Here is a 56,470-nt window from a genome sequence, read left to right as displayed (position 1 = left end):
GCAGTAGCGGACCCCGACCCGCAGGCGGAACGCAAGATCACCGCGGTGCTGGACAACGCCCGGCGGGCGCTTCCCGCGCTTTATGACCGCGCCTTGCCCCCCGAAGGACGTCTGACATTCCATGCCGATCTGGTTACGGCGGTCGCCGGCGCGGACTGGGTGCAGGAAAGCGTTCCCGAGGTCTTGGAGGTCAAGCACCGCATCCTGCCGATGATCGCGGAGGCGGCTGGCCCGAATGCGATCATCGGGTCCTCCACCTCGGGCTTCAAGCCGTCCGAACTGAACGCGGTGGGCACCGGGGCCATCGTCGCCCATCCGTTCAACCCGGTCTATTTGCTGCCGCTGGTCGAATTGGTCGGTGATGCAGACACCTGCGCTCGGGCAGCGGACATCCTGCGCGGTATCGGCATGTATCCCCTGACCGTCCGCCAAGAGATCGACGCCCATATCGCCGACCGCCTGCTGGAGGCCGTCTGGCGCGAGGCACTGTGGCTGGTCAAGGACGGCATCGCCACCACCGCTGAGATCGACGAGGCGATCCGTATGGGCTTTGGCATCCGCTGGGCGCAGATGGGCCTGTTCGAGACTTATCGCATTGCGGGTGGGGAGGCAGGGATGGCGCATTTCATGGCCCAGTTCGGCCCTGCCCTGTCCTGGCCCTGGACCAAGCTGATGGACGTGCCGGAATTCAACGATGATCTGGTCGATCTGATCGCCACGCAGTCCGACGCGCAATCGGGCCACCTGTCGATCCGTGAACTGGAACGCCTGCGCGACGACAACGTAGTCTCCATGATCCGCGCCCTGCGCCGCACCGGCAGCGGCGCGGGGGGCGTCGTCACGGCGCACGAAGCCGCCTTGCCCGATGCAGGGGAGCGGGACGGCCTGCCCGTCACCGTCACGCGGCAGGTTCCCTCCAGCTGGACCGATTACAACGGCCACATGAACGAGACCCATTACCTGGAGACGTCATCTCTGGCGACCGACCGCTTCATGCAGATGATCGGGGCCGATGCGGATTACATCGCGTCCGGCCGCAGCTATTTCACGGTCGAAAGCCATGTCTGCCACCTGAACGAGGTGCACGCGGGCGATCGCCTGACGGTCACCACGCAGGTTTTGGCGGGCGCTGGCAAGCGGTTGCACCTGTTCAACCGGATTTGGCGTGACGACGTCCTGGCCGCCACGGTTGAGACGATGCTGCTGCACACCGATCTGTCCACGCGGCGCACCTCGGACCCGGATTCGGCGGTGACGGCACGCCTGTCGGACTGGGTCTCCCGCCATGCCGCGATGCCTGCCCCCAGAGGAGCAGGCAGGTACGTCGGTCAGCGGCCTTGATACCGACACAGGACAGGATGGTCCGGAAGTAGGCCTTGGATGGTGTTCCAGCGAAGCGACCATCCCTTGACGGCGATGATCCTGATCCTGCCAGACGCCTCGCTGATGAGCCTGGCGGCGACGCTTGACCCGATGCGCGCGGCCAACCGCGTCTCGGGGCAGCAGCCCTATCGCTGGCGGATCGTGTCAGTCGACGGCGCACCCGTCCGCACAAGCTGTGGGCTGACCCTGCAGGTCGATGGTCCTCTAGCCACGCAGGGCGATTGCGACCTGATGATCGTGGTCGCCGCCTTCAACGTGGCACATCACGCGACGCCCGCCCTGTTGGCGACCCTGCGTCAGGCCGCGCGGCGCGCCCGAATGGTCGGCGGCATAGAGGCCGGCAGCTGGGTCCTAGCAATGGCCGGACTGCTGGATCAGCGCAATGCCACGACGCATTGGGAGGATCTGGAGGATTTCGCTGCCCGATTTCCGCAGATCCGGGTGATCCCGGACCGATGGGTGGTGGACGGGCCGGTCTTTACCACAGGAGGCGCCGCCCCGGCGCTGGATTTCATGCTGGCCCTGATCCGGGCGCGGCAAGGGACCAGTTCGGCGCTGAACGTGGCCAGCGTCTATGTCTATGACGAGGTGCACCTGCCGACCGACGCCCAGCCGCTTGTCTCGCTTGGCCGCAACAGCCACCTTGACCGGCGGCTGGCCCGCGTCGTCGCCATCATGGAACAGCATCTGGACAACCCGCTGTCGATCCGTGAGATCGCCGGCCGCACTCGATGTTCGACCCGCACGCTGGAAGGGCTGTTCCGCAATCTCGTTCAGACCTCGCCTGCCGCCTATTATCTGGCGCTGCGCCTGCAATCGGCGCGCAGGCTGGTCGCGGACACCGACCTGCCCATGGCCGACATCGCCGTGCGTACGGGGTTTTCGTCTATTGCATCGCTGTCACGTGCCTTCAGACGGCGGTTCGGGCAGCCGCCGACGGCTGCCCGGCGCGGATCAAAGATCCAGAGCAGTCGTCACGGCGGCTAGTCAAGGCTGACCGTCGACGGTCGTGACACCTTCCAGCCAGCCATCCAGCACCGCGCCGTTTTCCGTCAGCCAGCGCGTGGCCGCGTCGCGCGGCTCCAGTCCCTCGTCGAGGATATAGGACATCATGATATCCTCGGCCTCGACAGTGAAGGCCAGGTTGGCCAACAGCGCGCCCAGGTTGGGACATTCGGCAGACAGACCCTTTCGAGTGTTGGTCGACACCGTCGCCTCGCCATCGTTGGGTCCGAACATGTCGTCGCCGTTGGTCAGGTATTCCAGGTCATAACGTACGTTCATCGGGTGGGGCCGCCAGCCAAAGAACAGGATCGCATCCTCGGATCCGATGGCGCGCTGCACCTGCGCCAACATGCCCTGCTCGCTGGATTCGACAAGCTCGAATTCGCCCAGGCCAAAGCTGTCATCCTCGATCATCTTCAGGATCGTGGTATTGGCGCTGCTGCCCGCCTCGATGCCATAGATCTGACCGCCAAGCTGGTCCTGGAACGCCGCGATGTCGGCATAAGTCTTCAGCCCCGCATCATAGGTGGCCTTGGGAACGGCAAACCCGATCAGAGCGCCTTCAAGATTGGGTCGGATCACCTCGATGTCGCCGGCATCGACCAAGGGTTTTTGTTGCGGCTCCTGCAAAGGCATCCAGTTCCCCAGGAAGATATCCGTGTCGCCCTGTTTCAGCGATTCAAACGTCACCGCGACCGACAGGATCTGAATTTCCGGTGTGTATCCCAACGCTTCCAGGACGATTGCTGCAGCGCTGGTCGTCGCAGTGATGTCCGTCCAGCCGACATCGGAAAAGCTGGGTGCCAAGCATGCTTCAGGCTCGGCCGCATGGGCCGTCGACAGCGTCGCGACCGAGACGAGCGTTGCAAGAATGACCGTGTTTTTCATGATGTGGTTCCTCCTGTGGTGGCTGACTTCGTGAGAAGTGCCTGTTGGCTATCGTGAGACAGTAGCGCATTCGGCTTGAACGACTTATCACTGAGCGAACCATATTTGCCCAAACGCGAAGAACTAGCTCTGTCGACACTTAATTGGTGAGGGACGAGTGACGATGTTTCGGGGGGTTAGGTTTTGTAGCCGTCAAAGCCGCCCGAGATTTGCACAAACTGCAAAGAAAATGGCCATCGGTGTGACGTCGACGGGTTGAGGGATGCGCTGGTTCTGGCTTGTCCGACCGGACAGGGCTAGGCCCATCGAGATATCTGGACCAGGAGATGCGCCATGACGCCGACCACCCTCACCTGCAGCGCTGCTATCGTGGCGGCGCTGTCTGCTGTCCCCACACTTGCCGCTGCAGAGACATTCGCCCCGAAAGTCCTGGTCATGGCCATGTTCGAGGCGGAAGCAGCCCCGTGGTTGAAGAACCTGGACCTACCCAACACGATCACCGTTCCCGGCCTGCCCAAGGATCATGACGCGCTGTCCTGCAACGCGGATCTGTGCGTCATGACCACAACGATGGGCTATGCCAACGCAGCCAGCTCAGCCATGGCGGTCGGGTTCTCGGATCTGCTCGATTTGTCGCAGACCTATGTGTTGATCGCGGGCATTGCCGGCGTGGACCCGGAGAACGGCACGCTTGGCTCAGCGGCGTGGGCGGATCACGTTGTGGATGCGGGGTTGGTCCATCGCATCGACAGCCGCGATGCACCTTCCGACTGGACCAGCCAGATCGTCGAGTTGGGCGCCAAGGTGCCTGGCGACAAGCCGGGCTGGACAGCGGGGAGCGAGGTTTTCACGCTGAATCCGGCTCTGGTTTCTGCTGCAATGGATGCAACGCGCGACGTCGAACTGGCAGACAGTGACGATGCGGCGGCCTATCGGGCGAATTACACTCAGAATGCCGCAAAGGGGGCGCCGCAGGTGATGGTTTGCGCCTCTGTCTCGGCCGACACCTACTGGCATGGCGATACCATTGCGCAAGAGGTCGCCGACCACACCGCCCTGCTGACAGACGGGGCTGCCGATTACTGCATGAGCCAGATGGAGGACAACGCCACTCTGACCGCACTCAAGCGTGCAGCTGAAGCGGGCCGGCTGGACATGGACCGCGTGGCGATCCTGCGGACAGCCTCGAACTTTGACCGCGCGTATGACGGGCAGGACACTGCCGCATCGTTGTCGGCAACCTCAGGGGGCTTCGGACCCGCTACCGAGAACGCGTTTCGGGTCGGAAACGCGTTCGCAGCGCTTGTCATTAAAGACTGGGACCGCTTCGAAGAAGGCGTGACCGTGGAATGAGAAGGGATGGCGACGGTTAAATGGAAATGAACCCGTCGCCACTCGCTGTACCGTGCAGCAATAGCATCCATCTGTGAGGCGCCGTGCGGCAGCGACCCGTTCGGTCAGGCACTTCGATCCTATCCGGCAGTGGGAAATTTATAACTACATGTATGCCTCGGACAGAACCATGGTTTGCGGCTTTTTTGGCCTAGTCTTGAGATCCTCGACAGCCTGGCGCTTGCGCTACTTCGCCACTGTCTTCGGATTGAAGCCGAGTTTTCGGCTTAGCCCTAAGAGCGACGCTTGCGATCGTTGTATGGCAGTTCTCACGGCGTGCGTGACCGTGGCGCCTCCATGGCGCACCTGACCCATAATTCCTCCTTCCACTCCTGAGAAAGGATCGCACCAACAAACCGTGGGATCAAAACCCCACAGGACTTTGTAGCAAGAAGCACCACAGCCACAAAATATCAAGGTATGTCATCTAAAAAAGGTTGCTCATCAGTCAGTCTGACTGCAAAGGTTGAATGACGATGCAAGCCCATATTTAATAGCTTCTGAACCTTAATGCCCTAGCGTGAAAGGTTTCCGCATGTATTCGGGTAAGTACTGGAGGGATCTTAAATGATGAAGAAAAACGATACGCTTTTAATATATGCCCCGGTTCCACTTTATCGTGATAACAACGGCGAGCTTTTGATCGAGCAGCAAGCAGTAAACGGTCTCCGCCTATGGGCTAAGAACTTTACCAGTGTAATCGTCATGATGCCATTAAGTTGCGATCCCCCCCCGAAAGGCTGGATCCAAATGTCAGCTGTAGAAGGCGAGCTAGACCGAGTTCGCATTGAGCCACTTCCAATGTCCTACAGACCTGATCAGTTCATCAAAACATTTTCTAGTACTAAACGCCGTATTGCAGAACTCATTATAGAAGCACAATTCCTCAGCTTTGCTATTGGAGGCCTATTTGGTGACTGGGGCGCAGTCGCATGTCATGTGGCGCATCGTATGAAGCGACCTTATGCAGTATGGACAGACCGGGTAGAGTCTGAGGTTACACGCCAAGCTGCCACCGTCGGGCCTTTCAAAAAACGTTTGAAAGCACGTTTAACGTATAAGCCAATGGCCCTATTGGAACGCCTAGTCATCCGGCGTTCTTCATTAGGCCTATTCCATGGACGTGAAACTTACGAGACTTATGCTCCATATATGCGCGGACCAAAAGAAGTAGTTCATGATATACATCTGGCGGCTACCGATCATATTGACATGACGAGTTTAATAAATAAAGCAAAGCAAGTAGCGGATGGCCAGTTGCGTCTGCTATATGTAGGCAGAGCCGATCCCATGAAGGGGCCATTTGACTGGATCGACGTTCTTCAAAGCCTTTCCAAACAAGGTATAAGATTTCACGCTCGATGGCTCGGTGATGGATCTGAACGAGATGAAATGTTAGTTCGAATCACACAAGCTGGTTTGCAGTCTTGCGTCGAGGTGCCAGGGTTTATTAATGATCGCCAGTTAATATTGGAAGAGATGCGCGCTGCCCACATTTTTATGTTTTGTCATTTGTCCCCTGAATCTCCGAGGTGTCTCATTGAGGCGTTAGCTTCGGGCTGTCCAATAGTTGGATATGATAGCGCCTATCCGCGTGATCTTATATCAAAAAATTCCGGCGGAATTCTTGTATGTCGTGGAGATACCGCCGGCCTCGCAAAGGCGATAAAGAAACTAAATGATAACCGAGAGAAATTATCTAACCTGTTTATAGCAGCCGCATTAGATGGCAAGCCATTTACTGATGAGGCAGTTTTTAAACATAGAAGTGAAGTCATTAAATTTAATCTACTATAAGTAATCATGTTTGTATTTAAAAAGAAATTTTAAAGAGTATAATTATAAATAGAAAAATCCATTTTCTTCGCTTGGGATGCATACTAAAGTGGGTCGAGGCTGACCCTGTCAGGGAGTTCAAGTGTTTTTTAGATGTGAAACCGATTAATGGCTATCTGATAACAAAAATTCCTTAAAAACCGACGAAGATCTTTCCATCAGTACAAGCATGTTTTTATTCTATCAATTATCAGTATAATTAATATTTATTTTAATAGTTTATTATTTAAAATAAATATATATTTAATGATATTCAGGTCGTGTCGACAAAGGGGATTAACGGCAAAAAATGGATGCAATTTAAGCTGATATCTTCGATGGTGACCTGCTTGGCACGAGACCTCATGTCAGACGGGGAATGGGCATTTTTTGAGCGTTTTATGCAAACAGCTTGCGCCAAACGGACGCAAACCTACAACCAGCGCCTTGTGCTTGATGGGTTTTCTAGATCGCTCGCACAGGCTCTCCCTGGCGCGATCTGCCGGACGAGTTCGCCAAGTGGTCCAGTGGCTACCCTCAGTTCAGGCGTTACATTCTGGTGGGTCTCGGGGAGTAGATTATGAACGTCCTGAACGAAAGCGGCGCAGTCCCACACGCCCTGCTCATGATCGACAGCACTGCTGTTCGCGCCCATCATCAGGCAGCGGGCGCCAGAGGGGGACTTAACGACAGGGTTTTGGCCATTCGCGCGGTGGCTTCATGACGAGGATCCACCTGCTCGTTAATGCAAGGGCTGCCTATGAAGTGTGTCGCGCGGCGAGTAATCGGCCATTGCGTCCCACGCCGCGAGCATGGCGCTTAGGTGCCCGGCAGCTAGAGAGTACCGGTCGCCCTTCCACTCCTCGCACCAGATGATGTAGAGGGCCCGGTTCTCCGGGAATATTGGCTCGTGGATACGGTGGCGGGACATGGCTGACTCCTTTCGGTCGATTGGAACGAAAGAAGAACTCAGTGCAAGACTTTCTGGTTCAGCGCGACGACCGTGCAGATACCCCCGGCACCTTGTTCAACGCATTGGTTAGGGCATAGGCCTCTACAACTGCCTCGACGGCCTGCTTCTTGTTCTAGACCGCTCTGGTGTTTCCGAGCATGCGCTCGATGATAGCTCACAGCAGACCTGCCACGGTAATGGCCGCAAAGACCGCCTCTGCCGTGACATCGATCGGCACAGGGAACGGCAGTCCGAACACCAGCGCCGCAGCCGCAACGAAGCATACACACATGAGACGATAAAGAAGCGGTTGGTGAAAGCTAGCGACCAGCGCTTGCACGGACCGGCCATGTGGTTCGCCTGCTCGATCAGCGCTGACAGGTCGCGGAGGGTCCTGAAGAGTATCAGCAGGTTCATAGTCATTTCAGTCCAAAATATGCCAGCGCAGCAGTAGCCAATGCAGCCAGGATGTAGAGCGCGCCCTTGGCAGCGCCGGAGGTGGCGGGGGACAATGGAGACGGCACAGACTTAACCGGAACGCTATTCACGACGAGCGGGCCTTTACCGGTTCGGACGCAGGGCCTGATTCAGTCTTTGGGAAGGGATTGCCCCACATCTGCGTCCCGTGTCGATGTGAATAATGCCCTGCTCTGGATAGGTCTCTATGCCGGTGAAGCCTGCCTTGCGCGCAGTCGCGATGAAGGCGTGACGATCGTGATTGCCAAGAACCACGTCGAAGGCCTTGCCTTGCAAGTAAAGGCTGCCCGTGGCGCCGCCCACCGCGTGGTTATGCGCGTGCGATCTGTAGGCGCTGGTAATGACCATCGGCCGGGCCAGGTCATTCCTGAGAGTTTGCAGCATATCCATCGACAAAGGATCGATCAGCAGCTCGCTTTCACGCTTCGACGCCATCTCACGCGAAGAGAAGTGAGGCTGGAGTGCAAGACTGTCATTGCAGGTTCCAGCCATGAAAAAGCCCCGCACGGTGGCGGGGCAGGGTTGAATTCGCGCAGCAGCGGACTAAGGTCGCCTCATCCGCTTTGGATTTTGTCGTTCCAGAGCGGCTAGGCGGCGCCGGTTGTATTAGGCTTTTTCGTGCTGCCGCACCTATTTACCAAAGTTGCGGCCGCTTTTTTCTGACGACCTGTTCAGCTTTCGCGATCCTCACGCTGACTGGTGATCTGTCGCAGTAGATCATTCGTCTCGCGCTGCGCGGCCTTTAACTCATCCATCGACCGCGCCAGGGGCTCTTGACGCTCGCTTTTACGGACGTCCGAGATCTCCAGCTGCTGAATCGATCGACGATGCGTGACTAGGTCGGCCCGGATGTCGGTCAGCTGCTCTTCGTGTTGCAGCCGCAGTTCCTGTGTGCCTTGGTCACCCTGCAGCTCAATGCGCTTCAGCTGGCGCTGACCCTCCCGCAGCCCCGCCTGCAGGGTCGCATAAGAGACGGCCATGGCGATAAGCGTCACGCCAATCGACCAGACGTTCTCCCAGGTGATGCCACCTTCAATCCTCGCCATTTGCCATCCTTTTAGTATCGGCTAAGCCGGATTAGAGAAGGCCCGAATGCCGGACGTAAAAAGCCCTGGCTCGGCGGGTTAGGAATTATAAACAAATCAGCGCCGACAGCCGGGTAAATCGTGCTAGCGTCATGACGGTGCGATGTGCAAATTCTAACGCCAGGTATGTCCGATAGCCGGGGTTATCCCTCACTCAGCCTAAGTTAGGCGGGTGTATCGGCGCCTTGCGGAGGCCCCCCGGCAACCCCTTTAGGGGGCAGTTTTTCCGCCGATAACATATGCCAATTTCGACAGGCGCGCGGACCCGAAAATGGCGCTACATTGGCCTTCGGTCGGGCAGTGGTTCTAAAAGGGGTGGCTGCCTGACCGACCAGACATTTGAGCAAAATGTACGGAACGGTTTTGCAATGTCGTAAGTCGTGCAGAAATATTCGTAACTAGTGCCAGGATAGCCAAGCAGCGTCTCGCCAGAAGGCGAGCCCCTTGTTCCTCGTATCGGGGGCAGCATGATGAGCTAATCATTCCCGTACTATCATGTAGCCGTACCCGTGCCTCGAGATAATTGAGGACGTTCCTTCCAGTTTTCTACGCACCTTAGGGATACATGCCCTTACAACAGCCAGAGTGTTGCGATCCTCGTTCCGCGTCTGTGAGAAGCCCAGGAATGCAACGAGGCAAGATGGGCACACTGTCTGCCCTATGCTGCGATAGAGCATTCCGGAAATCAACGCTTTGGTTGGCGTCAGGCACAGCTAATCCGCAAGCTCCAGCGTCTCACCCTACTGGCAAGTCACTTGGTTGGCCCACAGAGCAAGGCACTGACGTGTTTCCTGGCGGCGAAGGCTGTGCGGGAGGTCCGATAGGGGATCGGTGCACTGGATCACGACATCCACGGACTGCGCTATGCCACGACCGCAGAGCTTGCGGCGGTAGCGTGCAGCGACGATGTGATTGCTGCGATCACGGGCCACCAGACCACTGCCATGATAGCCAGATACGCAGGACCAAGCCGTAAAAAATCACGCGCCAAAGTGGCGCAAATCCTGCGTGGAACGCCACATGCACAGAATAAGAATGCCAAGAACAATGTTAAGAAATAGCACAACGCTCTTTCTGCCATCGAGTAAGTTGCTGATTAATGGTGCCCGGAGACGGATTTGAACCGCCGACACGCGGATTTTCAATCCGCTGCTCTACCAACTGAGCTATCCGGGCCCCGGTGGACCCTGGCGGGTCTTGGGTAGGCGGTGTTTACGAAGCGACGGCAGAACTGTCCAGACCGAATCTGCGGTTTTTCGACGACCTGCGGCGCTTTTCGGCGCGCTGCTTAGTCGTCACCGGCATCATCGTGCGGCAGGTCCTCCAGCGGCGGGCCGGGGATGACATAGGCTCCCCGCAGCCACTTGGCCAAGTCGACATCCGCACACCGCTTGGAACAGAAGGGACGATACTGCGGCTGGCTGTCCTTCTTGCAGATCGGGCAGGCCATCACGCATCCCCGCTTGCGGAGGCCAGCCGTGCCAGCGGCACGCGGTCACGCTTGCGCGTCAATTCGTAGAGACCCATGGCGGTCCAGCCGACCAAGGTCGTTTCCGACCCAGCCCCCCGAAACGCCCCCTGCAGGACCTGATCCAGCGTCGCGCGGTCTCGCTTTGGCATAGGCGCAAAATCGACCACGATCTGTCCGCCCAGACCGCGCAGCGCAAGCTGCCGGGGCAGTTCGCGGGCCAGCGCGATGTTCGCCTTCAGTCCCGCGGCCAGCGACGTGTCGTTGCCGGTGTTCACGTCGACCGCGACCAGCGCACGGGTCGCCTCGACATGCGCATCGCCGCCGCCCGGCAGGGGCACGCGGGAAGACAACAGCGCATCGACGGCGTCCAGCACGCCGCAGCGATCAAAGCTGTCTTCGCCTTCCTCGACGGCGTCGGGGGCGGGTTCGGCCCAGTCCATCCATGCCTGCTCCCACGGCGTGGGCGCGTCCAGCAGCAGTTCCGGCGCGCCCGCGGTTTCGGCGCAGACGCGATCCGCCAATTCGATCAGATCGTCCAACTCGGCGCGGATGTCGTCGTCCTCTGCATCCAGGCAGACGCTGCGGAGGATCAGGCCATGATCGCGATCGCCCAGGGACGCCCGGCCGATCGCCTCCAGCTCATCCCGGCGATCCTCGGCGCGGATGCTGCGCGACACGTTGACCCCCGGCGCGCCCGGCGTGACCAGCGCGTGACGGCCACGAAATAGCAGGCGCGTGGACAGGGGCACGGCCTTGCCGTCCTCGGCCACGCCCGCGACCTGTACCAGCAGCGGCTTGCCCTCTGACATGCCCTTGCGATCGCGCAGATAGCCCGTCTGGCCATCCGGCAGGCGCAGGAACACGCCGCCCTGCCCCTTCATGAAGCGGTCGGTCGAGGCACGACAGATCGCGCCCGGCGCCAGCGCGGTCAACGGATCGCTGGCAACCAGCAGGTCGATCAGGTGACCGTCCTGCATCAGGGCTGCGGCTTCGAGGCCGAACAGATGCCCCAGAACGACTTGGCGACCCTTCATCGGGCGTCTTCCTTGATCTTGGGATGGATGCCGATCGCGGCCAGCATGGCGGCGGTTTCTGACAGAGGCAGGCCGACAACGGCCGAGAACGACCCCTCCAGCCACGGGATGAAGGCGGCCGCCGCCCCCTGGATGGCATAGCCGCCCGCCTTGCCCTGCCAGTCGCCCGCATCCAAGTACCGCTCCAGCGCGACCGGATCGATCGATCGCATGCGGACCTTGGTCTCGACCAGGCGCAGGGCGGTGCGGGATCCGTGGCGCAGCGCGATGGCGGTCAGCACGACGTGGCGGCGCCCCGACATCAGCCGCATGAAGGCCGCAGCCTCGTCCCGATCGGCGGGCTTGCCCAAGATGCGGCGGCCCACGGCCACGGTGGTGTCGGCGGTCAGCAGCGCCTCGCCCTCGGCCAGATCCAGCGCGGCGGCCTTTTCGGCGGCCATGCGGCGGACATAGTCGCGGGGCGGTTCGGCCTTGCGGGGGGTCTCGTCGATATCGGCGGGGCGCAGCGCGTCGGGAACGATCCCGATCTGGGCCAGCAGTTCCAGCCGCCGCGGGCTGGCTGATCCCAGGATCAGCCTGGGGGGCGTATCGGCCATCATGCGGCCTCCGGTGGTGTCGGCCGTCCCGGGGGACGGCTTACTTGAAGCGGTAATTGATCCGCCCCTTGGTCAGGTCATAGGTGTTCATTTCCACCTGAACCTTGTCGCCTGCCAGAACACGGATGCGGTTCTTGCGCATCTTGCCTGCCATATGCGCGATGATCTCATGGCCGTTTTCAAGCTCGACCCGGAATGTCGCATTGGGCAGGAGTTCCTTCACGACGCCGGGGAATTCGAGCATTTCTTCCTTGGCCATGGTCACTCCGTTCTTGTCATCCCGTCAGATTCGGGACCGACGTTACATGCGACCAGAATGCGGGGAATTCAAGGAAAAAGCGCCCGGTCAGCCGCGCAGCGCCGTCAGGTCGGTGCCCGTGGCAAGCCCCAGGTCGTCAATCGACAGGCCCTGGGCGCGAAACGGGTCGGGCTGGGACAGGTCGCCGGGGGCATGCGCCGCCATCATCGCGGCTGCCTGGCCCATCACCGGGACCATGCCGTCATCGGTCGCGGCCAACGCGGGGTCGCGCAGACGGATGGCGTGGCATCCCTCGGCCTCGCCGAATTTTCCGGTGGCCAGGACCTGGCCGTCCTGCGTCTCCAGCGTTGCCTGTGTCAGGCAGGTGCGCGGCAGGCTCAGCAGCCGCCCGTCCAGAAAACCCCGCAGCTCGGCCAGCGACACGCGCTTGCGGCACAGCACGCCGGTCACCGAGACGGGGGCGTCCTGCATCGCCGCGGCCAGGCTGACCCGAACGGGGGCGGCGACCGGCGGCGCCGGGGCCGCGACAGGGGCGGCATCGGGGCGCGGACGCGCCTGGTTCGCGGGCTGGGGCAAGGCCAGCAGCACGCGTCCCTCGCGCATGTCGGGCGCCCCCATCGCAAGGTGGAACGACAGGCTGCGCAGCGGCCGATCCTCCAGCATCAGGGACAGGGGCCGGGGATCGTCCAGATGGGTCAGGAACTGATAGCCGCCGACGGCCTCGAACCCCTCGACCCCCTCCATCTCGGCAGTCAGCTCTGTCAGCAGGGCGTTGATGAAGTCGGAACACAGCAGCGCATCGCTGCGGGTGGGTCGGCGCCGCTCCAGCCCGCGCGACGTCACGCGTCCAAGGGCCTGCCATTCGACCAGCGCCGCCACCGCCTGGGGGCATAGCGCGATCGCCCCCAGCAGATCGCCCGGCCCCTGCAGCACGACGACCAGCGGCAGTTCCGGCAGCAGCTCCGGCAGCTCTGCCAGCGTCAGCGCGCCGGGCTGGACGGACAGTGCCCGGACGGGCAGCTGGTACAGCCGGTCGGCGGCGCGTCCGATTGCGGTGGCGGCGGCGCGGGCCGGGGTCGGCGCAGGAGATGCGGGCAGCTGCGGGGCCCCGCCTTGGCCCAGCCTGACCTGCGCACGCGCCTGCAGCATGCGGCGCAAGACGCCAGGGGCTTGGGTGGCGGGGTCTGCATGGGTCATGTCACGTCCGAATCAGGCTGTCGCTGCCTGTTCAAAATGGACCGTCAGGATTGAGAAAGGGTTAACCGGACGGCACCGGCGGCCGAGCCGGCAGCTGGATGCGGAACGCCGCACCCCCCTGCCCCGGCAGATAGCTGATGTCGCCGCCCAGGGTCAGCATGATCTCGCGGCATATGGCCAACCCCAGGCCTGCGCCACCCGCGCGGGCGGGGTCGTTCAGACGCGCGAACTTCTCGAAGATCAGCGTCTGGCGGCCGCTGTCGATGCCGCTGCCGTTGTCGACGATGTCGATGACCGCGCCGCCGCCTTCTGGATGACGGACGCGGATGATCAGCACCGGATGCGCCGCATCGCAATACTTGCGCGCATTGCTGATGACGTTGATCAGCACCTGCAGCAGCCGGTCCGCATCGGTGATCAGGCCCAGATGTTCCGATGGCAGGTCGCGGTCGATCAGAAAGCCGCGTTCGGGCCGCGTGGCCGACGCCGCTGCCAGCGCGCGCGTGATCAGGTCGTGCAGGTTCGCGACCGAAATCGTCAGCTGCGCCCGCCCGCTTTCCAGCACGGACAGATCCAGAAGGTCGTCCAAGAGCCGCGTCAGGCGGCCGGCCTCGTCATGGATGATGCCTGCGAACTTGCCGCGCTCCTCGGCGGTCAGGTCGGGCTCCTTGAGGATCTCCGAGAACGCCCGGACCGAGGTCATGGGCGTGCGCAGTTCGTGGCTGATCTGGCCCAGGAAGGCGTCCTTCTGGACCGACAGGGCGGTCAGCTTGTCATTGGCCTCGCGCAGCTGTCGGGCGGTGCGGGTCAGTTCGGCCTGCGCGGCCTCAAGGCGCTGCGTCTCCTCCTTGGCGCGCTGCGCCTCGTCCGCGACCTGCAGAAGGTCGGGCAGATAGCCGGTCTTGCCCTGCGCCCGCGCCTCGGCCTGGAAATAGCGCAGCGCGGCGTCCGGTCCCCAGMCCCGCCGCGCCATGGCCAACAGCGGCTCGGCCCGGTCGTCGGCGCGCAGCATGCGGCTGTGGCGGATCGGCTCGACCGCGGACACGAAGGACAGGCCCTGCAGGCGTTCCACCGGGTCCGGGAACCCGAAGATCGACACTCCGATGAAGGCCAGCGTGTTCAGCGTCAGGGACAGCGCCACGGCGGCCGTCCAGGGATCGACCCCCGGCGGCACCGGCAGATCGCCCCCCACGCCCACCGATGGCAGGAAGATCAGCGCCATCCACAGGACCGACCCCGTGCCGATGCCGGCATAGGCGCCCTTGCGGTTCGCGCCGCGCCACAACAGCCCACCCAGCATCGCGGGCAGCACCTGCGCCATGCCGGTGAAGGCCACAAGCCCCATCGCGGCCAGTGCCGCCGTGCCCCCCGACGCTTGGTGATAGACCCAGCCCGCTGCGACCACCGCCAGGATCGCGACCCGCCGCGCGTTCAGCACGAAGCCGCGCAGATCGTCGGTCTCGTCCGGGGCGGGGATGCGGCGCAGCGCCAGCCAGGCGGGGACCAACCAGTGGTTCGACACCATCGTGGCGACTGCGATCGCACACATGACGACCATCGACGTCGCCGCAGAAAACCCGCCCAGGAACACCAGCAGCGCCAGCATGTCCTGGCCCGCCGCCGCGGGCAGGGTCAGCACATAGAGGTCCGGGTCCGACCCCGCGGGCAGCAGTTCACGCCCCATCACCGCAATGGGCAGCACGAACAGCGACATCACGAACAGATAGGCAGGAAAGGCCCAGCCCGCGACATGCAGGCGCTCCTCGTCCGCGGCTTCGACCACCATGACCTGGAACATGCGCGGCAGGGTCAGGATGGCGGCGGCGGACACCAGGATCAGCGCGGTCCAGCGGTCGGGCTTGAGCAGCCAGCCCTGCGCCACGTCGGGATCGGCCGCGGCACGGGCGATGCGCGCCAGCATGTCCGCAGGCCCGTCGGCCAGCCCCCAGACCACGAACAGGCCAAGCGCCACGAAGGCCGCCAGCTTCACGACCGCCTCCAGCGCGATCGCGGTGACGACGCCGTGGTGGCGTTCATCCGCCGCCAGGTTGCGGGTGCCGAACAGGATGGTGAACAGCGCAAGCCCCGCCGCGACCCACAGGGCCGTTCCCCCCATCGCGCCCGCATCGGCGCCGTTGGGGACGTCGGTGGCGAAGATGTCGAAGGACAGCCGCACCGATTGCAGCTGCAGCGCGATATAGGGTGTCGATGCGATGACCGCGATCAGCGTCACGATGGCCGCCAGCCGGTTCGATTTTCCGAACCGGGCCGAGATCAGGTCCGCGACCGAGGTGACGTGATGCATCCGCGCCACGCGCACCAGTCGCCTGAGCCCCCACCACGCCCCGGTGAAGACCAGCGTCGGTCCCAGATAGATCGTCGCGAACTCCAGCCCGGACCGGGACGCATAGCCCACCGCGCCATAGAACGTCCATGCCGAACAATAGACCGACAGCGACAGCGTATAGACCAGCGGATGGTCCAGCCACCGCACATGCCCGCGCGCCGCCGCCCGGTCGGCGGCATAGGCGACCCCGAACATCAGCGCGACATAGGCAAGGCAGGCGCCGACCAGCGCCTCAAAGGGCATCGGGGTCCCCCGTCGGTGCCTCGGCGCGCATGGTCGCGGCCTCGGCCCGCAGTAGGGCGCGGTGCAGCGCGCGGATGACCACGATCAGCACCGCCCACAGGCCGAACAGCCAGACCGCGCCCCCGGCATAGGACAGGCTGCCCGGCATCCACCAGACCGGCACCAGCAGCAGCATCATCGTCACCACCGGCAGCACCCGCGCCGCATCGCCAAGGCGGCGGCGGTGGAACGAGGCGCGTTCCAGAAACAGCGGCCGGTCGGGCATCAGGCCAGCATCCGGCGCACCGTCGCACGCAGTTCCTGGTTGTCGAAGGGCTTCGCCAGCACCGCATCCGCGCGCGCGCCGTCATCGCCGGTCTGCCCCCGCGCAGTCAGCATCAGCACCGGCGTCGCGGCCAAGTCGGCGTCATCGGCGGCGCGCAGATCCTGCAGGATCTCGGTCCCCGACCGGTTGGGCAGCATCAGGTCCAGGATCACCAGGCGCGGGCGTGCGGCCAGGATCGCCTCGATGCCGCCGGCGCCGTCGGGATGCAGGTCGACCGACCACCCCTCGCGCGACAGGATGAAGCGCACCGCCTCGGCGATGTTGGGCTCGTCCTCGATCATCAGGATGTCCGGCTGCATCCGCCCTCCCCGCGTGCGGCCCGGCGGGCCGGGACGGATCATGGGCCGGATCACGGCCCCGTGTCAAAGGGACCTTTGCGCCTGCCCGCCCTGCGGCACCAGGATCGAGGGTTCGCGGCGCGCCGGACAGTCGGCACGCGGGCAGATCCGGCAGGCGGGCCCGATGGGCAGTGCATCGTCGGGGGGTGGTCCGTCGAACGGCAGGATCAGCATCAGCGCCTCGGTCAGCAGCGGGCCATCCAGGCCCAGGGGCTGACTGCGCTGCGCAAAGGACAGGGTGCGGAACGCGCGCCCATCCGGCGTGACGACGATCCGTGCCAGTGCCAACTGCGGCACCGCCAGGGCATGATACAGCGGCCACAGCGCACAGCTGTCCCCAGGCCGTGGCAGCGCAAAACCCTGCGCGGCGCGACGCAGGGTCAGCACCCCCGATCCGTCGCAGACCAGCAGGCCCGCGCCCTGGAACCCCTCGGGGCGCAGATCGGCCAGCCGCCGGATCACCAGGTCCAGGGGCTGGCCAAGCCGCGCGGCCAGCCGCACAGGGTCGGGCGGCGTTCCCGCCGCGGGGATCGCCTCGGTCAGCGCGCGGTCCGACAGCGCGTCCCGGTCGTCCAGCAGCCCGGCCAACAGATCCGCGGCCATCGCCCGCGCCGCATCCGAGGTCAGATCGCCCGGATCGGGGTCCGCGTCGCCGGGTTCGGCCAGCCAGGCCTCGACCTCCTCCTGGGGGGTGGTGGCCTGACCTTCGGCCTCGAAGCTGTCCAGATAGGCGACCAGGGCCTGTGCGGTCAGCGACAGGCGCTGGCTGTCCTGGTGCAGGTTCGCATGGAACCGCTGGCGCCATTCGGCGGAAATCTCGCCCTCCTCGACCAGGATCGCCGCGGTGGAGCGGACCGAGGTCACCGCCGACAGCACCTCGTGCAGGGTGGTCAGCAGATAGGGATCGCGGGTCATGCGGTCGGACAGGTCGACCAGTTGCCGTTCCAATCCGGCGCCCCGCCGCGCATGGGCGATCAAAAGGCCCGACCAGCCCGGAAAGCGGGCCAGGAATTCGGTGATCTGGTCCAGTTCCGGCACGGTGCCCACGGCGACGGGATGGGCCGCGGCCTCGCGCAGGGCCGCGATGCGGACCTCCTCGCGGCCTTCGGCCAGTTCATCGGGGGGAACCTCCAGAACCTCGGCCAAGCGGGCGATCAGGTCGGCGCCGACGGGGCGGCGGTTGTGTTCGATCAGGTTCAGATAGGCGGGCGAGATGCCCACGGCGCGCGCGATGTCGGCCTGGCGCCGGGCCATTGCCAGGCGGCGTTCCCGGATCCGCGTCCCCGTCAGGACGGTGGCTGCGCGCGCGGGCACGGCCTAGACCGCCAGACCGTGGCGCCCGGCAAGATCGGTGAAGAACTGCCACGCCACGCGCCCCGACCGGGCGCCCCGCGTGGCCTGCCATTCGATCGCCTGCGCACGCAGATCACCGGGGTCGACCGACAGCCCATAGGCCGCGCAATAGCCGTCGATCATCGCCAGGAATTGGTCCTGGTCGCAGGGATGAAAGCCAAGCCACAGGCCAAAGCGGTCGGACAGGGACACCTTTTCCTCGACCGCCTCTCCGGGGTGGATGGCACTGGCGCGTTCGTTGTCGATCATCTCGCGCGGCATCAGGTGGCGGCGGTTCGAGGTCGCATAGAGGATCACGTTCGCGGGCCGCCCGCTGATCCCGCCATCCAGCACCGCCTTTAGCGACTTGTACTGGGTGTCGTCGTGGCTGAAGGACAGATCGTCCGCAAACAGCACGAAGCGCCGCTCGGGTGCGGCGCCCAGGATCGCCAGCAGCCGTCCGACCGAATGCAGGTCGTCGCGGGCGATCTCGACCAGGACCAGCGGCAGGCCTTGGGCCACGGCCTCGGCATGGACCGCCTTGACCAGCGACGACTTGCCCATGCCGCGCGCGCCCCACAGCAGGGCATTGTTCGCCCCAAGGCCGCGCGCGAACTGCAGCGTGTTGTCCAGAAGCGTGCGCCGCGACCGGTCGATGCCGATCAGCTGGTCTAGCGGCACACCGGCGACATGCGCCACGGGCACCAGCCGGTCGGGGTCGGCCTGCCACACGAATGCCGTGGCCTCGTCGAACCGGGGCACCGGAACGGCCGGCGGGGCCAGCCGTTCAAGCGCATCGGCGATGCGCGTCAGCGCAGCCGTCATTCGTCATCCTCGATCCACAGGCCCTGGGCCCGCAGGTCACGTTCGCGCACCACCTCGATGCGGCGGACGATCTGGATCGAGATCTCGTAAAGGCCATAGACGACCGAGAACAGCACCAGCTGGCTGCCGACATCGGGCGGCGTCAGGCAGGCGGCCAGCGTCAGGATGATCACCACGGCATAGCGGCGCGTGTTGGCCAGCGACTGCGACGACACCAGCCCCGCCCGCCCCAGCAGCGCCAAGGCGACGGGCAGCTGGAACGACAGGCCAAAGGCCAGGATGAACCGCGTGGTCAGGGTCAGATACTCGCTGACAGAACCCTGGAACACGATGCCGGCCAGCCGGCTTCCCTCGCCCGCCACGGCCGCCGGATCGTCCGGCAGGGCCAGCGGACCCTGCTGAAAGCCCAGGAAGAACGCGAAGACCATCGGCAGGATGATGTAATAGGCGAAGGCGGCGCCCAGCACGAACATGATGGGCGATGCCAGAAGGAAGGGCAGAAAGGCGCGGCGTTCACTTTTGTACAGGCCCGGCGCAACAAAGCGCCACAGCTGGTACCCGATCACCGGAAACGACAGGATGAACCCGCCGAAGAAGGCGATGCGGATCGCGACCGAGAAGCCCTCCTGCAGCTTCAGCAGGATCAGGCCGCATTCCTGGCCACGCTCCTCCAGCGCGGCGCAGATGGGCCGGGTCAGGAAGTTGTAGATCGGGTTCCAGACCAGATAGGCCAGGATCATCGCCACGACCAAGGCCAGCACGGACCAGATGATCCGCGTGCGCAGTTCCTTGAGATGTTCGATCAGGGGGGCCGAGCTGCCGTCGAGATCGTCGTCGATCGGGGTATGCGCTGACACTTACAGGTCCTTCGTGTCCGTCCGCCGCACGCCGGAGATGCGGCGGCGCGAATCGGGATTGGGCGCCACGTCGGCGGCAGGCTGGGTGGCCGTGTTCGCAGGCTGGACCGTCGGCACGGCGGGCGCCGCGGGGATGGCCGCATCTGCGCCCTTGTCCGCGACCGGGGCCGCAGGGTCTGGCTGGATGCGCTGGCCCATGTTGGTCTTGGGGTCCCACTTCTCGAACTTGGTGACCGCGCGGTCCAGCGCGTCCAGGCCGCGACTGTTCTTCGAGGTCATCGAGGACAGGTTCTTCATCCCCTTGGCCGCGTCGTCCAGGCCGCTGGCCTTGGCCGCATCCTCCATTGCGCTGGTGAATTCGCGGGCCATCGACCGGGCGCGCGAGGTCAGCCGCCCAAGCGTATGGAACAGCTTGGGCAGGTCCTCGGGGCCGATGACGACAAGCGCGACCACCCCGATCAGCAGCAACTCGCTCCAGCCGATATCAAGCATTCGGGAACTCGACCTTGGGGCGCACGGTTCAGGTGCGGGTGTCGGTATGCGGCGTCACGTCGCGTGCATCGGTGCCCGGGACGGTGTGGACCGGTGCGACGGGCTGGGTCGGGGTGTCCAGGCTTGCCGCAGGCTTGTCGGCGGTCTGTTCGGCGGAAGGATCGTTCAGGCCCTTCTTGAAGGCGGTGATTCCCTTGCCGAATTCGCCCATCAGGGACGAAACCTTGCCGCGTCCGAACAGGACGAGGACGACGATGGCGATGACCAGAAGGGCCATGGGGGACGGTGCGTGCATTTCAGTTCTCCGTACCGGTGTCAGGCCGTTGACCTGATTTCAAGGACTGCAACCAACTATAGGCCCAGTCCGCAGCCGTTGAAAGCCCACCCGGCGCGATAAAGCCCCGCCCCCCTCCGGCGCAGCCTGCGATGACGCGATTTTGACGGCGCGTCCCGGCTTGGCAGGGGCGGCGCGGCACGCGATAAGGGCCGCATGGACCTGCAGCTGTACCTGACCGCCTTCGTCACCCTGTTCGTGGTCATCGACCCGATCGGCCTGGCCCCGATCTTCATCGCGCTGACCCCCGGCCAGTCGGGGGCGGAACGCCGCCGCATCGGCGCGCGGTCGCTGGTCATCGCCGCCGTCCTGCTGACGCTGTTCGGCCTGACGGGCGATGCGATCCTGTCGGCGATCGGCATCTCGATCTCGGCCTTCCGCATCGCGGGGGGGCTGCTGCTGTTCCTGACCGCGCTGGACATGCTGTTCGAACGCCGCACCGAACGCCGCGAGGGCCAGGCCGATGGAGACCAGCCCAGCCACGACCCCTCGGTCTTTCCGCTGGCCATGCCGCTGCTGGCCGGGCCCGGCGCGCTGGCCACCATGATCCTGCTGGTCGGAGAGAACCAGGGCGTGGGTCATGTCGTCATGGTCCACCTGATGATGCTGATCGTGCTGGGCATCTGCATGGTGCTGTTCGCGCTGGCGACGCCCCTGGCGCGCGCGCTTGGGCGCACGGGGGTGATGGTCGTCACCCGGCTGCTGGGCATGCTGCTGGCGGCGCTGTCGGTGCAGTTCGTGATCGACGGGCTGCGCGGATCGGGCCTGTTCGGGTGAGCGGCGACGACATCGCCCGCCTGGCCTTCTATGCGATGCTGCTGGTCGTGATCGGCGGCGCGATGGTGTTCGAATTCGCGGGCCGGGGCGGCCGCGCCCTGCGCGCGCTGCTGATGTGGGCGGTGATCATCGCCGGTCTGGCCGCCGGATACGACTGGTGGCAGCAGACCTATGGCCCCCGCCAGCAGGTGCTGGAGAACGGCGCCCGGATCGAGGTTCCCGCAGGCCCCGGCGGCCATTTCCACCTGGAAGCCGTGCTGAACGGCACGCCCATCGACTTCATCGTGGACACCGGCGCCACCAGCGTCGCACTCAGCCGCGACGATGCGCGTGCGATCGGGCTGGACCCCGACACGCTGCGCTTTGGCGGCCAGGCGGTGACGGCCAACGGCCGCGTGGCGACGGCCCCCGTGACGATCGCGGAATTCGCCATCGGCGATGCGGTGGACCGCGACGTGCGCGCCGTGGTGATCGACAGCGCGCTGCAGGACAGCCTGCTGGGCATGTCCTATCTGCGCCGCTTTGCCCGTGTCAGCTTCGAGGGCGACCTGCTGATCCTGGAACGCTAGCGCGGCATCGCGCCGGCCATCTGGCGGATGGTCGCAAAGATCACGTCGATGCCGCGCGCAAGCTGGGCATAGTCGGTCCATTCCTCGGGAGCATGCGATATGCCGCCCCGGCTTGGCACGAAGATCAGCCCCGTGGGCGCGAAACCCGCCATGATCATGGCGTCATGGCCCGCGCCGCTGACCATGACCCGATGCGACACGCCAAGCGCCTCGGCCTGGGCGGACAGGGCCGCGTGGATCTGACCCGACAGCGGCGTGGGCGCGGCATAAAGCTGTCGTTCCACCTGGGCGGTCAGGCCGTTGCCCTGCGCGTGCGCCACGGCGCCCTGCACCATCTCGATCAGGCGCAGCACGTCCTCCTCGGCGGGGGCGCGCAGATCGACGGTGAAGGTCACCAGATCGGGGATCACGTTCGCACCACCGGGCAGCACCTCCATCTTGCCCACGGTCAGCACCGATTGCCGCCCCACCTGCCGCGCCAGATCGGGCAGCAGCGACAGGATGCCGACCGCGCCCGTCAGCGCGTCGCGGCGCTGATCCATCGGCGTGGTGCCGGCATGGCCCGCCTGACCGCGCACGGTCACGCGCAGCTGCGCCAGCCCCACGATGCGGTCGACGATGGCGATGTCCTGACCCTCGGTTTCCAGCACCGGGCCCTGTTCGATATGCAGTTCCAGAAACGCATGCACCGATCCGGGCGCCAGGGCCGCCTGCCCCGCCCGTGCCGGGTCCAGTCCGTAATCGGTCATCGCCTGCGCAGCCGACACGCCCGCATCGTCGCGCAGGTCGTCCAGACCGGCCGGGTCCACCTGCCCGGTCAGCAGCCGCGATCCGAACAGGCCGCCGCCGAAGCGGGTGCCCTCCTCCTCGATCAGGGCCACCACCTCGACGGGGCGATCCGGCTGCAGACCGAGGTCGCGGAACAGGAACGCGGTCTCGATCCCCGCCACGACGCCCGCGGGGCCGTCGAACCGCCCGCCGTTGGGCACCGAATCCAGATGCGATCCGACCAGGATCGGCGCCAGATCCGGGCGCCTGCCCTCCAGCCGGCCAAAGACATTGCCGACGGCGTCCTCTCGGACCTCCAGCCCGGCCTCGACCATCTGGCCCGCCACGAAATCGCGCGCGGCGCGGTATTCGGGGCTGTAGGTCAGCCGGGTCGTACCCCTGCCGGGGGTCGCGTTGAAACGGTCGATGCCCTCGATCAGCGCCTCGATCCGGCGTGCATCCGCAAATCCTGTCATCCGATCAGCCCCACGAACAAACCTGCCAGCACGACCGACACCATCGTCACCGTGACAAAGCCCGCGACCAGCATCGGCGGCAGCAGATGCGCGGTCAATGCCTCGCGTTCTGCGGCATCGTCGGTCAGCGTGTCGATGACGTCCTTGGTGATGATGTAATCGGCGGGAAACCCGTAAAGCGCGGTCAGCGAGCAGGCAAAGGCCATCGCGGGCGTGATGCCCAGCAGGCGCCCCACGATCCAGGACGCGATGTACATCCCCACCAGCCCGATCGCGATGATGGTGACCAGCGGCACGGCCAGCTGGCCCAGCATCTCGGGCGTTGCGCGCTTCAGCCCGTCGAAGATGAAGACCATCAGGATCAGCACGGTAAAGCCGAAGGCATTGGCCTTGCGCAGCGGCTCACGCTCCAGGAAACCGACCGACGTCGCGATGACGCCGAAGACCAGGCACAGCACGAAGGGGCTGATGGTGACGACCGGCGCGGCCAGTTCGGACAGGCCCCAGGCCGCAAAGGCCACGACTCCAAGCCGCAGCATCTTGAAGTAGACGGTGTCATAGGCAGCGGGCAAACGCGCGAACAGGCGCGGCGGCATCGGCGCATCGGCGCTGTCGGCCACCGGTGCCGTCCCCTGCCAGCGGCCCGCGCGGTGCAGGTCCAGAACGCGCCGCCCCTCGCGCTTCAGCATGATGGCGGTCAGCGGATAGCCCGCAAAGCCCTGCATCACGTAGATCAGGATCGCCAGAACCGACAGCGCCTGCAGGCCCGCGTCCGCCGCCGCCTGCGACATGATCAGCGACGCCACCACCCCGCCGACCAGCGGCGGCGTCGCCACGACCACCGTCTGCCAGTCCAGCAGCATCACGCCCAGGGTGAACAGCAGCGCCACGATGCCGCCGATTCCGGCCAACGCCACGACGACGGTGCGCCACTGCCGTGCCAGTTCGGCAAAGGACAGAAGCGTCCCCATGTTGGTGATCAGCAGGTACATGGCCAGAAAGACGATCGGCGTCTGGAACCCCGCGACCTGGACGATGTCCTCGGGGAAGAAGGTCCAGTAGCCCACCAGGAACAGGATCGCGCAGACGAAGACCGACGGCAGCCAGGACCGCGTCCGGGTCGAGACGACATCGCCGACCCACAGGATCAGCGCCAAGATGGAGAAGGCCAGCAATTGCGGCATGGGTCCAAGCCTTTCGGATCAGGATCTGTCAAAGAGCGGCCGCATGACGCAACAAACCCCGCGCGCCGGCCGTGATGCGCGTTACAATTGATCCATCTGGATGTATTGTGCAACGGTCAATCGTCGCTTCCGCGCGACGGCCACGACAGGAGGAGCCGATGCAGACCGACGACCCCGATGCGATGCTGGCGCAGCTGCTGGACAGCGACCTGTCAGAGCTGCTGTCGATCAGCTATGTCGTGCTGGCCAACAACCAGGTGACGAACCGCCATATCGAGCGTGCCCACGACATGCCCGTGCAATGCTGGTCCGCGCTGCTGGCGACGGTCAGCTTTCCGGGACTCCGGGCACGCGATCTGCTGCACCTGTTCCCGCGCCCGCAGAACACCGTCAGCCGCGCCCTGGCCCTGCTGGAGGCGCGCGGCCTGATCGAACAGCGTCCCTGCCCTCAGGATGCGCGGGCCAAGCGGCTGTATCCAACCCCGGACGGGTCCGACCTGCTGGCCACGATCCGCCAGACCGCAAGGCTGCGTCAGGACGAAATGTTCGGCGTGCTGGATGCCGGGGAACGGGCGACCTTTCTGGCATTGTGCCGAAAGATCGCCGCGGGACCACTGCTGGTGACATCGCAGGTGATGCCCGATCAGGCCAGGCGGACCGGGATGCCCTTGGACGCCGGGGTGGCCGATGCCAGATCCCCGCGCGACAGCGGCGACAGCGGGTTCAGCTCCGGAAAGTAGCCGGCCAGACAGCCGTGCGGGATGTCATAGGGGATGACGCGCAGCCCTTGGACCCGCCGCGCGATCCCGTCCTCGGCGGCCGAAGTGAGGGTGATGCGCTGCTCCGCGGCCAGCCCCGCCGCCGCCATGTCGTCGGGCGACATCATGACCAGCATGCGGTCGCCCTCGATCCCGCGCAGGCGGTCGGACATGCCATAGACGGTGGTGTTGAACTGATCATTCGACCGCAGCGTCATCAGGCGGTACACGCCTTCCTGCGCGCCAAGTCCTGTCGCGTCCAGATCGGCAGGTCGCGTGAACTGTGCGCGGCCGCTCTCGGTCTTCCAGACGCGGTTGCGGGCGGCGTTGTCGCGATAAAATCCGCCCGGCTGGTTCATGCGGGTCTCGAAATCGCGGAAATCATCGGGATAGACCGCCTCGATCAACGCGCGGATGCGGGCATGATCGCCTGCCCAATGCCTCCACGGCATCTTGGGGTTGGGGTCCAGGGTCGCGGCGGCCATCCGGGCGACGATCTCGGTCTCGGACAGCAGGTGCGGGCTGGCGGGCGTGCGATTGCCGATCGATCCGTGGATATGGCTGAAGCTGTCCTCGACCGAGACCTGCTGGTTGACGCCACCCTGCATGTCCTGTTCGGCCCGGACCAGGCAGGGCAGGATCCAGGACGCCTGTCCCGGCATCAGGTGGGTGCGGTTCAGGCGCGTCGCCACGTGGACGGTCAACGGCATCGACCGCCAGGCGTCGGCCACGCGATCGGTGTCGGGCACCGCGCGCGCAAGGTTGCCGCCCAAGCCCACGAACCCCGTGGCCCGCCCTTCCAGCAGCGCCTCGACGAAGGCGGTGGTGTTCCACCCCTCCTCCATCGGCGGCTGCATGTCGAACAGCGCGCGCAGGCGGTCGTTCGGGACAAGGTCGGGCTTTTCGGTGATGCCGACGGTGCGCTGCCCCTGGACGTTGGAATGGCCACGGACCGGGCTGCAACCCGCACCCTTGCGCCCGATATTTCCGCGCAACAGCAGCAGGTTGACCAGTGCGCCGATGGCGTCCGACCCATGGACATGTTGCGTCAGGCCCATGCCATAGACGCCGATCACGGCACGCGACCGGGCATAGATCGCACCGATCCCCTCCATCGCGGCGCGGTTCAGGCCGCTGACCTGCTCCAGTTCGGTCCAGTCGGTCGCATCGACCCAATCCATCCAGTCCTGCAACCCATGTGCATGCCTGTTCAGGAAGTCATGATCCAGCACGCCGCCCTGGCTGCGTTCCAACGCCAGCACATGCTTGGCGATACCGGTCAATGCAGCGATGTCGCCGCCCGCGCGCACCTGCAGATAGCGGTCGGCGATCTCGGTGGGTGCGCCCACGGTCATCTGCCACGGGCTTTGCGGGTTCGCGAATTCCAGCAGACCCTTCTCGCGCAGCGGGTTGATGGCCACGATGCAGCAGCCGCGCTTGGCCGCCTGCTGCAGCGGGTGCAGCATGCGGGGGCTGTTCGTGCCGGGGTTCTGGCCGATCTGCAGGATCATGTCGCAATGATCGAAATCCTCCAGCACGCAGGTGCCGACCGGCGATCCGACAACGGTCTTGAGCCCCACAGATGTCGTCTCATGGCACATGTTGGAGCTGTCGGGCAGGTTCACATGCCCATAAGCACGCGCATACAGCCCATAGAGGAACGACGCCTCCAGCCCCGCCTTGCCGGAGGCATAGAATGTCACGGTCTTGGGGTCCAGCGCACGCAGGCCCTGGCCGATCTCGGCAAAGGCCTCCTCCCACGTGGTTTCCAGATAACGGTCGCTGGACGCGTCATAGCGCAGGGGGTGGGTCAGCCGTCCCGCCATCTCCAGATCGTATTCGGACCAAGTGGCCAGTTCGGCCACAGTGTGGTCCAGAAAGAAGTCGGGCCCGCAGCGCTCCGAGGTCAGGTCCCACAACGTCGCCTTGGCGCCGTTCTCGCAGAATTCGACGACATGCGGGTTGGGCGGCTTGCCCCAGGCGCAGGACGCGCACATCATGCCGCCTGCCTTGTTCTGACCGCGCAAGGTTTCCAACGCGCCCGGCCCCGGCTTTGCAGCACGGGCCACCTGGGCCATCCCCTTCGCCGATCCCCACCCCCCGACGGGGCCGTCATAGGAAAAAACGCGGTCGTCGGTCTTGGGCTGGTCGTCGGACATGTCGGGCTCCTGTCAGGGGTTCGGGGGCGGCGCACCGCCCCCGCATGCGATCACGCCGCCGGGGCGAAGGGATCGGGCAGATGAGCCAGCAGCTTGTCTGGCGTCATCGGGAAATCGTGCAGACGCACGCCGCAGGCATTGTAGATGGCATTCGCCACCGCCCCCGCCGCCCCGCAGATGCCCAGTTCGCCGACACCCTTGGCCTGGATGGGCGATGCGTGCGGATCGCGCTCCTCCAGCAGGATCACCTCCATGTCGGGAATGTCCGCATGGACCGGCACATGGTATTCGGCCAGATCGTGGTTCACCAGATGACCGTCGCGGCTGTCAAAGGACAGCTCCTCGGTCAATGCACTGCCGATGCCCCAGACCATGCCGCCCAGACATTGCGACCGCGCCGTCTTGGCGTTCAGCACCCGGCCAAAGCCGAATGCCCCGGTCATGCGGCGCAGACGCGTCTCTCCGGTGAAGGCATTGACCGCGACCTCGCAGAAGAAGGCGCCGTAGGTCGACTGGTTGACCTTCTCCATCAGCTTGCCCGGTTCGATCTTGCCGGTCCGCGTCAGATCCTCGGACAGAAGCTCGGTCACGGGACGCGGCTCGACGCCCTCGGCCCAGGCCTTGCCGTCCTGCAGCAGCAGGTCGTCGGACGCACAGCCAAGCGCCTGTGCCAAGGTTGCGCGGATCGCCTCGCAGGCCAGGAACACCGCCGAACCCGTCGATGACGCGCCCCAGCTGCCCCCCGAACCGGCGCCGGACGGCAGGCGGCTGTCGCCCAGACGGACGGTGGTGCGCTCGATCGGCTGGCCCAGCATCTCTGCGGCAACCTGACCCAGGATGGCATAGCTGCCGGTGCCGATATCAGTGTGATCGGTCTCGACCACCACATGGCCATCGGCGGTCAGGGTCACGCGGGCCTCGGCCTTGGCCAGGATGTTCACGCGTGCGGCGGATGCCACACCCATGCCGATCCACCATTCGCCCTCGCGCCGCGCGCAGGGGGTGGCACTGCGCTTGTCCCAGCCAAAGGCCGCAGCGCCGGCGTCCAGCGCCTCGATCAGCCTGCGCGAGGAATAGGGCGTACCCTCGCCCGGCACCTCGTCGGGCAGGTTGCGCTTGCGCAATTCGACCGGGTCGATGCCGGTGGCTTCGGCCAGTTCGTCCATCGCGACCTCAAGGGCCTGCATGCCGACGGCCTCGCCCGGCGCCCGGACAGAACCAGCGGTCAGACGGGTGATGTCGGACTTACGTACCGCCAGCAGGCGGTTCTCGCCGGCGTAGAGAAATTCGGACGCCTGCGTCACCGGTTCAGAGAAGCTTTCTCCGGGCAGGTTCGACACCAGCGCCTCATGGGCGAAGGCGGTCAGGCGGCCGTCGGGGCCGCACCCCAGACGGATGCGCTGTTCGGTTTCCGACCGGCGCATGATCGACTGGAACACCTGCTGGCGGCTCATGACCACACGGACCGGGCGGCCCAGTTCCTTGGCGGCAATCGCCGCGGCGACCGCCTCGTGCGAGATGCCCAACTTGGACCCGAACCCGCCGCCGACATAGGGCGACAGCAGATGCACGTGCTTGGGGTCGATCCCCAGGCTGTCGGCCAGCTCCGCAACGTTATAGGTCAGCATCTGCAGGCTGCCCCACAGGGTCAGATCCTTGCCGTTCCATTCCGCGACCGCCGCATGCGGTTCCATCGCGGCACTGGCATGGCCGGGGGTCGTGAAGGTCAGATCGACGGAATGCGCGGCGTCGCGCATGGCCTTGTCCAGATCGCCCGCCTTGATCGGATCTGCGGCCGGTTCCGCATCTGCGGCGTCGGGCAGGAACTGCGCGTCGCCGGACTGGTCCTCGTATTCGATGTCCAGCGCCTTTGCGGCATTGGTCGCCTGTTCGAACGTCTCGGCGACGACCAAGGCCACCGGCTGCATCGGAAAGTCGACCTTCGAGACGTCCTGCTCGGGCGCCTCGCCCGCGGTGCCCTGCGCCGCGCGGCGCAGCATCCGTTCCGAGGAATAGACGCCCAGAACGCCGGGCATCGCCATCACGACGTCTCGGTTGATCTTCCTGACCCGACCGGTGCTGATCGTCGCGCCGACCAGCACGCCCTCGGCGCAGTTCTCGCGTGCATATTCGGCGGCATAGGTCGCGGTGCCCGCCACCTTCAGCGGGCCTTCCGGCCGGTCCAGCGGCTTGCCGATCACCCCCTGGCGGGTGCGGTCCAGCATGTCGCGGGTGTCGGGGGTGTCATAGGTATCGCTCATCGTCATTCCCCCGTGGCTTCCGCCAGTACGGCCGCAAGGGCGCGGCGGACCAGCGTGATCTTGAAATCGTTATGTCCCTGGCCGCGCGCATCCTCCAGCAGAAGGTCGGCGGCCTTGTCGAACAGCGCGGGCGTCGGGCGTTCCCCGACCAGCAGCGCCTCGACGCGGTCGTCGGTCCACGGCTTGTGGGCAATGCTTCCGAACGCCAGTTGCGCGGCGTCGATGCGGCCGTTGTCCATACGAACCGCCGCCGCCACCGACACCAGCGCAAAGGCATAGGATGCCCGGTCGCGCACCTTGCGATACAGCTGACGTCCCCCGAACGGTGCCGGCAGCCGGATGGCGGTGATGACCTCACCCGCCTTCAGCACGTTGTCGCGCGACGGATCGTCCCCGGGCAGGCGGTGGAAATTGCGCATCGGAATTTCACGCGTGCCGTCAGGGCCTTCGGTCTCGACCGTGGCGCGCAGGGCCGACAGGGCCACGGCCATGTCGCCCGGATAGGTCGCGATGCAGGCATCGGACGCGCCCAGGATCGCATGATTGCGGTTCACGCCACCCTGCGCCGCGCAGCCTGTGCCCGGCTCGCGCTTGTTGCAAGGCGACCGCCCGTCCATGAAATAACCACAGCGCGTGCGCTGGCACAGGTTGCCGCCCATCGTCGCCTTGTTGCGCAACTGCGGGCTGGCACCGGCCAGAATGGCGCGCGACAGCAGCGGCCAGTCGGCACGGATGCGCGGATGCGCCGCGCAGTCCGAGTTGCTGACCAGCGCGCCGATGCGAAGACCGGCACCCTCGGGGGTGATCTCCTTGAGGCCGACGCGGGTGATGTCCAGCAGGGCATCGGGGGTCGCGACCTCCAGCTTCATCAGGTCCAGCAGGTTGGTGCCGCCGGCGATCAGCGTCGCGGGGCTGCCGACGGCTTGGGCCAGATCGCCCGCGCGGTCGTATTCGAATGCCTTCATTGTGCGGCCTCCGTCTGGGCCATGGCGTCACGGATGGCGGCCAGGATGTTGTCATAGGCGCCGCAGCGGCACAGGTTGCCGCTCATCCGTTCGCGGATCTCGGCATCGGCGACGGCGGGCTTGTCGGCCGGATCGGCAGTGACGGCACTGGGCCAGCCTTGCCTGATCTCCTCGATCATAGCGGTCGCCGAACAGATCTGGCCGGGCGTGCAATAGCCGCACTGGAACCCGTCATGGGCCACGAAGGCTGCCTGCAGGGTCGACAGCGCATCGGGCGTGCCGATGCCCTCGATCGTGGTGATCTCATCCTCGTCATGCATGACGGCCAGCGACAGGCAGGAGTTGATGCGGCGGCCGTTGACGATGACGGTACAGGCGCCGCATTGACCGTGGTCGCAGCCCTTCTTGGTGCCGGTCAGGCCAAGGTCCAGACGCAGGACGTCAAGCAGGCTGCGGCGGGGGTCGCCGTGATATTCATGGGATTGGCCGTTGACGGACAACCTGGCGGCGGGGCGTTGTGCCATTGGGGGCTCCTTGGACCGCGGTGCTGGGTCCAAGGCAACGTGGGCCGGGCAACCCGGTTCCCATGTCTTTTCGTCCTTACGCCACCAAGGCCGTGGCGTTCCGCCGCGCCCGGTTCTGCGCGATCATCGCGCAGATCAGCAGCTGTGCCATGTGATAGACCAGGACGGGCAGGACGGTGGCCCCGACCGTCTCGGCCGGGAACAGCGCGGTGGCGATGGGCAGGCCCGTCGCAAGGCTCTTGGTGGACCCGCAGAAGAACAGCACGATCCGGTCCTCCAGCGGCAGGCCGAAGGCGCGGCCCGCCCCGGCCATCATTCCGAAAACGCAGGCCAGCAGCACCAGCATGACCGCGATCAGCGCGATCAGGGCGGTCGGCGGGATCGACGCCCACAGGCCCGACACCGTGCCCGCACTGAAGGCCGAATAGACGATCAGCAGGATCGCGCCCCGGTCCACGACCAGGGTCAGCGTCTTGCGGTTGCGCACGAACGCCCCCACCCACGGGCGCAGGACCTGGCCCAGGACGAAGGGCAGCAGGATCTGCGTGCCGATGCGCAGCACGGCGTCCAGGCTGACGCCGCCCTCTCCGGTCTTCAACAGCACCGCGACCAGCGCCGGGGTCAGCGCCACGCCGACCAGGTTCGACAGCGACGCCGCACAGATCGCCGCGGGGACGTTGCCACCTGCCATCGACACGAAGGCGATCGAGCTTTGGATCGTCGAGGGCAGCACCGCCAGGAACACCAGCCCCAGCGTGACCTGCGGTCCCAGCAGATCGCCGAAGATCAGCGCGAATGCCATGCCCAGCACCGGGATCATCAGATAGGTCGCGGCGAATGTCAGTCCCTGCAGGCGCCAGTTCAGCATCCCCGCCTTGACCGAAGCCGGATCCAGCTTGGCCCCGTACAGAAAGAACAGCAGCGCCACCGCCCAATAGGTTACCTGACCCAGGGCGTCGGCCGCCACGCCCCGCGCCGGCAGCACCAGGCCCACCATGACGGTGCCCAGCAGCATCAGCATGTAGCTGTCGATTCCGATGCGTTTCAGAAAGCCCATGTCCGTCTCCTTACAGGCCGATGGCCATGCCGTCCTTGCGGCTGTCCGACCCGCCTTCCAGCAGGCCGTCGCCGATGCGGATCGCCTGCGCCCCGCCCATCGGGCCGGTCAGGCGCTTGATGACATGGCCGCGCGCAGCCAGGTCGTCGCAGATGTCCTGCGGCAGGGTCGGTTCCACCTGCAGCACGCCGTCGGTGGCAAAGGTCCGCGGCTCGTCTATGGCCGCTTGCAGCGACAGGCCGCGGTCGATCACCGCCGACAGGAAGGCCGCGTGGCCCGCCGCCTGGTACTGTCCGCCCATCACGCCGAAGGGCATGACCGTGCGGCCGCCCTGGGTCACCATGCCGGGAATGATCGTGTGCATCGGGCGCTTGCGCGGGCCGATCGCGTTCGGATGGCCGGGGATCAGACGGAACGACGCACCGCGGCTTTGGAACAGTACGCCGGTCGCGGGGTCCAGCCGCCCCGACCCGAAGCCGTGGAAGATCGAATTGATGAAGGACACCGCATTCCCCGCGGCGTCCACGACGCACAGATAGATGGTGTCCTTGTGCTCGGGCTCGTCCCACAGGGCCGGGGCTTGGGCGCGGGCCATGTCGATGCGGGCGCGCAGGGCCGCGATGGCGGCCTCCGACATCAGTGCCTCGGTCAGCCCGGCGCAATGATCGGGATCGCCCAGCAGTTCGTCGCGGTGATGATAGGCAAGCTTCGTCGCCTCGGCCTGGACATGGATGCGGTCGGCCACGGACAGCGCGGCCATGTCGAACCCCTCGATGATCTTCAGGATCAACAGCGCGGCCAGCCCCTGTCCGTTCGGCGGGCATTCATGGACGTCGAACCCGCGATAGCGGGCGCTGATCGGTTCGACCCATTCGGCGCCGTCGGTGGCATCCGCGAAATCCTGCTGGGTGTGCAGCCCGCCCAGGGATCGCAGATGCGCGACCATGCGTGCCGCGGTGTCGCCCTGATAGAACGCGGCCGGACCATGGGCCGCGATCTCCTCCAGGCGGTCGGCCAGCAGGGGTTGGGCAAAGCGGGCGCCGGCATCCGGGACAGGCAGGAAATGCGCCGCCGCATGCGGATCGCCTGCGACGGTGGCCTGCCCTTCGGCCCAGTCCTGCGCGACGCGGGGGGTGACGGGAAACCCGTCGCGGCCATAACCGATCGCGTCGCGGAACAGGCGTGACAGCGGCAGGCGGCCCAGATCGGCATGCAGGCGGCACCACGCGGAGATTGCGCCGGGCACGGTCACCGCATGCGCGCTGGTCTGGGGAATGGTGTCGGTCAGACCCGCGGCCTGCAGCGCCTCGACCGTCGCCGCGGCGGGGGCGCGGCCCGACCCGTTCAGTGCGCGCACCGGCCCGTTTGCCGGCGCATAAAGCGCAAAGCAGTCGCCGCCGATCCCAGTCATCAACGGGTCGACGACCGCCTGCACCGCGCTGGCGGCGATGGCGGCGTCGCCCGCGTTCCCGCCCTCGGCCAGGATGGCCAGTCCCGCCGCGCTGGCCAGCGGGTGCGAGGCGGCGACCATCGCGCGACCGGCAAGGGTGGACGGCCTGCGGCCCGACAGGAAATCGAATGCAGTCATGGAAGAGGCTCTCCGGCGAGGAATCACATGGTCAAGCGGCTGTGGTATGTATACATGTGGCAGGCACAGGAATACAATTGACGGAATTCCCGATGCCTGCCATCCGTTCGGCCGATCAGATCCACGATGCGCTTTCCGCGCAGATCATCGCGGGCACGCTGCGCCCCGGCGACCCGTTGGGAGAGACGACCCTTGCCGCGCGGTTCGGCCTGTCCCGGACCCCGGTGCGCGAGGCGTTGCAGCGGCTGGCCGCCGAAGGGCTGGTGGAACGCGGCCCCCGCCGGGCGTTCCTAGTGCGTCGCATGGGCAGCGACGCCCTGCGCCACCTGTTCGAGGCCCTGGCGGAACTGGAGGCGCTGTGTGCCAGCCTGTCCGCGCTGCGGATGACCCCGACCGACCATGCGCTGCTGGCGGGCATCCTGGACCGCGACGACCTGCCCGGCGCGGATTACGCCCAAGCCAACATGCGCTTTCACGAGGCCTTGCGCCAAGGCGCGGGAAACGCCGTGCTGGCCGACCTGCTGGCCGACCTGAACCGGCGCAGCCTGCCGTGGCGCAACGCGCAGTTTCAGGTCCGCGCGGCGCGCATAGAAACCTCGCGGGCGGAACATCGCGCGATCCTGGGGGCGATCACGGCGCGCGACGCGGATCGCGCGGCTGACCTGATGCGGGCGCATATGGGCACCTCGCTTGGCGTCATCCTGGAGATGATCGCGGGGCGGGACTGACCGCTATTCCGCGGGCTGAGGATCGGTTGCGGGCACGTCCCGGCGCCCGATCCGTTCGATCAGCACATAGATCACCGGCGTCAGCAGCAGCGTCAGCACGAAGGCCAGCGACAGCCCGCCCACGATGACCGCACCGATGGCGCGGCGGCTTTCCGCCCCCGCCCCCGTCGCGGTCGCCAGGGGCACGGCTCCCAGGATCGTGGCGATGGTCGTCATCAGCACGGGCCGCAGGCGTGTCACCGCCCCCTCGCGCGCCGCGGTGACCAGATCGCGGCCCTCCTCGCGCAGCTGGTTGGCGAACTCGACGATCAGGATGCCGTTCTTGGCCATGATCCCGATCAGCAGAATCATCCCCACCTGTGAAAAGATGTTCACCGACGCCCCCGTCAGCAGCAGCGTCGCCACCGCCCCCGCAAGGCCCAGGGGCACCGTCAGCATGATCGTCAGCGGTGTGCGAAAGCTCTCGAACTGCGCCGCCAGCACTAGGAACACGATCAGCAGCGCCATTCCGAAGACGGTCGCGACGCCGCCCTGGTTTTCCTGGTAATCCGCCGCCTGACCGCGCCAGACCAGCAGAGCGCCCGCCGGCAGCTCGGCCGCGGCCTGTTCGACAAGGGTGATGGCGCGGGCCAGGTCGGTCCCCTCGACCAGATCGGCCTCGGTGTTGACCGAAATCAGGCGGTCGTTCCGCGCGATCGACGGGACCGTGGCCCCGGTCGTGACGTCGGCAAAGGCCGACAGCGGGATCAGGTCGCCGCGCGTGTTGCGGATCAGCACCGACAGCATGTCCTGAACGCTGTCGCGGTCTTCGGGGGCCGCCTGCAGGATGACCGGGTACTGGCGGCCGTCGCTGGTGTATTCACCGACGGTGCGGGACGCGAACAGCACCTGCAGGGTCTGGGCCACGGTTTCGCTGTCCAGGCCAAGGTCCTGGGCGCGGGTGCGGTCGATGTCCAGCGACGCGCCCGGCAGGTTGGCCGCGTAATCGACCTCGATCCCGGACAGGCCCGGCGCATCGGCCAGTCGGGCGGCCACGTCCTCGGCCCAAGCGGCGGCGCGGTCCAGGTCCGGCCCGCCGATGGACCAGCTGATGCTTCCGCTGCCGCCGCCAAGGCCCAGGCCACCCGACGGGCGGATCGAGGTCGACACCTCGGTCATCGCAGACAGTTGCGGGCGCAGGTCGGCCATGACCTCCTCCACGCTGACATCGCGGCCGTCCCATGGCGACAGGTTGACGAACAGCAGCGCACGGCGCGCATTCGCGCCAAGCCCGACGATGGCGGTGACGTTTTCCACGATGCCCTGATCGCGCAGCGGCTGGATCATCGCCTCAACCTTCCGGGTCGCCGCGTCGGTATATTCCAGGTTCGACCCCTGGGGCGCGTTCAGAATGATGCGGAAGCTGCCGCGATCCTCGTCCGGGGTCAGCTGGCGCGGTAGCGCCTGATAGACGGACACCGCCCCCGCGACCAGGAAGGCCGTGCCCGCCAGAATGACCACGGGCCGCGCGATCAGCACCCGCAGGATGCGGTCATAGCCGCGTTCCAGCCAGACGATGGCCCGGTTCATTGTGCGGGTCAGCAGGTTCGGACGATCCTCGCGCGGCATCACCCGCGCGGCCAGCACCGGTGACAGGGTCAGCGCGACAAGGCCCGACACGGCCACCGCAATGGCCAGCACGATGCCGAATTCCGCGAACAGCTGGCCCAGTTCCCCGTCCATGAAACTGACGGGGACAAAGACAGCAATCAGCACGGCGGTGGTGGCGATGACGGCAAAGCTGACCTGCCCCGCGCCCTGCCGCGCGGCCTCGGCCCGCGACTTGCCCATGGCGCGGTGGCGCTGAATGTTCTCAAGCACGACGATGGCGTCGTCGACGACCAGGCCGATCGCCAGGATCAACGCAAACAGCGTCAGGATGTTGATCGTGAACCCCAGGGCCAGCATCCCCAATGCGGCGCCCAAGGCCGATACCGGGATGGTCACGATGGGCACCAGCGACAGCCGCAGCGACCCCAGGAACAGGAAGATCACCGCCGTGACCAGGGCCACAGCCTCTAGGAACACCTTAAGGACCTGTTCGATCGAGCTTTCGATGAACACCGCCTCGTCCGTGGTGATGGTCAGCGCCATGCCGTCGGGCAGGGTGTCGCGGATGCGGTCCAGTTCCGCCCGGACGGCGGTCGAGATGGCGACGGTGTTCGACTGCGCCTGCGGCTGGACGCCCAGGCCCAGGGCCACGGTGCCGTTGGCGCGATAGATGGTGGTGGTGTCCTCGGCCCCCTCCTCGATCCGCGCGACGTCGCCAAGGCGCAGGGGGCGCCCGCCCTCGTCGCGCAGCACGACTTGGCGGAACACGTCGGCCGAGGTAAAGCGCGTCTGCGCCAGCACCTGCAGCTGTCGGGCGTTCGTCTCGATCTGGCCCGCGGGCAGTTCGACGTTGTTGGCCTGCAGCGCGCCGATGATGTCGCTGGTGGTGATGCCATAGGCGGCCATGCGCGACTGATCCAGCCAGATGCGCATCGACGGCGCGCGCTCGCCAAAGATCTGCGCATTGGCCACGCCGGGCAGGCGCGCCAGGCGATCGGTGATGAAGCGGCTGGCGTAATCGGACAGTTCCAGCGGCGTCATCGACGGGCTGGACAGGGCCAGCCGGATCACCGGGTCGCCCTCGTCGTCGTTCTTTTCCACGCGGGGCGTGTCCGCCCCGTCGGGCAGGTCGTTCAGCACCCGTTCGACGGCGGCGCGCACGTCGTTGGCGGCGCTGTCGATGTCGCGTCCCGGATCGAATGTCAGCACGCTGCGCATCCGTCCCCGGTCAGAGCTGGTGCGCATGGCGGTCACGCCGCTGACCCCGGCCAGCGCGCCCTCGATCACCGTGGCCAGCTGGTTATCGACCACATCGGGCGCGGCGCCGGTATAGTTCACGCGGACGCTGACCTCGGCCGCCTCGACCGAGGGCAGCTCGCGGACCGGCAGGCGGGTGATGGCCACCGCCCCGATCAGCACGATCAGCAGGTTGATGACGGTTGCGAAGACCGGGCGGCGCAGGGCGAAATCGGGGACGCTCATCCGTCGGCTCCGACCAGGGGTTCGGCGGCGGCGGTCCGGTCGGGACGCGGCGTGGCGGTGACGATGGTGCCGGCGTCGACGCGGTGCAGGTTCGACACGATGATCTGGGTGCCCAGGTCCAGACCCGCCAGGACCTCGACCAGGCCGTCGGATTGCTGGCCCACCTGGATGTCGGCCCAGGCCGCCTCGTTCCCCTTCACGATCAGGACGCGCTGGACATCGCCCTCGACGCTCAGCGCGGATTCGGGGACCGCGGGGCGTTCGCGCTGATCCAGGACCAGCTCGACCTGCAGGAACATCCCGCCGGTCAGGGCGCGGTCGGGGTTCGGCATCTGCGCGCGCAGCGCGATCGACCGCGTGGCGGCATCGACCCGCGTGTCGATCAGGCTGATCGTCGCGTTGAAGACCCGGTCGGGCCAGGCCGAGGACCGCAGCTGGACCCCCTGCCCGACCGCAAGGCGCGGCAACAGCGTCTCGGGCACGCCGAAATCCACCTCGATCACCTCCAGGTCGTCCAGCGTGGCGATGGGGGTGCCACTGTCCAGCATCTGCCCCTCGACCAGGTCGGTCAGGCCGATGACGCCGGAAAACGGGGCGCGCAGCAGACGGTTCTCCAACAGGACCTGGGCGCGGTCGCGTTCGGCCTGGGCGCGCAGCTGGGCCGCGCGGGCGGTCTGAAAGGCGGCGTCCGACGACGATCCGCTGGCATTCAGCTGTTCCTGGCGGGCAAAGGCGGCGTCGGCCTCGGCTAGGGTCGCCTCGGCGGCGGCCAGATCGGCCTGTTCGGCGCGGTCGTCCAGTTCCAGCAGGACATCGCCGCGTTCGACCTGCGCGCCGGGGCGAAAGGCGATGCGGGTGATGCGGCCGCTCGCCTCGGGCATCAGTTCGACCGCGCTGCGGGCACGCGCGGTGCCGACGGCGCGGAAGCTGTCGACGAACCGCGCGGTCTGGACGGCCACGGTCTCGACCGGCACCGCCTCTCCGGCGCCGTCGGACGGGCGGCGGGCCTGTTCGGGTTCGCTCAGCAGACGGTCCGACAGCGTCATGCCCCCGGCGGCCGCGGCGATGATCACGATGGCGCCGATGGTTGCCTTGACGAAGCGCATGGTCTGTATTCTCCCGTGACGGGCCTGGGGTCGGTCGGCCTCCTGCCGCCCTTGTCGCCGGGCGGTGCTGCGCGCAGATTGCCCCTTGGTGCGCATCGTGCAACTGATAATCCCGTGTAGGGGGCCCGATACGCCCCCGTTGCCTCCGCAGGGGGCATGCGGCCCGCCCCCTGAAAGGATCCCCGATGGGTACCACCGACGACCTGACCCTGGCGATCGACGCCGCCCATGCAGCCGGAGCGCTGCTGCAGGCGCATTGGAACGACCGCGATCTGCTGACCATCGACGCCAAGCGTCAGGGCGACTTCGTGTCGCAGGCCGACCACCAGTCCGAGGCGCTGCTGCGCGACCGCCTGCTGGGCGCCAACCCCGACGACGGCTGGCTGGGCGAGGAGACCGATGCCCGTCCCGGCCGGCGCCGTTGGATCGTGGACCCCCTGGACGGCACGACGAACTTTCTGCGCGGGATCGCGCATTGGGCGGTGTCCATCGCGCTGGAACAGGACGGGCAGCTGGTGCTGGGCGTGGTCCACGACCCGCTAAAGGCAGAAACGTTCAGCGCCATGACAGGGTCGGGGCTGCAGCTGAACGGGCGCCGCCTGGACCCCGCCGCGCCGCCGGGCTTTGACGCGGCGCTGTTCGGGACGGGCCTGCCGTTCGGCAACATGCCTTACATCGACGATCACGCGGCCGACCTGGCGCGGGTGCTGCCGGGCACAGCGGGGGTGCGCCGGATGGGTGCCGCGGCGCTGGATCTGGCCTATGTGGCGGCCGGGCGGCTGGACGGGTTCTGGGAACGCCGCCTGCGTCCCTGGGACATCAGTGCCGGTCTGGTCCTGGTCCGCGAGGCCGGGATGCGGGTCGAAGGCTGGACCCCCGACGAACGCCCCGAGGAGACGGGGACCGTCATCACCGCCCCGGTGCCGATCTTCGACCGACTGGCCGCGGCGCTGCGTGCGGACCGCTAGGCCAGCCGCGCGTAAAGATCGCCCGACCCGCCCTGCGGGTCGAGGCCCTTCAGCCAGGCGCGCACGGCATCCGCGTCGCGCCAGTCGTCCCACAGGAACCCGCCCGCCTCGCCGGTCACCGGATTGAAGCGGTAGAGGCCCAGATCCTGCAGCCGGTCGATCACCGCCAGCGTCCGGTCGCGGAACGCCGGCAGGTATTCGACCGATAGCATCGGCAGCGGCTGGCCCAGCCCGGACAGCACGTCCAGTTCGAACCCCTCGACGTCGATCTTGACGAAATCGGGCAGGCCATGCGCCGCGATCAGCGCGTCCATGGTGGTCATCCGCACCTCTTGGCTGCGGTCCCACCGGACATGCTCGAAGCCGGGGGCAGCGGCCGCCTCGGCCGCAAAGCTGGTGCTCAGCGACGACACCGTCGGATGCAGCGACGACACCGCCATGCGGGCCACCGTCTCCGTCGGGCCCACGGCCTGCTGCACCAGCACGATGTCGCGCGGCAGGCTGCGGCGCAGAAAGCCCGCGAACGGCTCCTGCGGTTCGCAGGCCACGACCCTCGCCCCGGCGGCCCGCATGGCGCGCGCCCGGCTGCCCACATGCGCGCCGATGTCGAAGGCCAGATCGCCCGGTTGCAGCAGCCCGCCATAGAACGCCCGCAGCTGCCTGCGCCGCAGCGGGTTGTAGTAGATGGCAAGTGACCGGATCAGCCCCAGATAGGCACGCAGTTGCATCGGGTATCCTCAGGTTTGAACGGTCGCAGCCTAGGGCCATCGGCGGCCCGCGTCCAGAAAACCGGGGCGTGCCGAAACGCCGCGCGAAACTTTGCGACATTCTGCCACAACGCCGCAACCTTTGCGGAACTGCTACGTGTTTCAAGACGTTGCGACTTGCGTGACACCTCAATTTGCAGGGACGAAGGTTGACCAATGCACGGATTTCCCCCGACCACCCCCGCTGCGCTTTCGGTCACCGCGACCGGTGATCCGCTGGCGCTGCGCACGGCCGAACGGGTTGCGCGCATGGTCTCCGACCTCAGGCTTGGCCTGCCGGTCGTGCTGCTGGGCGAGCCCGCCGCGGCGCTGATCCTGCCGGTCGAAACGCTGTCGCCGGAACGGTTCGCGGCCCTTGGTTCCGGGGGCGAACTGGTGCTGACGGCCCGTCGCGCGGACGCCCTGCGCCATCGTCCCCACGAGGGTGAGGTCGCCCTGATCCCGGTTCCCGCCGGCGCGCGTCTGGACTGGATCCAGGCGCTGGCCGATCCGTCACGCCAGATGCCCGCATCGGCCGCCGTGCCCCAGGCACCGCAGCACGCCCCCGCCCCGCTGCACCGCGCCGCCATCCGTCTGGTCAAGGCGGCCGAACTGCTGCCCGCCGTTCTGGTCGTGACCGGCCCCGATGTCGTCGAGACCGCCCTGCGCAACGATCTGGGCATCCTGGCCGCCGATGACGTCCTGAACCAGATCCTGCTTCCCCGCGATCCCCGCCCCGTGTCGGACGCCCGCGTGCCGATGCTGGCGGCGCGAAACGGACGGCTGCACGTGTTCCGCGCGCCCGACGGCGGCCCCGAGCATTACGCGGTCGAGGTCGGCACGCCCGATCGCAGCCAGCCGGTGCTGGTGCGCCTGCATTCCGCCTGCTTTACCGGCGACGTGCTGGGCAGCCTGAAATGCGATTGCGGCCCGCAACTGCAGGCCGCCCTGCGCGCGATGGAGGCGAACGGGACCGGCGTCCTGCTGTATCTGAACCAGGAAGGTCGTGGCATCGGCCTTGCCAACAAGATGCGCGCCTACAGCCTGCAGGATCAGGGACTGGATACGGTCGAGGCCAATCACCGCCTTGGGTTCGAGGATGACGAACGCGATTTCCGCACAGGCGCCGCGTTGCTGCGCCAGATGGGGATAGGCCGCGTGCGCCTGATGACCAACAACCCTGCCAAGATTGCCCGTCTGGACAGCGAGGGCATCGAGGTCGTGGACCGCGTCGCACTCAAGGTCGGCCGCGGCCCCGAGAACACCCGCTATCTGGACACCAAGGCACGCAAGTCGGGACATCTGCTGGCATGACGGCCCGCGCACTCTGGTGCACCGGACCGGGCGAGGCGCAGTTGCGTCCCGCGCAGGTCGGCGACGGCACCCATGTCCGCAGCCTGTTTTCCGGCATCAGCCGGGGCACGGAACGGTTGGTCCTGTCGGGAAAGGTACCGTCCAGCGAACATGACCGCATGCGCGCGCCATTCCAGGAAGGCGACTTTCCGTTTCCGGTCAAGTACGGCTATGCCAATGTCGGTCAGGCAACCGACGGGGCGCTTGCCGGTCGCATGGTCTTTTCGCTGTTCCCCCACCAGACCGAATTTCGTCTGCCGGAGGATGCGCTGATCCCGCTGCCCGACGGGTTGCCGCCGGAACGCGCGATCATGGCCGCGAACATGGAGACCGCGCTGAACATCCTGTGGGACAGCGGCGCGGGCGCGGGTGACCGCATCGCCGTGGTCGGTGGTGGGCTGGTGGGGCTGCTGACGGCCTCTTTGGCGGCGCGACTGCCGGGGGCAGAGGTCACGGTGATCGACCCCCTGCCCGAACGCGCCGCCATCGCGCGCGACCTGCGCTGCGCCTTTACAACCCCCGATGATGCCCCCGGTGATCAGGACGTGGTGATCCATACCAGCGCATCCCAAACCGGGCTGGTGCTGGCGCTGTCCTTGGCCGGGCCGCAGGCCATCATCGCCGAGGCCAGCTGGCACGGCGCCGAACAGGTGGCCCTGCCCTTGGGCGGCGCGTTCCACAGCCGTCGTCTGCGCATCGTCAGCACGCAGGTGGGCGGTATCCCGCCCGACCGTGCGCCGCGCTGGACCTATCGACGCCGCCTGACCAAGGCGCTGGACCTGCTTCGCGACGCGAGGCTGGACGCCCTGATTTCGGGGCAGACGGCCTTTGCCGACCTGCCCGACGCCTATCCCGGCATTCTGGCGGACCCCGCCACGCTGTGCCACCGCATCATCTATTGACCCTGGAGAGACCATGTTCGCCGTCGAAGTCCGAGACCACATCATGATCGCCCATTCCTTCCCCTCGCCGACCTTCGGTCCGGCGCAGGGGGTGCATGGCGCGACATTCACCGTAGACTGCGCCTTCTTCGCCGCCGAGATGGATGATGAAAGCCTGGTCGTCGACATCGGCCTTGCAACCGAAGCCCTGGCCGATACGCTGGCTCCGCTGCGCTATAAGAACTTGGACGAAATTCCTGAATTCAAAGGGAAAATGACCACGACCGAATTTCTGTGCAAGCATATCTTCGATCAGATGGCCGGCACCGTGCGGGCCGGCGGGCTGAAGGATGGCGGCCGCGTCAAGAAGCTGCGCGTCTTGCTGCACGAAAGCCACATGGCCCGCGCTTGGTACGAAGGGGATATCTGAGCATGGGGTTCTCGGCGGAATGGCTGGGCCTGCGCGAACCCGCCGATATGGCCGCCCGCGACGCGACCCTGATGGCGCAGGCTGCGGTCCTGGCCGGGCCGGACCCGGTCGTGCTGGACCTGGGCTGCGGCACCGGATCCACCCTGCGCACGCTTGGCCCGCATCTGCCGGACAATGCCCGCTGGCACCTGGTCGACAACGATTCAGCCCTGCTGGAGCGCGCGGCGACCGAGGCGCCGGGCCGCGCCACCGTCCACCAGCTGGACCTGCGCGACCTGAAGGGGCTGCCGCTGGACGGCGTGACGCTGGTCACGGCATCGGCCCTGCTGGACCTGATGCCCGCCGACTGGATCGCCGCGCTGGCCACGCGACTGGCCGATGCCGGCGTGCCGTTCTATGCGGCGCTGTCCTATGACGGCATCATGACGTGGGAGCCAGCGCTGCCGCGCGATGCGGACGTCACGCGGGCGTTCAACGACCATCAGCGCGGCGACAAGGGACTTGGCCCCGCGCTTGGGCCCGATGCGGCCGTGACCGCCACGCAGATCTTCCGTGACGCGGGCTTCGACGTCCACACCGGCCAAAGCCCGTGGCGGATCGGCCCCGATCAGGCCCCGCTGCACCGCGCGCTGGTCCAGGGCATCGCCGAGGCCGCATCCGAGACCGGCCTGTCCGTCGCCACCGATTGGGGCCGCAGCCGGATCGCCATGGCAGGCGACAGCCGTTGCCTGATCGGGCATCATGACATGCTGGCCCTGCCCCCCGGCACGGCCTGACACCCAGAGGAGGACCGCCCATGCATGCCGTCGACGTCACCCCTCGGGTCTGGGACCGGCTTCTGTCGGTCCGCACCGGTCAGGCCTGCGCCTGCTGCGGTCGGTTCAGCGCCGGCGAACGCGCGGCGCTTGACCTCTATGCGCCGGTCGCACGACGCGATCTTGGTCCGGTCACGATCGCGCAGATCGGACAGTCTCTGGACGGGCGGGTCGCGACGGCCACCGGCGATGCGCGTGATGTGTCCGGCCCCGAAGGCCTAGCCCATCTGCACCGCCTGCGCGCGCTGGTCGACGGGGTGGTGATCGGGGTCAAGACCGCGCTGCATGATCAGCCGCGCCTGACAGTACGCCTGTGCAGCGGCCACAACCCGGCGCGCATCGTTATCGACCCGCGCGGGCGGCTGCCCGACGATGCGCTTGTGCTGATGGCGGATGGTGCGCGGCGGATCATCGTCACCGGCGTAAACCGCCCCCGCGCCCCGGGGATCGAGGTGTTGCGCCTGCCCGCCCCGGACGGACGTCTGGACCCGGTGCAGGTGCTTGAAGGCCTGCGGAACATGGGCCTTGGATCGCTGCTGATCGAGGGTGGCGGCATCACCATCACCGGTTTCCTGGAGGCTGGCCTGCTGGACCGGCTGCAGGTGTCGATTGCACCGCTGATCATCGGATCGGGGCCGCAGGGGCTGACGAGCCTGTCCCCGGTGGACAAGCTGAAGGACGCGCTTCGCCCGGACACGCGCGTCTTCGGCATGGGCAGCGACATCGTCTTCGATTGCGCATTTGGCGATCAGGCGGCGCGGGCGATCCTGCCGCTGCATGCGCCGCAGCCGCTGGTCACCGCCGCCAGCTGAACGAACCCTCGCCCAATGCCGGGGCGGCACCGTCTGCCACCGTCGGGCTGCGCGACAGGGTGATGGGCGTGCGCAACCCCGCGATGCCCTCGGGCGACACGACCATGCCCCGCGCCTGCGCCTGCGGGTCGGACAGCGCCTCGGACACACGGTTGATCGGACCTGCAGGCACTCCGGCCGTGGTCAGCGCCGCGATCAGGTCGGCGCGGTCGCGCGATGTCATCGCCCGCGCCAGGGTCGCGCACAGCGCCTCGCGCCCCGCCACCCGCTGCGCATTGGTGGCCAGCGTCGGATCATCCGCCAGCGCAGGCAGGTCCAGCGCCAGGCACAGCGCGCGGAACTGACGGTCGTTCCCGCAGGCGACGATCAGATGGCCGTCCCGCGCCGGAAAGACCTGATAGGGCACGATGTTCGGATGGGCATTGCCCAACCGCGCGGGTTCGACCCCGCCCAGCAGATGGTTCGCCGCCTGATTGGCCAGCACCCCCAGCGCACAGTCGAACAGCGCCAGATCGACCTGCTGCCCCCGCCCCGACCGGGCCCGTTCCGCCAACGCCGCCTGGATGCCGATCACGCCATAGAGGCCGGTGAAGATGTCGATCCAGGCCACGCCGACCTTCTGCGGATCACCTGCAGGATCGCCGGTCAGCTCCATGATGCCGCCCATGCCCTGGATCATGAAGTCGTATCCCGGCTGGCTGGCGCGCGGCCCGGTCTGCCCGAAGCCCGTGACCGACGCATAGACCAGCCCCGGATTGCGCGCCGAAAGCGTCGCGTAATCCAGCCCGAACCGCGCCAAGCCACCCGCCTTGAAATTCTCGATCACCACATCGGCGCCGTCGATCAGCGCGCGCAGACGCTCCACATCGCCCGCATCGTTGAAGTCGCAGGTGACGCTGGTCTTGCCGCGGTTCGTGGCGTGGAAATAGGCGGCGACCGTCTCCACCGTGCCGTCGGCGCGGGGGCGGTCGATGAAGGGTGGGCCCCAACGGCGCGTGTCGTCGCCTTCGAGGGCCTCGACCTTGATGACCTCGGCGCCCAGATCGGCCAGGGTCTGGCCGATCCAGGGGCCGGCCAGGATGCGCGCCAGCTCGACGACACGCAGACCGGAGAGCGGGCCTTCAGGCAAAGGCCTGAAGCCCCGTCTGCGCGCGGCCCAGGATCAGGGCATGGACGTCATGCGTGCCCTCATAGGTGTTCACCGTCTCCAGGTTCTGGGCGTGGCGCATGACGTGATATTCGGCCTGGATACCGTTGCCGCCATGCATGTCGCGGGCCATCCGCGCGATATCCAGCGCCTTGCCGCAATTGTTGCGCTTGATGATCGAGATCATCTCGGGCGCGAAGCGGCCCTGATCCATCAGGCGACCGACGCGCAGGGACGCCTGCAGGCCCAGGGCGATCTCGGTCTGCATGTCGGCCAGCTTCTTCTGGAACAGCTGCGTCGCGGCCAGGGGGCGGTTGAACTGCTTGCGGTCCATGCCATAGCGATGCGCGCGGAACCAGCAATCCTCGGCCGCCCCCATCACGCCCCAGCTGATGCCGTAACGCGCGCGGTTCAGACAGCCGAAGGGGCCGGACATGCCGCTGACATTGGGCAGCAGCGCGTCCTCGGACACCTCGACGTTCTCCATGACGATCTCGCCGGTGATGGATGCGCGCAAGCTCAGCTTGCCGCCGATCTTCGGCGCCGACAGCCCCTTCATGCCCTTCTCCAGGACAAAGCCGCGGATCTTGCCGCCATGGGCGTCGGACTTGGCCCAGACCACGAACACATCCGCGATCGGGCTGTTCGAGATCCACATCTTGGACCCGTTCAGCACATAGCCGCCCTCGGTCTTGGTCGCGCGGGTCTTCATGCCGGCGGGGTCGGAGCCTGCATCCGGTTCGGTCAGGCCAAAGCAGCCGATCCATTCGCCCGATGCCAGCTTGGGCAGGTACTTCATCCGCTGCTCCTCCGACCCATAGGCATGGATCGGGAACATCACCAGGCTCGACTGCACCGACATCATCGACCGGTAACCGCTGTCGATCCGCTCGACCTCACGCGCGACCAGGCCGTAGGCGACATAGCCCGCGCCGACCCCGCCATATTCCTCGGGGATGGTCACGCCCAGAAGGCCGCTGGCACCCATCTCGCGAAAGATCTCGGGGTCGGTCTGCTCGGACAGATAGGCGTCGGTGACGCGCGGGGCCAGCTTGTCGGCGGCGAAGGAGGCGGCGGTATCGCGGATCATCCGTTCATCCTCCTCCAGCTGGTCGTCCAGCAGGAAGGGGTCCTCCCAGGCAAAGGCCGTGCCCTTATGATCGACGGTTGTCTTGTCCAGCATGGCGATGGGTCCTGCATGTGATGACTGTTGGACACAGGGTAACCTAGCAAGCGTCGCATGAAAAACGCTATTTCCTCATGCGTTCATGCATTCTATGAATGAACCCATGCGCCAACGCCGGTTCCTGCCCAGCCTGTCCCAACTGATCGCCTTCGAGGCGGTGATGCGCCACGGGTCCGTCACAGCCGCCGCGGACGAGCTGCACCTGACGCAAAGCACCGTCAGCCGGCTGGTCGCGTCACTGGAACGGCAGCTGGGCAAGCTCCTGTTCACCCGCGACCGCAAGCGCCTGACCCCCACCCCCGAGGCCGTGACCTATGCCGCGTCCGTCACCCAGGGGCTGGACGTGATCCAACGCGCCAGCATGGGGCTGATCGCCAATCCGGGCGGGGGGGTGCTGTCGCTGTCGGTGCTGCCGACCTTTGCCACGCGCTGGCTGGCGCCGCGGATCGGACAGTTCCTGTCGGACAATCCCGGCATCTCGATCAACCTTTCGACCAAGATCCAGCGTTTCAGCTTTGCCAGCGAAGCCTTTGACGCGGTGATCTTCTTTGGCCAGCCCGACTGGCCCGACGCGCATCACCTGCGGCTGTTCGACGAACGCCTGACGGCCTGCGCCTCGCCGCAGATGCTGGCGCATCATCCGGTGGCGCATCCCTCGGACATGGCGGGCCTGCCCCTGCTGCAGCTGGAGACGCGGCCTTCGGGCTGGTCCGCGTGGTTCGCGGCCCAGGGCGGCACGCCGCCGGCTGTGTCGGGCATGGTGATGGACCAGTTCTCGATGATGATCCAGGCGGCGATCGCGGGGCTTGGCGTGGCGCTGCTGCCCAGCTATCTGGCCCAGCCCGAGATCGACGAGGGCCGCCTGCAGCCGATCCTGCGCGCAGGCGTTCCCGGCGAGGGCGCCTATTGGCTGGCATGGCCCGACCGCCGTCAGGGTGACCCGGCCTTTGCCCGGTTTCGCACCTGGATCGAGGATCAGGTCACGGCGGGGTAAGCTCGACGATCGCCTCGACCTCGACCAGCGCATTGGCGGGCAGCGAGGCCACGTTGACCGCGGTGCGGGCATGGCGTCCCGCATCGCCCCACAGGTCGATGAACAGCTGCGACGCGCCGTTCACGACCGCCGGTCCATCACCATAGCCCGGCGGCGCGGCGACGAACCCGCCCAGCCGGATCACCTGCGACACCCGTGACAACGAGCCAGCCACCGCGCGGATCGAGAACAGCAGGTTCAGCGCGCACATCCGCGCCGCCGCCTGCCCGTCCGCCATGTCGAAGCCGGGACCGATGGGGCCGAAATACTGCGGCACCCCTTCCCATTCACAGATCTGGCCCGACAGGAACAGCAGGTTGCCGCTGACCTTGCCGGGCAGGAACAGCGCCCGCGACGGGGCGGATGGCGGCAGCGCGTGACCCAGGTCGGCCAGGCGCGTCTCTATCGGACAGGTCATGCGGCCTCCTGCGTTTGGCGGGCCATCTGGCAGGCCAGCGCGATCAGCGACAGGTCGGACCCGCGCGGCCCGATCAGCGACAGGCCGAACGGCGCACCGTCGACGGTTCCGGCGGGAAACACGACCTGCGGCAGCCGCGCCATGCCGGCCACGCACAGCAACCGCTGCGCATCGTGGCGAAAGCCGTCGAACACCGCCTGGGGCGCGTCCAGGCGGAACGGAGCGTCATGCACGACCGGGGCCAGCAAGATGCCATTCGCGCCAAGCAGGGCGTCCATGTGCCGCGCGAGTGCATCGCGCGCGGCACGGCCCTGGGCGATCTGATCGGGGGTCAGCGCGTCGGCCGCGTCGGCGCGCCCGTCGATGCCGCGCACCAGCGGCATGCGAGACGCGCGGATAAAGGGCAGGATCGTTTCCTTGGCATCCGCCATGACCGCGGTCAGGAACGTCGCATAGGCCGCATCCACCCCGTCGGGATAGACACTCACCCCGCGCGCAGGCAGATGTCCGAACCCGTCCTGCCAGACTGCGCTCGCCTCTGGCCCCAGCAGGGCCAGCATGTCGGTGGGCACCATCAGGTCCGGCGCGGTCACAGGGGCCGCATCCGCGACCAGCACGGCGGCGGCGCGGGCCAGCACCGTCCCGTCGCGCGCGAACAGCCCGCAGGCGTCGAAGCTGGGCGCCAGCGCCATCGCGCCCGCCATCGGGATCAGGCCGTGGGTCGGCCGCCACCCCCATGTCGCGCAAAAGCTGGCCGGTGCGCGGACCGAGCCGCCGGTATCCGACCCGATGGCGATGTCGGCCAGCCCGCCCGCCACCGCAACCGCCGACCCCGACGACGACCCGCCGGGAATGCGGTCCGGGGCGGCCGGGTTCACGGGCGTGCCGAAATGGGCATTCATGCCGTACATGGACCACGCCAGTTCGTCCGTGTGGACCTTGCCCACAAAGCGCGCGCCGGCATCCAGCAGGCGCTGGACGCAGGGGGCGGTGTCCGCGTGGACCGGGCTTTCCGCCAGATACAGCGGGCACCCCGCCCCGGTGCGGTATCCGGCGACGTGATAGATGTCCTTGACCGCAAGGGTCAGGCCCGACAGCGGACCGTGGTCCGCATGGGGAACCGGGACGGGCGGATAGGGCAGAAAGGCGTGCCAGGGGTCGGTCATGATCTACTCTGCGGCAAGGGTTTCGCCTGCGCGCAGGCAGGCCACGCGGCGGCGGGGGCTGGGCGTCAGGACGGGCGGCAAGGCCTGCCGGCAGGCCGGCAGCGCCATCGGACAGCGGGGCGCAAAGGAACAGCTGTCCGGCCGCACCTCCAGCGACGGAGGGGCACCGGGGATCGCGTCGAGCCGCGCGCCGCGCGCCACATCATGCAGGTTCGCGGCCAGCAGCCCCTGGGTATAGGGGTGGCGCGGGTTGCGGATGACGTCGCGCGTAGTGCCTTCCTCGACGATCTGGCCAGCATACATGACCGCGATACGTTCCGAGACTTCGACCGCCACGCCGATGTCGTGGGTGACGAAGATCACCCCCATGCCGAATTCTCGCTGCAATTCGCGCAGCAGCAGCAGGATCTGGATCTGCACGGTCGCGTCAAGCGCGGTCGTCGGCTCGTCCGCCAGCAGCAGACGCGGACGGCAGGCCAGCGCCAGCGCGATCATCACCCGCTGCCGCATGCCGCCCGACAGCTCGTGCGGATAATTGGCCAGCCGCCGTTTCGGCGACGGGATGCGCACGCGGTGCAGCATGTCCAGTGCCACGTCCATCGCGTTCTCCCGGGACAGGCCCTTGTGGCGCATCACCGTCTCGGCGATCTGCTGGCCCACGGTATAGACCGGGTCCAGCGCCAGGCCGGGGTCCTGGAACACCATCGACACGTCGCCCCCGCGATAGGACCGCAACGCCCGCCCCGACAGGGTCATGATGTCGGTCCCGTCAAAGCGGATGTCGCCCGACAGGTCGGTGCGTTTTTCCGGCAGCAGGCGCAGCAGGGTCTTCAGCGTGACGCTCTTGCCCGACCCGCTCTCGCCCAGCAGGGCCAGGGTTTCGCCCGGCATTAGGGTCAGGGACAGGTCGTTGATGGCATGGACCGTGCGCCCGCCCTTGAAACGGACGTCCAGATTGTCGATCTGCAGCAGCGGCGTCATGCGGGCACCCCCTGTCCGGCGCGCGGATGGCCGGATGCCGGGTCGTGCAGGTGACAGGCGACCCAATGCGGCGACCCGGCGACCATCGGCCCCAGGGCGGGGTGACGGGTCTTGCAGATGTCGGCTGCAAAGGCGCAGCGGGTGTGGAACCGGCAGCTCGGCGGCGGGTCGATGGGGTTGGGCGGATCGCCGGTCAGCGGCGGCTTCTGAGTGCGGTTGTCCGGGTCCATCGACGGCATCGCGGAGAACAGCGACCGGGTATAGGGATGTGCCTGTTCGGCCCAGATCATGTCGACCGGGGCCAGTTCCACGACCTCGCCCAGATACATGACCAGGATGCGGTCCGAGATATAGCGCACCACGTTCAGATCGTGGCTGATGAAGATATAGGTCAGCCCGAATTCCGCCCGCAGGTCCGACAGCAGGTTCAGGACCTGCGCCTCGACCGATTTGTCCAGCGCGCTGACGGCCTCGTCCAGGACCACGACCTTGGGCGACATGACCAGGGCGCGGGCGATGTTGATGCGCTGGCGCTGCCCCCCCGACAGTTCGTGCGGATAGCGGCCCGCAAAGCGGTCGGGGTCCAGCCCGACCCGCGCCATCAGGCGGCGCGCGCGGCCCGCCGGATCGTCCAGGCCCTGCACACGCGCGCCGAACGCGATGCTGTCCAGGATGGTCATGCGCGGGTTCAGCGAGGCATAGCTGTCCTGGAAGACCATCTGGATGTCGCGGCGCAGCGCGCGCAGGCTGATGTCGCGGCCAAGGGACTTGCCGCCCAGGTCGATGTCGCCCTCGTCCCGGTCCACCAGGCCGATCAGCAGTTTCGCCGTGGTGGACTTTCCGCAGCCGGATTCGCCGACGATGCCCAGGGTTTCCCCCGCGCGGACGTCGAAGCTGACGCCGTCCACGGCCTGGACCATGGCCTGGGTGCGGCCAAGGATGCCGCCCTTGATGGGAAAATGCTTCTTCAGGTCGCGCACGCTCAGCAGGGGTTTGTCAGTCGCGGACATTCATCGCACTCCTCAGACCGTCGCTGAGCAGATTGAGGCACAGCGAGGTGGCAAAGATCATCACCCCCGGCAGCGCCGCCAGCCACGGGTTCACATAGATGGCCGATCGCAGCGTGTTCAGCATCAGCCCCCATTCGGGTTCGGGCGGGCGCACGCCGATGCCCAGGAAGGACAGCCCCGCCGCCAGGATCATGCAGACCGATGTCAGCGAGGTCGCATAGACGAAGATCGGCGACAGCACGTTGCCGATCACATGCACCCGGATCACCGTCAGCGCATTCGCCCCCGACGCCCGCGCCGCGTCGATGTAGTCCAAGGACCGCACGCCCGATGTCACCGCCTCGGCCACGCGGGTCACGGGGGGCACGAACACGATGGTCAGCGACACCAGGCTGTTCAGCACCCCCGCGCCCAGGGCGCCCGAGATGGCGATGGCCAGCAGGACCGACGGAAAGGCAAAGAACACGTCCACGACCCGCATGATGATCGTGTTGGTGATGCCACCGACATAGCCCGCGATGATCCCAAGGGTGCCGCCGATGAAGAAGGCCAGCACCACCGGCATCAGCCCGATGAACAGCGTCAGCCGCCCGCCATGGATCAGCCGGGACAGCATGTCGCGGCCCTGTTCGTCCGTGCCCAGCAGATGCCCGGGCGTGCCGGGGGCGGCCAGGCGGTTAATCATGCTGCCCTGATAGGGGTCGGCCAGGCCCAGCCAGGGCGCGAAGACCGCCGACAGGACCAGCAGCGCCAGCACGCCTGCGCAGATCATCGACACCGGGTCGCGCCGCAGCCGCGCCAGCACGCCCGACCAGTAGCCGCGCTGCGCGGGCGGGACGGCGGGGATGGTCGTGGTCACCTGAACCATGCGCTCAGTTCCTTTTCACGCGGGGGTCGATGGCGGCCTGGGCCACATCGACGATCAGGTTCATGCCGACGAAGAACATGGCCAGCACCAGGATCGTCCCCTGCAACAGCGGCAGGTCGCGCTGAAAGATCGCGTTGGACAGAAGGAACCCCGATCCGGGCCAGTTGAACACCGTCTCGATCAGGATCGACCCGCCCAGCAGGTATCCAAGCTGCAACCCCATCACCGAAAGCGCGGTCGCGGCGGCGTTGCGGGCCACATGGCGCAGCACGTCACCCCGGCTGAGGCCCTTGGCGTAAAGCGCTGTGACGAAATCCATCGACAGGATGTCGCCCGCCAGCGCCCGGACGGTGCGTGCGACGATGCCGATGGGCACCACCGCCAGCGTCACCGCGGGCAGGACCAGGTGGCGCATATGCGCCCAGTCCCACTGCCAGTCCTGCGACCCGCCCGGCCCCGCGCCCATCGACGGCAGCCAGCCCAGATTGACCGAAAAGATGATGACCAGCACGATCCCCAGCCAATAGTTCGGCACCGACACCCCGGTGATCGACAGCGCCGTCACCGCCCGGTCCAGCGCCGTGTCGCGGAAATATCCTGCCAGGAACCCCAGGAAGATGCCGATCGGAAAGGCGATCACCGCCGCCGCCGCCGCCAGCAGCAGCGAATTGCCGACCGCGCCGAAGACCTCGTCGGCCACCGGGCGGCCCGAGGCGATCGAGCGGCCCATCTCTCCCTGCAGCAGGTTGCCGACCCAGATCAGGTATTGCACCGGCACCGGCTTGTCCAAACCGTATGCCGCGCGCATCGCGGCCTGCTGTTCGGCGGTGGCATCGACCGGCATGATAGCCGTCAGCGGATCGCCCGGCGCGATCTGCACCAGAGCGAAACAGACGACCGACACCCCGAAGGCCACCGGCAACACCAGGATCAGGCGTCGAAGGAAATAGCTGAGCACGTCATGCGTCCCTGGCTGGGCCGCACCCGCAACGGGCGCGGCCGGTTGCGGGTCAGTCGGCCATCGTTATGGACGAGAAGTTCAGGTACCAGTTCTGCGGTTGCACGAAGCCCTGTACCTTGGGCGACATGGCGCGGGGCGCCACGTCATGCGTGACCATCAGGAACAGCGCATCATCGACGAACTTTTCATGCGTGCGACGCAGGACCGCGTCCTGTTCGGCGGGGTCGAAGGTGGTCTTGATCTCCTCGAACAGGCCCTGCATGTCCTCGTCGCAGTAATGCCCCCAATTGGTGCCGTTGGGCGCCACCAGGTCGCAATCCAGGTGCCGGATGAAGCCGGTGAACGGATCCTGGATGAAATAGGTGAAGTTGATCGACTGCGATCCCTCGACCGAGGGATCGGCGGCGCCCGCGCGCCACAGGTTGATCATCTGGTTCCACTCGACGACCATGAACTCGACGTCGATCCAGGCTTGGGCCAGCGACTGCTGGATGTATTCGTTCATCGGCAGCGGCAGCATCTGGCCCGACCCGGAGGGAGAGATCAGCGCCTTGACCTTCAGCCGGTTGTCGGGGCCGAACCCGGCTTCGGTCATCAGGGCCTGCGCGGCCTCCAGGTCATAGGTGACGTCGAAATCCGGCTCTCCGAACCATTGCGACCCCGGCGGCACAAACCCCTTGGCCGGGATCATCAGCCCGCCCAGCAGCGCGCCCATCGCCTCGCGGTCGATGGCCAGGTTCGCGGCCTTGCGCACGCGGATGTCGTTCCAGGGCGACCCCTCGACCCGGCTCAGGTGCCAGGTCCAGTTATGCGGCAGCGCGTTCTGGGTGATGGCAAAGCCGTTGCCCTGCATCGCGGGAATGGTATCGGGGGCCGGCGCCTCGATCCAGTCGACCTGCCCCGACATCAGCGCGGCCGAACGTGCATTCGATTCCGGCAACGGGATCAGCACCAGCCGGTCCAGCTTGGGGATGCGCGTCTCGTCCCAGTAATCGGCAAAGGGCACCAGCTCGGCCCGTTCACGCGGGACGAAGGATTCCATCATCCACGGCCCCGTCCCTGACGGCTTGGCAGCGACCTGCTCCCAGTCCTTGCCCAACGCCTCCCAATTGGCCTTGGACGACATCATCACCCAGGCCAGCTGATAGGGCAGCGTCGCGTCCGGCTCATGCGTGATGATCTCGACCGTCAGATCGTCTACGGCGCGATAGCTGGCGATGGCGGGAATGCGCGACTTGCCCTGCGCCGATTGGCGCGGATCATACTGTTCGGCGCTTTCGTCCAGCAGCTTGTCCAGGTTCCAGACCACGTTCTCGGCATTGAACGGGCTGCCGTCGTGGAAGGTCACCCCCTCGCGCAGCGTGAAGGTCCAGCGGGTGCGGTCGGCCTCGTCGGCCTCCCATGCGGTGGCCAGGCCCGGCACCAGGCCGGACGGCCCGTCGCCCTGCGTCAGATCCCAGTTGATCAGCGCATCATAGACCGTATAGCCGATGAAGCGCAGCCCCTCGCCGCCCTGATCGGGCTGGCCGGTGGTCAGCGGGATGTCGGCGGCGGTCATGCCGATGCGCAGTGTGCCTTGGGCCATGGCCGCAGGTCCGGCCAGCACCGCCACCGAAAGCGCCAATGCGGCGATGCCTTTTCTCAGATCAAGCACGGTCGTTCTCCCTGTTGGCCGGGGTCGTTGCTGCCCCGAATTGGGATCACCTTGGACCGCCTCGGCAGGGCTGCGCAGCGGCGGGCGGCCATCACGCGGGCGTCGGTTCGCAAAAAACCTGCGCGATGCACGCCGGGCGGTCAGATTGCTGACAATTCCTGCACGCAATGTTTTCGCCATCGCGGCCGGTCTTTCGGGATGGACAGCGCATCGATAAGCGGGCCACAGGCGCGGGATGATCCTGCTGGCCAATCCCAACGCGAACCCAGTCACGACCGCGGCGATGTGCGCGATCGCGGCGCCGTGGCTGGCGGGCCTTCAGGCGTGGACGGCGCCCACAGGGCCGCAGGTGATCGTCACCCCGGACCAGCTGGACCGTGCGGCCGACGGCATCGCGGCGCTGCACCCGCCCGCGGCGTGTCGCGGCGTGATCGTCGCCGCCTTCGGCGATCCGGGCGCGGATCGGCTGGCAGCCCGCCTTGCGGTGCCGGTGATCGGCATCGGGGCCGCAGCCGCGCGGGCGGCGGCGCAAGGGGGGCGCGCCTTTGCGGTCGCGACCACCACCCCTGCCCTGCGGGACCGGATCGACGCGCTGATGCGGGGGCAGCCCGGCCGCTATCTGGGGTGTCACCTGACCGACAGCCCCGACGTGATGCGCGTTCCCGACGCGCTGGATCACGCCCTGCTGGACGCGGTGATGCGGGCCGCGGCAGCCGGTGCCGAGGCGGTGATCATCGGTGGCGGCCCATTGGCGCAAGCGGCGGTCCGGCTGGCGCCCCTGTCCCCCGTGCCGCTGATCCAGCCCGTACCCGAGGCCGCGCGCGCGATGGCCCGGCTGCTGGCCCGCTGAGGTTACAGGTCCTCGATCCGGACATGTGCGCGGGTGCCGCCCAGGGACTGGAACGCCCGCTGGCGGCAGGTCAGGACCAGCACCTGCTGATCGGTGGCGACGCGGTGCAGGGCGGTGAACATCGCCTCGATCCGGTCGTCATCGGTGTGGACCAGCGCATCGTCCAGGATCACCGGGACCGACCGCCCGGCCTGCGCGAACAGGCGCGCAAAGGCCAGCCGCGTCAGGATCGCCACCTGTTCGCGCGTGCCGCCCGACAGGATGTCCAGCGGTTCGGCCTGTCCGTCACGGGTCAGCGCATGGGGCAGCAGGGTCTGGTCGTCGATCTGCAGCGCCGCGCCGGGATGCAGGATCGACAACAGCGGCTGCAGCTCGCGCACCACCGGCTTGAAATAGGCATCGCGCTGGCGCGTGCGCGCCTGCTCCAGCGTGTCGCGCAAGCGCGTCAGGGCGGCCATCTCGGCGGCGTAACGGTCGGCGCGGGCCTGGGCCTCGGCGCGCTGGCCGGACAGTTCGTCCAGCGTTTCCTCGATCCCCTCCTCGGCCAACAGC

General features: G+C 66.7%; 53 protein-coding genes, 1 tRNA gene and 1 pseudogene (1 of these 55 cut by a window edge). 17 read left to right on the top strand and 38 right to left on the bottom strand.

Annotated elements, in window-relative coordinates; genetic code table 11:
• Nucleotides 1-1,341, top strand: the 3' portion of a protein-coding gene (locus GBO37_RS09085; RefSeq protein WP_252928521.1) for a carnitine 3-dehydrogenase. 78 nt of this gene lie to the left of the window's left edge; the window shows 1,341 of its 1,419 coding nt (coding positions 79-1,419); the start codon falls outside the window, past its left edge; the stop codon is at nt 1,339-1,341.
• Nucleotides 1,342-1,416: 75 nt separating this feature from the next.
• Entirely contained in the window at nt 1,417-2,370 is a 954-nt protein-coding gene (locus GBO37_RS09080) for a GlxA family transcriptional regulator (protein WP_252928532.1), read from the top strand.
• Here the strand turns inward: GBO37_RS09080 and choX are convergent, their stop codons facing one another.
• Entirely contained in the window at nt 2,371-3,276 is a 906-nt protein-coding gene (gene choX, locus GBO37_RS09075; RefSeq protein WP_252928520.1) for a choline ABC transporter substrate-binding protein, read from the bottom strand.
• 333 nt (nt 3,277-3,609) lie between these two features.
• On the opposite strand from choX, the gene GBO37_RS09070 reads away from it, so the two are divergent.
• From GBO37_RS09070 to GBO37_RS09060, 3 genes and pseudogenes are all read left to right on the top strand, one after another.
• Nucleotides 3,610-4,629 (top strand): purine nucleoside permease, encoded by a 1,020-nt coding sequence (locus GBO37_RS09070; RefSeq protein WP_252928519.1) that lies wholly within the window; start codon nt 3,610-3,612, stop codon nt 4,627-4,629.
• Between the two features lie 606 nt (nt 4,630-5,235).
• Nucleotides 5,236-6,465 carry a glycosyltransferase gene (locus GBO37_RS09065; protein WP_252928517.1) on the top strand — a complete coding sequence of 410 codons (1,230 nt, stop codon included), beginning with the start codon at nt 5,236-5,238 and terminating at the stop codon, nt 6,463-6,465.
• Between the two features lie 356 nt (nt 6,466-6,821).
• Nucleotides 6,822-7,249, top strand: a pseudogene (locus GBO37_RS09060) (transposase); the annotation flags it as partial.
• Nucleotides 7,250-7,996: 747 nt separating this feature from the next.
• Here GBO37_RS09060 and GBO37_RS09055 read toward each other — a convergent pair.
• From GBO37_RS09055 to GBO37_RS08980, 16 genes are all read right to left on the bottom strand, one after another.
• Nucleotides 7,997-8,404: a D-Ala-D-Ala carboxypeptidase family metallohydrolase gene (locus tag GBO37_RS09055; protein ID WP_252928516.1), complete on the bottom strand. Its 408-nt coding sequence runs from the start codon at nt 8,402-8,404 to the stop codon at nt 7,997-7,999.
• Between the two features lie 179 nt (nt 8,405-8,583).
• Entirely contained in the window at nt 8,584-8,958 is a 375-nt protein-coding gene (locus GBO37_RS09050; RefSeq protein ID WP_252928514.1) for a hypothetical protein, read from the bottom strand.
• 1,139 nt (nt 8,959-10,097) lie between these two features.
• Nucleotides 10,098-10,173, bottom strand: a tRNA-Phe gene (locus GBO37_RS09045).
• 112 nt (nt 10,174-10,285) lie between these two features.
• The gene (locus GBO37_RS09040) at nt 10,286-10,447 is read right to left on the bottom strand and encodes a DNA gyrase inhibitor YacG (protein WP_045998908.1); all 162 of its coding nucleotides are present in this window, start codon (nt 10,445-10,447) and stop codon (nt 10,286-10,288) included.
• Nucleotides 10,447-11,502 (bottom strand): ribonuclease E/G, encoded by a 1,056-nt coding sequence (locus tag GBO37_RS09035; RefSeq protein ID WP_252928512.1) that lies wholly within the window; start codon nt 11,500-11,502, stop codon nt 10,447-10,449. The genes GBO37_RS09040 and GBO37_RS09035 overlap by 1 nt, the downstream gene beginning before the upstream one ends.
• Entirely contained in the window at nt 11,499-12,101 is a 603-nt protein-coding gene (locus GBO37_RS09030; RefSeq protein ID WP_371927531.1) for a nucleoside triphosphate pyrophosphatase, read from the bottom strand. The genes GBO37_RS09035 and GBO37_RS09030 overlap by 4 nt, the downstream gene beginning before the upstream one ends.
• 37 nt (nt 12,102-12,138) lie before the next feature.
• On the bottom strand, nt 12,139-12,357 hold the full coding sequence (gene infA / locus GBO37_RS09025) for a translation initiation factor IF-1 (RefSeq protein WP_010397442.1): 219 nt from the start codon (nt 12,355-12,357) through the stop codon (nt 12,139-12,141).
• Between the two features lie 87 nt (nt 12,358-12,444).
• The gene (locus GBO37_RS09020; RefSeq protein ID WP_252928510.1) at nt 12,445-13,554 is read right to left on the bottom strand and encodes a FliM/FliN family flagellar motor switch protein; all 1,110 of its coding nucleotides are present in this window, start codon (nt 13,552-13,554) and stop codon (nt 12,445-12,447) included.
• A 61-nt stretch (nt 13,555-13,615) separates the two neighbouring features.
• Nucleotides 13,616-16,144, bottom strand: coding sequence for a sensor histidine kinase (locus GBO37_RS09015; protein WP_252928509.1), 2,529 nt, complete (start codon nt 16,142-16,144; stop codon nt 13,616-13,618).
• Nucleotides 16,134-16,409 carry a hypothetical protein gene (locus GBO37_RS09010; protein ID WP_148912148.1) on the bottom strand — a complete coding sequence of 92 codons (276 nt, stop codon included), beginning with the start codon at nt 16,407-16,409 and terminating at the stop codon, nt 16,134-16,136. Before GBO37_RS09010 ends, GBO37_RS09015 begins: the two co-directional genes overlap by 11 nt.
• A complete protein-coding gene (locus GBO37_RS09005) occupies nt 16,409-16,768 on the bottom strand; it encodes a response regulator transcription factor (protein ID WP_045998904.1) in 360 nt (119 codons plus the stop codon). The genes GBO37_RS09010 and GBO37_RS09005 overlap by 1 nt, the downstream gene beginning before the upstream one ends.
• Before the next feature lie 63 nt (nt 16,769-16,831).
• Nucleotides 16,832-18,121: a short-chain fatty acyl-CoA regulator family protein gene (locus GBO37_RS09000; RefSeq protein ID WP_371927530.1), complete on the bottom strand. Its 1,290-nt coding sequence runs from the start codon at nt 18,119-18,121 to the stop codon at nt 16,832-16,834.
• Nucleotides 18,122-18,124: 3 nt separating this feature from the next.
• The gene (locus GBO37_RS08995; RefSeq protein WP_045998903.1) at nt 18,125-18,964 is read right to left on the bottom strand and encodes an ATP-binding protein; all 840 of its coding nucleotides are present in this window, start codon (nt 18,962-18,964) and stop codon (nt 18,125-18,127) included.
• The gene (gene tatC, locus GBO37_RS08990; protein ID WP_045998902.1) at nt 18,961-19,821 is read right to left on the bottom strand and encodes a twin-arginine translocase subunit TatC; all 861 of its coding nucleotides are present in this window, start codon (nt 19,819-19,821) and stop codon (nt 18,961-18,963) included. The genes GBO37_RS08995 and tatC overlap by 4 nt, the downstream gene beginning before the upstream one ends.
• Nucleotides 19,822-20,313 carry a Sec-independent protein translocase protein TatB gene (tatB, locus tag GBO37_RS08985; RefSeq protein WP_252928508.1) on the bottom strand — a complete coding sequence of 164 codons (492 nt, stop codon included), beginning with the start codon at nt 20,311-20,313 and terminating at the stop codon, nt 19,822-19,824.
• 28 nt (nt 20,314-20,341) lie between these two features.
• Entirely contained in the window at nt 20,342-20,608 is a 267-nt protein-coding gene (locus GBO37_RS08980; RefSeq protein WP_045998900.1) for a twin-arginine translocase TatA/TatE family subunit, read from the bottom strand.
• A 195-nt stretch (nt 20,609-20,803) separates the two neighbouring features.
• Between GBO37_RS08980 and GBO37_RS08975 the strand changes: the two genes are divergently transcribed.
• Nucleotides 20,804-21,424, top strand: coding sequence for a MarC family protein (locus tag GBO37_RS08975; RefSeq protein ID WP_045998899.1), 621 nt, complete (start codon nt 20,804-20,806; stop codon nt 21,422-21,424).
• Nucleotides 21,421-21,993, top strand: a complete 573-nt coding sequence (locus GBO37_RS08970; protein ID WP_240542430.1) for a TIGR02281 family clan AA aspartic protease — start codon at nt 21,421-21,423, stop codon at nt 21,991-21,993. Before GBO37_RS08975 ends, GBO37_RS08970 begins: the two co-directional genes overlap by 4 nt.
• Here GBO37_RS08970 and GBO37_RS08965 read toward each other — a convergent pair.
• Both GBO37_RS08965 and GBO37_RS08960 read right to left on the bottom strand, forming a co-directional pair.
• Entirely contained in the window at nt 21,990-23,237 is a 1,248-nt protein-coding gene (locus tag GBO37_RS08965) for a Zn-dependent hydrolase (RefSeq protein WP_217845703.1), read from the bottom strand. The genes GBO37_RS08970 and GBO37_RS08965 overlap by 4 nt on opposite strands.
• Nucleotides 23,234-24,421, bottom strand: a complete 1,188-nt coding sequence (locus GBO37_RS08960) for a hypothetical protein (RefSeq protein WP_252928507.1) — start codon at nt 24,419-24,421, stop codon at nt 23,234-23,236. Before GBO37_RS08960 ends, GBO37_RS08965 begins: the two co-directional genes overlap by 4 nt.
• Before the next feature lie 158 nt (nt 24,422-24,579).
• Between GBO37_RS08960 and GBO37_RS08955 the strand changes: the two genes are divergently transcribed.
• Nucleotides 24,580-25,161 carry a MarR family winged helix-turn-helix transcriptional regulator gene (locus tag GBO37_RS08955; protein WP_252928506.1) on the top strand — a complete coding sequence of 194 codons (582 nt, stop codon included), beginning with the start codon at nt 24,580-24,582 and terminating at the stop codon, nt 25,159-25,161.
• On the opposite strand, the gene GBO37_RS08950 is transcribed toward GBO37_RS08955, so the two are convergent.
• From GBO37_RS08950 to GBO37_RS08925, 6 genes are all read right to left on the bottom strand, one after another.
• On the bottom strand, nt 25,065-27,338 hold the full coding sequence (locus tag GBO37_RS08950; protein WP_252928505.1) for an FdhF/YdeP family oxidoreductase: 2,274 nt from the start codon (nt 27,336-27,338) through the stop codon (nt 25,065-25,067). The genes GBO37_RS08955 and GBO37_RS08950 overlap by 97 nt on opposite strands.
• A 50-nt stretch (nt 27,339-27,388) precedes the next feature.
• Entirely contained in the window at nt 27,389-29,605 is a 2,217-nt protein-coding gene (locus tag GBO37_RS08945; RefSeq protein ID WP_252928504.1) for a xanthine dehydrogenase family protein molybdopterin-binding subunit, read from the bottom strand.
• Complete coding sequence (locus tag GBO37_RS08940) at nt 29,602-30,564, bottom strand: xanthine dehydrogenase family protein subunit M (RefSeq protein ID WP_252928503.1); 963 nt, start codon at nt 30,562-30,564, stop codon at nt 29,602-29,604. Before GBO37_RS08940 ends, GBO37_RS08945 begins: the two co-directional genes overlap by 4 nt.
• Nucleotides 30,561-31,088, bottom strand: a complete 528-nt coding sequence (locus tag GBO37_RS08935) for a 2Fe-2S iron-sulfur cluster-binding protein (RefSeq protein ID WP_252928500.1) — start codon at nt 31,086-31,088, stop codon at nt 30,561-30,563. The genes GBO37_RS08940 and GBO37_RS08935 overlap by 4 nt, the downstream gene beginning before the upstream one ends.
• Nucleotides 31,089-31,164: 76 nt before the next feature.
• On the bottom strand, nt 31,165-32,145 hold the full coding sequence (locus GBO37_RS08930; protein ID WP_252928498.1) for a bile acid:sodium symporter family protein: 981 nt from the start codon (nt 32,143-32,145) through the stop codon (nt 31,165-31,167).
• A gap of 10 nt (nt 32,146-32,155) precedes the next feature.
• Nucleotides 32,156-33,733 (bottom strand): gamma-glutamyltransferase family protein, encoded by a 1,578-nt coding sequence (locus GBO37_RS08925; protein WP_252928496.1) that lies wholly within the window; start codon nt 33,731-33,733, stop codon nt 32,156-32,158.
• Between the two features lie 92 nt (nt 33,734-33,825).
• Between GBO37_RS08925 and GBO37_RS08920 the strand changes: the two genes are divergently transcribed.
• Complete coding sequence (locus tag GBO37_RS08920) at nt 33,826-34,461, top strand: GntR family transcriptional regulator (protein ID WP_252928495.1); 636 nt, start codon at nt 33,826-33,828, stop codon at nt 34,459-34,461.
• Nucleotides 34,462-34,464: 3 nt separating this feature from the next.
• Here GBO37_RS08920 and GBO37_RS08915 read toward each other — a convergent pair whose 3' ends face one another.
• Together GBO37_RS08915 and GBO37_RS08910 are read right to left on the bottom strand one after the other, a co-directional pair.
• Nucleotides 34,465-37,533, bottom strand: coding sequence for an efflux RND transporter permease subunit (locus GBO37_RS08915; RefSeq protein WP_252928494.1), 3,069 nt, complete (start codon nt 37,531-37,533; stop codon nt 34,465-34,467).
• Nucleotides 37,530-38,639, bottom strand: coding sequence for an efflux RND transporter periplasmic adaptor subunit (locus GBO37_RS08910; RefSeq protein ID WP_252928493.1), 1,110 nt, complete (start codon nt 38,637-38,639; stop codon nt 37,530-37,532). Before GBO37_RS08910 ends, GBO37_RS08915 begins: the two co-directional genes overlap by 4 nt.
• Before the next feature lie 185 nt (nt 38,640-38,824).
• On the opposite strand from GBO37_RS08910, the gene GBO37_RS08905 reads away from it, so the two are divergent.
• Entirely contained in the window at nt 38,825-39,607 is a 783-nt protein-coding gene (locus GBO37_RS08905) for an inositol monophosphatase family protein (protein ID WP_252928492.1), read from the top strand.
• Here the strand turns inward: GBO37_RS08905 and GBO37_RS08900 are convergent.
• Nucleotides 39,604-40,335: an FkbM family methyltransferase gene (locus GBO37_RS08900; RefSeq protein ID WP_194885715.1), complete on the bottom strand. Its 732-nt coding sequence runs from the start codon at nt 40,333-40,335 to the stop codon at nt 39,604-39,606. The genes GBO37_RS08905 and GBO37_RS08900 overlap by 4 nt on opposite strands.
• Before the next feature lie 195 nt (nt 40,336-40,530).
• Here GBO37_RS08900 and ribA point away from each other — a divergent pair, with 195 nt between their 5' ends.
• Genes ribA through GBO37_RS08875 form a run of 5 tightly spaced genes read left to right on the top strand, consistent with a single transcriptional unit; the run spans nt 40,531 to nt 44,644 of the window.
• Entirely contained in the window at nt 40,531-41,667 is a 1,137-nt protein-coding gene (gene ribA, locus GBO37_RS08895) for a GTP cyclohydrolase II (protein WP_371927529.1), read from the top strand.
• The gene (locus GBO37_RS08890) at nt 41,664-42,608 is read left to right on the top strand and encodes a zinc-binding alcohol dehydrogenase (RefSeq protein WP_252928491.1); all 945 of its coding nucleotides are present in this window, start codon (nt 41,664-41,666) and stop codon (nt 42,606-42,608) included. Before ribA ends, GBO37_RS08890 begins: the two co-directional genes overlap by 4 nt.
• 13 nt (nt 42,609-42,621) lie before the next feature.
• Entirely contained in the window at nt 42,622-43,017 is a 396-nt protein-coding gene (locus GBO37_RS08885; RefSeq protein WP_252928490.1) for a 6-carboxytetrahydropterin synthase, read from the top strand.
• Nucleotides 43,018-43,019: 2 nt separating this feature from the next.
• The gene (locus GBO37_RS08880; protein ID WP_252928489.1) at nt 43,020-43,793 is read left to right on the top strand and encodes a trans-aconitate 2-methyltransferase; all 774 of its coding nucleotides are present in this window, start codon (nt 43,020-43,022) and stop codon (nt 43,791-43,793) included.
• A gap of 20 nt (nt 43,794-43,813) precedes the next feature.
• Nucleotides 43,814-44,644, top strand: a complete 831-nt coding sequence (locus GBO37_RS08875; protein WP_139598340.1) for a RibD family protein — start codon at nt 43,814-43,816, stop codon at nt 44,642-44,644.
• Here the strand turns inward: GBO37_RS08875 and GBO37_RS08870 are convergent.
• Together GBO37_RS08870 and GBO37_RS08865 are read right to left on the bottom strand one after the other, a co-directional pair.
• A complete protein-coding gene (locus GBO37_RS08870; RefSeq protein WP_252928488.1) occupies nt 44,628-45,773 on the bottom strand; it encodes a CaiB/BaiF CoA-transferase family protein in 1,146 nt (381 codons plus the stop codon). The genes GBO37_RS08875 and GBO37_RS08870 overlap by 17 nt on opposite strands.
• Nucleotides 45,766-46,974, bottom strand: coding sequence for an acyl-CoA dehydrogenase (locus GBO37_RS08865; RefSeq protein WP_252928487.1), 1,209 nt, complete (start codon nt 46,972-46,974; stop codon nt 45,766-45,768). The genes GBO37_RS08870 and GBO37_RS08865 overlap by 8 nt, the downstream gene beginning before the upstream one ends.
• 106 nt (nt 46,975-47,080) lie before the next feature.
• On the opposite strand from GBO37_RS08865, the gene GBO37_RS08860 reads away from it, so the two are divergent.
• The gene (locus GBO37_RS08860; RefSeq protein WP_252928484.1) at nt 47,081-47,971 is read left to right on the top strand and encodes a LysR substrate-binding domain-containing protein; all 891 of its coding nucleotides are present in this window, start codon (nt 47,081-47,083) and stop codon (nt 47,969-47,971) included.
• Here the strand turns inward: GBO37_RS08860 and GBO37_RS08855 are convergent.
• Genes GBO37_RS08855 through GBO37_RS08825 form a run of 7 tightly spaced genes read right to left on the bottom strand, consistent with a single transcriptional unit; the run spans nt 47,958 to nt 55,068 of the window.
• A complete protein-coding gene (locus GBO37_RS08855; protein WP_252928482.1) occupies nt 47,958-48,428 on the bottom strand; it encodes a RidA family protein in 471 nt (156 codons plus the stop codon). The genes GBO37_RS08860 and GBO37_RS08855 overlap by 14 nt on opposite strands.
• Nucleotides 48,425-49,594 carry an amidase gene (locus GBO37_RS08850; RefSeq protein WP_252928480.1) on the bottom strand — a complete coding sequence of 390 codons (1,170 nt, stop codon included), beginning with the start codon at nt 49,592-49,594 and terminating at the stop codon, nt 48,425-48,427. The genes GBO37_RS08855 and GBO37_RS08850 overlap by 4 nt, the downstream gene beginning before the upstream one ends.
• A 3-nt stretch (nt 49,595-49,597) precedes the next feature.
• Nucleotides 49,598-50,575 carry an ABC transporter ATP-binding protein gene (locus GBO37_RS08845; RefSeq protein WP_252928477.1) on the bottom strand — a complete coding sequence of 326 codons (978 nt, stop codon included), beginning with the start codon at nt 50,573-50,575 and terminating at the stop codon, nt 49,598-49,600.
• Nucleotides 50,572-51,585, bottom strand: coding sequence for an ABC transporter ATP-binding protein (locus GBO37_RS08840; RefSeq protein WP_252928476.1), 1,014 nt, complete (start codon nt 51,583-51,585; stop codon nt 50,572-50,574). Before GBO37_RS08840 ends, GBO37_RS08845 begins: the two co-directional genes overlap by 4 nt.
• A complete protein-coding gene (locus GBO37_RS08835; RefSeq protein WP_252928473.1) occupies nt 51,572-52,453 on the bottom strand; it encodes an ABC transporter permease in 882 nt (293 codons plus the stop codon). The genes GBO37_RS08840 and GBO37_RS08835 overlap by 14 nt, the downstream gene beginning before the upstream one ends.
• A gap of 4 nt (nt 52,454-52,457) precedes the next feature.
• Nucleotides 52,458-53,411: an ABC transporter permease subunit gene (locus tag GBO37_RS08830; RefSeq protein ID WP_252928471.1), complete on the bottom strand. Its 954-nt coding sequence runs from the start codon at nt 53,409-53,411 to the stop codon at nt 52,458-52,460.
• A 52-nt stretch (nt 53,412-53,463) separates the two neighbouring features.
• Entirely contained in the window at nt 53,464-55,068 is a 1,605-nt protein-coding gene (locus tag GBO37_RS08825; RefSeq protein WP_341872748.1) for an ABC transporter substrate-binding protein, read from the bottom strand.
• A gap of 235 nt (nt 55,069-55,303) precedes the next feature.
• Between GBO37_RS08825 and GBO37_RS08820 the strand changes: the two genes are divergently transcribed.
• Entirely contained in the window at nt 55,304-55,918 is a 615-nt protein-coding gene (locus tag GBO37_RS08820) for an aspartate/glutamate racemase family protein (RefSeq protein ID WP_127898826.1), read from the top strand.
• 2 nt (nt 55,919-55,920) lie between these two features.
• Here GBO37_RS08820 and GBO37_RS08815 read toward each other — a convergent pair.
• On the bottom strand, nt 55,921-56,470 hold a 550-nt coding region (locus GBO37_RS08815; RefSeq protein ID WP_371927528.1), incomplete at its 5' end, for an ATP-binding protein.

The sequence above is a fragment of the Paracoccus sp. 08 genome (assembly GCF_024105395.1).
GTDB classification, from domain to species: domain Bacteria; phylum Pseudomonadota; class Alphaproteobacteria; order Rhodobacterales; family Rhodobacteraceae; genus Paracoccus; species Paracoccus marcusii.
This window is presented reverse-complemented; position numbering and strand designations above follow the sequence as displayed.

Coding starts and splice junctions, on each gene's coding strand:
- GBO37_RS08950 (WP_252928505.1), bottom strand. CDS start 27,338: ATGTCCGACGACCAGCCCAAGACCGACGACCGCGTTTTTTCCTATGAC.
- GBO37_RS09050 (WP_252928514.1), bottom strand. CDS start 8,958: ATGGCGAGGATTGAAGGTGGCATCACCTGGGAGAACGTCTGGTCGATT.
- GBO37_RS08860 (WP_252928484.1), top strand. CDS start 47,081: ATGCGCCAACGCCGGTTCCTGCCCAGCCTGTCCCAACTGATCGCCTTC.
- GBO37_RS08980 (WP_045998900.1), bottom strand. CDS start 20,608: ATGCACGCACCGTCCCCCATGGCCCTTCTGGTCATCGCCATCGTCGTC.
- choX (WP_252928520.1), bottom strand. CDS start 3,276: ATGAAAAACACGGTCATTCTTGCAACGCTCGTCTCGGTCGCGACGCTG.
- GBO37_RS09020 (WP_252928510.1), bottom strand. CDS start 13,554: ATGACCCATGCAGACCCCGCCACCCAAGCCCCTGGCGTCTTGCGCCGC.
- GBO37_RS08820 (WP_127898826.1), top strand. CDS start 55,304: ATGATCCTGCTGGCCAATCCCAACGCGAACCCAGTCACGACCGCGGCG.
- GBO37_RS08925 (WP_252928496.1), bottom strand. CDS start 33,733: ATGACTGCATTCGATTTCCTGTCGGGCCGCAGGCCGTCCACCCTTGCC.
- GBO37_RS08920 (WP_252928495.1), top strand. CDS start 33,826: ATGCCTGCCATCCGTTCGGCCGATCAGATCCACGATGCGCTTTCCGCG.
- GBO37_RS08880 (WP_252928489.1), top strand. CDS start 43,020: ATGGGGTTCTCGGCGGAATGGCTGGGCCTGCGCGAACCCGCCGATATG.
- GBO37_RS09080 (WP_252928532.1), top strand. CDS start 1,417: ATGATCCTGATCCTGCCAGACGCCTCGCTGATGAGCCTGGCGGCGACG.
- GBO37_RS09005 (WP_045998904.1), bottom strand. CDS start 16,768: ATGCAGCCGGACATCCTGATGATCGAGGACGAGCCCAACATCGCCGAG.
- GBO37_RS08840 (WP_252928476.1), bottom strand. CDS start 51,585: ATGTCCGCGACTGACAAACCCCTGCTGAGCGTGCGCGACCTGAAGAAG.
- GBO37_RS09010 (WP_148912148.1), bottom strand. CDS start 16,409: ATGCCCGACCGGCCGCTGTTTCTGGAACGCGCCTCGTTCCACCGCCGC.
- infA (WP_010397442.1), bottom strand. CDS start 12,357: ATGGCCAAGGAAGAAATGCTCGAATTCCCCGGCGTCGTGAAGGAACTC.
- GBO37_RS08890 (WP_252928491.1), top strand. CDS start 41,664: ATGACGGCCCGCGCACTCTGGTGCACCGGACCGGGCGAGGCGCAGTTG.
- GBO37_RS09055 (WP_252928516.1), bottom strand. CDS start 8,404: ATGGCTGGAACCTGCAATGACAGTCTTGCACTCCAGCCTCACTTCTCT.
- GBO37_RS08875 (WP_139598340.1), top strand. CDS start 43,814: ATGCATGCCGTCGACGTCACCCCTCGGGTCTGGGACCGGCTTCTGTCG.
- GBO37_RS08910 (WP_252928493.1), bottom strand. CDS start 38,639: ATGCGCTTCGTCAAGGCAACCATCGGCGCCATCGTGATCATCGCCGCG.
- GBO37_RS09065 (WP_252928517.1), top strand. CDS start 5,236: ATGATGAAGAAAAACGATACGCTTTTAATATATGCCCCGGTTCCACTT.
- GBO37_RS08960 (WP_252928507.1), bottom strand. CDS start 24,421: ATGCCGCAATTGCTGGCCTTCTCCATCTTGGCGCTGATCCTGTGGGTC.
- GBO37_RS08955 (WP_252928506.1), top strand. CDS start 24,580: ATGCAGACCGACGACCCCGATGCGATGCTGGCGCAGCTGCTGGACAGC.
- GBO37_RS08965 (WP_217845703.1), bottom strand. CDS start 23,237: ATGACAGGATTTGCGGATGCACGCCGGATCGAGGCGCTGATCGAGGGC.
- GBO37_RS09030 (WP_371927531.1), bottom strand. CDS start 12,101: ATGATGGCCGATACGCCCCCCAGGCTGATCCTGGGATCAGCCAGCCCG.
- GBO37_RS08995 (WP_045998903.1), bottom strand. CDS start 18,964: ATGACGGCTGCGCTGACGCGCATCGCCGATGCGCTTGAACGGCTGGCC.
- tatB (WP_252928508.1), bottom strand. CDS start 20,313: ATGCTTGATATCGGCTGGAGCGAGTTGCTGCTGATCGGGGTGGTCGCG.
- GBO37_RS09035 (WP_252928512.1), bottom strand. CDS start 11,502: ATGAAGGGTCGCCAAGTCGTTCTGGGGCATCTGTTCGGCCTCGAAGCC.
- ribA (WP_371927529.1), top strand. CDS start 40,531: ATGCACGGATTTCCCCCGACCACCCCCGCTGCGCTTTCGGTCACCGCG.
- GBO37_RS08845 (WP_252928477.1), bottom strand. CDS start 50,575: ATGACGCCGCTGCTGCAGATCGACAATCTGGACGTCCGTTTCAAGGGC.
- GBO37_RS08835 (WP_252928473.1), bottom strand. CDS start 52,453: ATGGTTCAGGTGACCACGACCATCCCCGCCGTCCCGCCCGCGCAGCGC.
- GBO37_RS08940 (WP_252928503.1), bottom strand. CDS start 30,564: ATGAAGGCATTCGAATACGACCGCGCGGGCGATCTGGCCCAAGCCGTC.
- GBO37_RS08905 (WP_252928492.1), top strand. CDS start 38,825: ATGGGTACCACCGACGACCTGACCCTGGCGATCGACGCCGCCCATGCA.
- GBO37_RS08945 (WP_252928504.1), bottom strand. CDS start 29,605: ATGACGATGAGCGATACCTATGACACCCCCGACACCCGCGACATGCTG.
- GBO37_RS08850 (WP_252928480.1), bottom strand. CDS start 49,594: ATGACCGACCCCTGGCACGCCTTTCTGCCCTATCCGCCCGTCCCGGTT.
- GBO37_RS09070 (WP_252928519.1), top strand. CDS start 3,610: ATGACGCCGACCACCCTCACCTGCAGCGCTGCTATCGTGGCGGCGCTG.
- GBO37_RS08935 (WP_252928500.1), bottom strand. CDS start 31,088: ATGGCACAACGCCCCGCCGCCAGGTTGTCCGTCAACGGCCAATCCCAT.
- GBO37_RS08915 (WP_252928494.1), bottom strand. CDS start 37,533: ATGAGCGTCCCCGATTTCGCCCTGCGCCGCCCGGTCTTCGCAACCGTC.
- GBO37_RS08855 (WP_252928482.1), bottom strand. CDS start 48,428: ATGACCTGTCCGATAGAGACGCGCCTGGCCGACCTGGGTCACGCGCTG.
- GBO37_RS08930 (WP_252928498.1), bottom strand. CDS start 32,145: ATGGGCTTTCTGAAACGCATCGGAATCGACAGCTACATGCTGATGCTG.
- GBO37_RS08900 (WP_194885715.1), bottom strand. CDS start 40,335: ATGCAACTGCGTGCCTATCTGGGGCTGATCCGGTCACTTGCCATCTAC.
- GBO37_RS08975 (WP_045998899.1), top strand. CDS start 20,804: ATGGACCTGCAGCTGTACCTGACCGCCTTCGTCACCCTGTTCGTGGTC.
- GBO37_RS08885 (WP_252928490.1), top strand. CDS start 42,622: ATGTTCGCCGTCGAAGTCCGAGACCACATCATGATCGCCCATTCCTTC.
- GBO37_RS09040 (WP_045998908.1), bottom strand. CDS start 10,447: ATGGCCTGCCCGATCTGCAAGAAGGACAGCCAGCCGCAGTATCGTCCC.
- GBO37_RS08865 (WP_252928487.1), bottom strand. CDS start 46,974: ATGCTGGACAAGACAACCGTCGATCATAAGGGCACGGCCTTTGCCTGG.